Source organism: Botryobacter ruber (assembly GCF_003347595.2).
GTDB lineage: Bacteria > Bacteroidota > Bacteroidia > Cytophagales > Hymenobacteraceae > Pontibacter > Pontibacter ruber_A.
In genome coordinates, this window is record NZ_QCZK02000055.1 from 1 (window position 1) to 57,671 (window position 57,671).

41 protein-coding genes, 1 pseudogene and 1 riboswitch (1 of these 43 running past the window's edge) are annotated in these 57,671 nt (G+C 51.5%); of the genes and pseudogenes, 29 read left to right on the forward strand and 13 right to left on the reverse strand.

The annotated features are described in order from the left end of the window. From DCW36_RS23045 to DCW36_RS18220, 14 genes and pseudogenes are all read left to right on the forward strand, one after another. Positions 1-123, forward strand: a pseudogene (locus DCW36_RS23045) (InlB B-repeat-containing protein); the annotation flags it as partial. 9 nt (positions 124-132) lie between these two features. Beyond that, complete coding sequence (locus tag DCW36_RS18160; protein WP_240676236.1) at positions 133-9,156, forward strand: InlB B-repeat-containing protein; 9,024 nt, start codon at positions 133-135, stop codon at positions 9,154-9,156. Positions 9,157-9,883: 727 nt separating this feature from the next. Then, a complete protein-coding gene (locus tag DCW36_RS18165; RefSeq protein ID WP_114778196.1) occupies positions 9,884-13,474 on the forward strand; it encodes an InlB B-repeat-containing protein in 3,591 nt (1,196 codons plus the stop codon). 187 nt (positions 13,475-13,661) lie between these two features. Next, positions 13,662-16,892 carry a T9SS type A sorting domain-containing protein gene (locus DCW36_RS18170; RefSeq protein ID WP_164891172.1) on the forward strand — a complete coding sequence of 1,077 codons (3,231 nt, stop codon included), beginning with the start codon at positions 13,662-13,664 and terminating at the stop codon, positions 16,890-16,892. 797 nt (positions 16,893-17,689) lie between these two features. Beyond that, on the forward strand, positions 17,690-18,484 hold the full coding sequence (locus DCW36_RS18175; RefSeq protein ID WP_114778198.1) for a polysaccharide biosynthesis/export family protein: 795 nt from the start codon (positions 17,690-17,692) through the stop codon (positions 18,482-18,484). A 17-nt stretch (positions 18,485-18,501) separates the two neighbouring features. Next, positions 18,502-20,826, forward strand: coding sequence for a GumC family protein (locus DCW36_RS18180; RefSeq protein ID WP_114778455.1), 2,325 nt, complete (start codon positions 18,502-18,504; stop codon positions 20,824-20,826). A gap of 401 nt (positions 20,827-21,227) precedes the next feature. Beyond that, on the forward strand, positions 21,228-22,325 hold the full coding sequence (locus DCW36_RS18185) for an NAD-dependent epimerase (protein ID WP_114778199.1): 1,098 nt from the start codon (positions 21,228-21,230) through the stop codon (positions 22,323-22,325). 45 nt (positions 22,326-22,370) lie between these two features. Beyond that, the gene (locus DCW36_RS18190; RefSeq protein WP_114778200.1) at positions 22,371-23,873 is read left to right on the forward strand and encodes a lipopolysaccharide biosynthesis protein; all 1,503 of its coding nucleotides are present in this window, start codon (positions 22,371-22,373) and stop codon (positions 23,871-23,873) included. Beyond that, positions 23,861-25,414, forward strand: a complete 1,554-nt coding sequence (locus DCW36_RS18195; protein ID WP_125185136.1) for a hypothetical protein — start codon at positions 23,861-23,863, stop codon at positions 25,412-25,414. The genes DCW36_RS18190 and DCW36_RS18195 overlap by 13 nt, the downstream gene beginning before the upstream one ends. A gap of 33 nt (positions 25,415-25,447) precedes the next feature. Further along, positions 25,448-26,194 carry a nucleoside/nucleotide kinase family protein gene (locus tag DCW36_RS18200; RefSeq protein ID WP_114778202.1) on the forward strand — a complete coding sequence of 249 codons (747 nt, stop codon included), beginning with the start codon at positions 25,448-25,450 and terminating at the stop codon, positions 26,192-26,194. Positions 26,195-26,207: 13 nt separating this feature from the next. Then, complete coding sequence (locus tag DCW36_RS18205; RefSeq protein WP_114778203.1) at positions 26,208-27,512, forward strand: hypothetical protein; 1,305 nt, start codon at positions 26,208-26,210, stop codon at positions 27,510-27,512. A 141-nt stretch (positions 27,513-27,653) separates the two neighbouring features. Then, positions 27,654-28,652 carry a glycosyltransferase gene (locus tag DCW36_RS18210; protein WP_114778204.1) on the forward strand — a complete coding sequence of 333 codons (999 nt, stop codon included), beginning with the start codon at positions 27,654-27,656 and terminating at the stop codon, positions 28,650-28,652. Between the two features lie 126 nt (positions 28,653-28,778). Beyond that, positions 28,779-29,825: a DUF354 domain-containing protein gene (locus DCW36_RS18215; RefSeq protein ID WP_114778205.1), complete on the forward strand. Its 1,047-nt coding sequence runs from the start codon at positions 28,779-28,781 to the stop codon at positions 29,823-29,825. Position 29,826: 1 nt separating this feature from the next. Beyond that, positions 29,827-31,134 carry a UDP-glucose dehydrogenase family protein gene (locus DCW36_RS18220; protein ID WP_114778206.1) on the forward strand — a complete coding sequence of 436 codons (1,308 nt, stop codon included), beginning with the start codon at positions 29,827-29,829 and terminating at the stop codon, positions 31,132-31,134. 151 nt (positions 31,135-31,285) lie between these two features. Here the strand turns inward: DCW36_RS18220 and DCW36_RS18225 are convergent, their stop codons facing one another. Then, positions 31,286-33,490, reverse strand: a complete 2,205-nt coding sequence (locus DCW36_RS18225; protein ID WP_114778207.1) for a B12-binding domain-containing radical SAM protein — start codon at positions 33,488-33,490, stop codon at positions 31,286-31,288. A gap of 279 nt (positions 33,491-33,769) precedes the next feature. Here DCW36_RS18225 and DCW36_RS18230 point away from each other — a divergent pair, with 279 nt between their 5' ends. Together DCW36_RS18230 and DCW36_RS18235 are read left to right on the forward strand one after the other, a co-directional pair. Then, a complete protein-coding gene (locus tag DCW36_RS18230; protein ID WP_125185138.1) occupies positions 33,770-34,300 on the forward strand; it encodes a hypothetical protein in 531 nt (176 codons plus the stop codon). A 389-nt stretch (positions 34,301-34,689) separates the two neighbouring features. Then, entirely contained in the window at positions 34,690-35,220 is a 531-nt protein-coding gene (locus DCW36_RS18235) for a hypothetical protein (protein ID WP_125185139.1), read from the forward strand. A gap of 60 nt (positions 35,221-35,280) precedes the next feature. On the opposite strand, the gene DCW36_RS18240 is transcribed toward DCW36_RS18235, so the two are convergent. Both DCW36_RS18240 and DCW36_RS22635 read right to left on the reverse strand, forming a co-directional pair. Next, entirely contained in the window at positions 35,281-35,523 is a 243-nt protein-coding gene (locus tag DCW36_RS18240) for a DUF2798 domain-containing protein (RefSeq protein ID WP_114778210.1), read from the reverse strand. A gap of 53 nt (positions 35,524-35,576) precedes the next feature. Next, positions 35,577-35,753 (reverse strand): hypothetical protein, encoded by a 177-nt coding sequence (locus DCW36_RS22635; protein ID WP_164891173.1) that lies wholly within the window; start codon positions 35,751-35,753, stop codon positions 35,577-35,579. A gap of 146 nt (positions 35,754-35,899) precedes the next feature. Here DCW36_RS22635 and DCW36_RS18245 point away from each other — a divergent pair, with 146 nt between their 5' ends. Continuing rightward, entirely contained in the window at positions 35,900-36,178 is a 279-nt protein-coding gene (locus DCW36_RS18245; protein WP_125185140.1) for a hypothetical protein, read from the forward strand. 59 nt (positions 36,179-36,237) lie between these two features. On the opposite strand, the gene DCW36_RS18250 is transcribed toward DCW36_RS18245, so the two are convergent. Together DCW36_RS18250 and DCW36_RS18255 are read right to left on the reverse strand one after the other, a co-directional pair. Then, positions 36,238-37,344, reverse strand: coding sequence for a YncE family protein (locus DCW36_RS18250; protein ID WP_114778211.1), 1,107 nt, complete (start codon positions 37,342-37,344; stop codon positions 36,238-36,240). Positions 37,345-37,768: 424 nt separating this feature from the next. Beyond that, the gene (locus DCW36_RS18255; RefSeq protein ID WP_164891174.1) at positions 37,769-39,682 is read right to left on the reverse strand and encodes a TonB-dependent receptor plug domain-containing protein; all 1,914 of its coding nucleotides are present in this window, start codon (positions 39,680-39,682) and stop codon (positions 37,769-37,771) included. Positions 39,683-39,786: 104 nt separating this feature from the next. Beyond that, a riboswitch (cobalamin riboswitch) is annotated at positions 39,787-39,987 on the reverse strand. Between the two features lie 187 nt (positions 39,988-40,174). On the opposite strand from DCW36_RS18255, the gene DCW36_RS18260 reads away from it, so the two are divergent. The 3 genes from DCW36_RS18260 to DCW36_RS22895 all read left to right on the forward strand — a co-directional run bounded on the left by DCW36_RS18260 (position 40,175) and on the right by DCW36_RS22895 (position 43,774). Further along, positions 40,175-41,380, forward strand: coding sequence for an alpha/beta hydrolase family protein (locus tag DCW36_RS18260; RefSeq protein ID WP_114778213.1), 1,206 nt, complete (start codon positions 40,175-40,177; stop codon positions 41,378-41,380). Between the two features lie 143 nt (positions 41,381-41,523). After that, positions 41,524-42,123, forward strand: coding sequence for a DNA-3-methyladenine glycosylase (locus tag DCW36_RS18265; RefSeq protein WP_114778214.1), 600 nt, complete (start codon positions 41,524-41,526; stop codon positions 42,121-42,123). Positions 42,124-42,328: 205 nt separating this feature from the next. Then, entirely contained in the window at positions 42,329-43,774 is a 1,446-nt protein-coding gene (locus DCW36_RS22895) for a DUF6600 domain-containing protein (RefSeq protein WP_125185141.1), read from the forward strand. Positions 43,775-43,881: 107 nt separating this feature from the next. Here DCW36_RS22895 and DCW36_RS18275 read toward each other — a convergent pair whose 3' ends face one another. From DCW36_RS18275 to DCW36_RS18285, 3 genes are all read right to left on the reverse strand, one after another. After that, positions 43,882-44,067: a hypothetical protein gene (locus DCW36_RS18275; protein WP_125185142.1), complete on the reverse strand. Its 186-nt coding sequence runs from the start codon at positions 44,065-44,067 to the stop codon at positions 43,882-43,884. A 175-nt stretch (positions 44,068-44,242) separates the two neighbouring features. Further along, the gene (locus DCW36_RS18280) at positions 44,243-44,482 is read right to left on the reverse strand and encodes a hypothetical protein (RefSeq protein ID WP_125185143.1); all 240 of its coding nucleotides are present in this window, start codon (positions 44,480-44,482) and stop codon (positions 44,243-44,245) included. Positions 44,483-44,893: 411 nt separating this feature from the next. Beyond that, the gene (locus DCW36_RS18285; protein ID WP_114778216.1) at positions 44,894-46,075 is read right to left on the reverse strand and encodes a THUMP-like domain-containing protein; all 1,182 of its coding nucleotides are present in this window, start codon (positions 46,073-46,075) and stop codon (positions 44,894-44,896) included. A 170-nt stretch (positions 46,076-46,245) separates the two neighbouring features. On the opposite strand from DCW36_RS18285, the gene ahcY reads away from it, so the two are divergent. Further along, a complete protein-coding gene (ahcY, locus tag DCW36_RS18290; protein WP_114778217.1) occupies positions 46,246-47,553 on the forward strand; it encodes an adenosylhomocysteinase in 1,308 nt (435 codons plus the stop codon). Positions 47,554-47,768: 215 nt separating this feature from the next. Here ahcY and DCW36_RS18295 read toward each other — a convergent pair whose 3' ends face one another. Continuing rightward, on the reverse strand, positions 47,769-48,524 hold the full coding sequence (locus tag DCW36_RS18295; RefSeq protein ID WP_114778218.1) for a LytR/AlgR family response regulator transcription factor: 756 nt from the start codon (positions 48,522-48,524) through the stop codon (positions 47,769-47,771). Between the two features lie 30 nt (positions 48,525-48,554). Further along, entirely contained in the window at positions 48,555-49,727 is a 1,173-nt protein-coding gene (locus DCW36_RS18300) for a sensor histidine kinase (protein WP_164891177.1), read from the reverse strand. Between the two features lie 250 nt (positions 49,728-49,977). Between DCW36_RS18300 and DCW36_RS18305 the strand changes: the two genes are divergently transcribed. The 7 genes from DCW36_RS18305 to DCW36_RS18335 all read left to right on the forward strand — a co-directional run bounded on the left by DCW36_RS18305 (position 49,978) and on the right by DCW36_RS18335 (position 54,350). Next, entirely contained in the window at positions 49,978-50,742 is a 765-nt protein-coding gene (locus DCW36_RS18305; protein WP_114778220.1) for a glycosyltransferase family 2 protein, read from the forward strand. Next, positions 50,739-51,767, forward strand: coding sequence for a glycosyltransferase family 9 protein (locus DCW36_RS18310; RefSeq protein ID WP_114778221.1), 1,029 nt, complete (start codon positions 50,739-50,741; stop codon positions 51,765-51,767). The genes DCW36_RS18305 and DCW36_RS18310 overlap by 4 nt, the downstream gene beginning before the upstream one ends. A 153-nt stretch (positions 51,768-51,920) precedes the next feature. After that, the gene (locus DCW36_RS18315) at positions 51,921-52,514 is read left to right on the forward strand and encodes a sigma-70 family RNA polymerase sigma factor (protein WP_114778222.1); all 594 of its coding nucleotides are present in this window, start codon (positions 51,921-51,923) and stop codon (positions 52,512-52,514) included. Between the two features lie 28 nt (positions 52,515-52,542). Beyond that, positions 52,543-52,824, forward strand: coding sequence for an anti-sigma factor family protein (locus DCW36_RS18320; RefSeq protein WP_114778223.1), 282 nt, complete (start codon positions 52,543-52,545; stop codon positions 52,822-52,824). 8 nt (positions 52,825-52,832) lie between these two features. After that, positions 52,833-53,420, forward strand: coding sequence for a guanylate kinase (gmk, locus tag DCW36_RS18325; RefSeq protein ID WP_114778224.1), 588 nt, complete (start codon positions 52,833-52,835; stop codon positions 53,418-53,420). Further along, positions 53,417-53,989 carry a nicotinate (nicotinamide) nucleotide adenylyltransferase gene (gene nadD, locus DCW36_RS18330; protein ID WP_114778225.1) on the forward strand — a complete coding sequence of 191 codons (573 nt, stop codon included), beginning with the start codon at positions 53,417-53,419 and terminating at the stop codon, positions 53,987-53,989. Before gmk ends, nadD begins: the two co-directional genes overlap by 4 nt. A gap of 118 nt (positions 53,990-54,107) precedes the next feature. Beyond that, positions 54,108-54,350, forward strand: a complete 243-nt coding sequence (locus tag DCW36_RS18335; RefSeq protein WP_114778226.1) for a hypothetical protein — start codon at positions 54,108-54,110, stop codon at positions 54,348-54,350. A gap of 250 nt (positions 54,351-54,600) precedes the next feature. Here the strand turns inward: DCW36_RS18335 and frr are convergent, their stop codons facing one another. From frr to DCW36_RS18350, 3 genes are all read right to left on the reverse strand, one after another. Further along, positions 54,601-55,164: a ribosome recycling factor gene (frr, locus tag DCW36_RS18340; protein ID WP_114778227.1), complete on the reverse strand. Its 564-nt coding sequence runs from the start codon at positions 55,162-55,164 to the stop codon at positions 54,601-54,603. 58 nt (positions 55,165-55,222) lie between these two features. Continuing rightward, a complete protein-coding gene (pyrH, locus tag DCW36_RS18345; RefSeq protein ID WP_114778228.1) occupies positions 55,223-56,008 on the reverse strand; it encodes a UMP kinase in 786 nt (261 codons plus the stop codon). Positions 56,009-56,080: 72 nt separating this feature from the next. Continuing rightward, positions 56,081-56,578: a biotin/lipoyl-containing protein gene (locus DCW36_RS18350; protein ID WP_114778229.1), complete on the reverse strand. Its 498-nt coding sequence runs from the start codon at positions 56,576-56,578 to the stop codon at positions 56,081-56,083. Positions 56,579-56,663: 85 nt separating this feature from the next. Between DCW36_RS18350 and DCW36_RS18355 the strand changes: the two genes are divergently transcribed. Further along, a protein-coding gene (locus DCW36_RS18355; protein WP_114778230.1) for a M1 family aminopeptidase crosses the window boundary here: on the forward strand, positions 56,664-57,671 show its start. Its footprint extends 1,548 nt past the window's final position; the window shows 1,008 of its 2,556 coding nt (coding positions 1-1,008); it begins with the start codon at positions 56,664-56,666; the stop codon falls past the right edge of the window.

The window sequence follows — 57,671 nt, forward strand, 5'->3', positions numbered from 1 at the left end:
ACCAAAAGCCCCAACCAGGCCACCTACGCCAGCGGCAGCACGGTTACCCTTACAGCTACGCCGGCTGCTGGCTACGTCTTTTCAGGATGGAGTGGCGACGCTACGGGTACAACCAATCCGCTGACGGTAACCATGAACAGTAACAAGTCCATTACGGCCACCTTTACCGCTGTTCCCAGTTATAGCTTGTCGGTTAGTACCTCTGGCAGCGGTACTGTTACCAAAAGCCCCAACCAGGCCACCTACACCAGTGGCAGCACGGTTACACTCACAGCTACGCCGGCTCCCGGTTATGTTTTCTCCGGCTGGAGCGGCGATGCATCGGGCACTACTAATCCACTGTCGGTGACCATGAACAACAACAAGTCCATCACGGCTACCTTTGTTGTCGACACCAATGAATATAGTCTCTCGCTCAGCACTTCGGGCAGCGGCACCGTCTCTAAAAGCCCTAATCAAACGACCTACACCAGTGGCAGCACCGTCTCCTTAACAGCTACGCCAGCCGCTGGCTACGTCTTTTCAGGATGGAGCGGCGATGCTACAGGAACTGCCAATCCACTGTCGGTAACCATGACCAGCAACAAGTCCATTACGGCTACTTTTGTTGCTGTTTACAGCCTGTCGGTCAGCACCTCTGGCAGCGGTACTGTTGCGAAGAGTCCGAACCAGGCCACCTACACCAGCGGCAGTACCGTCTCGCTGACGGCGACTCCGGCTTCCGGCTATGCTTTCACGGGCTGGAGCGGGGATGCGTCGGGTACTGCCAACCCGCTGTTGGTGACCATGAACAGCAACAAAAACATCACGGCTACCTTTACCGCTCTTCCCAGCGGGCCACAGGTGACAGGCTTTGTACTCGTCGATGCCAGCACAGAACAGGACATCCGTCCCGTTAGCAACGGAGATATCATTGCGCTTTCCTCGTTGCCTGACACCAAGCTCAACATCCGTGGCAACACCTCACCATCCACGGTGGGCAGCGTGGTCCTGGAGTTAAGCGGCACCCAGAGCAAGACCTATACCGATGACCGTGCCCCCTATACTCTACACGGCGACAACGGCAATGGCAACTACTACTACGGCAACTGGAATCCGCCGGCAACAGGCACCTATACGCTCAAGGCCACGCCTTATTCTGGGAGCAATGGAACCGGCACGCCCGGTACTCCGCTCATTGTCTCCTTTACCTTTGTGCAATCGGACCAGACACCACCCGCTGTGGTAAGCATAAAGCGCCAGACACCTGCTACCACTACTACTGGTGCTACCTCAGTTGTATTCCGGGCATCTTTTTCTGAAAAGGTGAACGGTGTCGATGCATCGGATTTTGTGCCAACAGTTCCGGCAGGAACGTTGTCTGCCAGTGTTTCTTCTGTAGCTGCTGCTGGCACCGACGGTAGCACCTACGACATCACCGTTAGCCCGGTAACAGGAAACGGGGAGCTACGGCTGGACCTGAAAGCCAGTGGCACTAGTATTGTGGATGGAAACAGCAACGCCATCAGCGGCGGCTTTACCGCTGGTGAAAGCTATACTATTCTGCAGGATTTTGAACCCCCGGTGGTGCTGAGCATCAGCAGGCAGTCGCCGGAAGCAGACAGCACCAATGCTACGGCTGTTACCTTCCGGGCTGTTTTCTCAGAAGGAGTAAACGGCGTGGATGCAAATGATTTCAGCCTCGCCATATCCGGCGCTTTAACCGGGGTGGTAAACTCCGTGGCTGCCATTGGCACTGACGGCTCTACCTACGACATCGTCGTCAGTCCCGTTGAAGGAGACGGCAAGCTGCGGCTGGACCTGAAAGCCAGTGGAACCGGCATCGGGGATGGTGCAGGCAATCCCATCAGCGGCGGCTTTACCACCGGTGAAACATACACCATCCGGCAGGACGTGGAGGGACCGGTGGTGCTGCGCATCAGCAGGCAATCGCCGGCGGTAGACAGCACCGATGCCACCTCCGTTACCTTCCGGGCTGTTTTTTCCGAAGAAGTCTTTGGGCTGGATGAGGCAGATTTCACGGTTGTCACGACCGGTGTGCTTAGTGGAGCGGTTAGTTCAGTTGCGGCCGTTGGCTCTGACGGCACTACCTTTGATATCGTCGTCAGCCCGGTATCGGGTGATGGGAAGCTGCGGCTGGACCTGAACGATACTGGTACCGGTATTACAGATGTACTGGGCAATACGAGCAGCGGCGGCTTTACCTCCGGAGAAGTTTATACCATCCGGCAGGACCTGGAACCGCCGGTGGTGCTGAGCATCAGCAGGCAGTTGCCGGAAGCAGACAGCACCCTTGCCGGCACCGTTACCTTCCGGGCTACTTTCTCCGAAGGCGTTACCGGTGTGGATGCGGCAGATTTTGCTGTTGTGGCCTCTGGTGGGCTCAGTGGTGGTAGTATTGCTGCTGTAACGGAAGCAGATACAGCAGGCATCAGCTACGACATTACCGTTAACTCATTTTCAGGAGAGGGTAATCTGCGGCTGGACCTGAATGCCGCTGGCACCGGTGTTACGGATGTTATTGGCAATACGATTACCAGCGGCTTTACTTCCGGCGAAGTTTATATGATTCTGGAGGCGCCGGAAGTAGTGAGCATCAGCAGGCAGTCACCGGCGGCAGACAGCACCGATGCTACAGCTGTTACTTTCCGGGCTGTTTTCTCCGAAGCAGTGAGTGGCGTAGACGAGGCAGACTTTGCGCTTAGTATCGTTTCAGGTACAATAAGCGGCGAGGTTTCTGCGGTGGTGCCTGTGGATCTGGAAAATACCATCTACGACATTGTGGTTGGCGCCATCGAGGGTGACGGTAAACTGCGGCTGGACCTGAAAGCCGACAGCACCGGTATTACGGATGCCATAGGCAATGCCATCAGCGGCGGCTTTACTTCCGGTGAAATTTACACCATCCAGCAGACTGTTATTGATGCCGTGGCGCCGGAAGTGCTGAGCATCAACAGGCACTCACCACCAGAAGACAGTACCGGTACCACCTCCGTTACGTTCCGGGCCACTTTCTCGGAAGGCGTCAGTGGCGTAGATAAAACTGATTTTACACTTACCACTGTTTCAGGTACCGTAAGCGGCAGTATTTCTGTCATTGTTCCGGTGGATATGGAAAAAACGATCTACGATATTGTGGTCAGCTCCATCCAGGGAGACGGTGTGTTGCGCCTGGACCTGAATGCCGGTGGTACCGGCATTGCAGATGGCGCAGGCAATGCCATCAGCGGCGGCTTTACCACCGGCGAAACCTACACCATTCAGCAGACACCTCCGGATGAGGTGGCGCCGGTGGTGCAGCGCATCAACAGGCAGTCACCGCTTAGCGATACCACCGATGCTACGATTGTTACCTTCCGGGCAACTTTCTCTGAAGCAGTGAGTGGGGTGGATGCTGCAGACTTTACCCTTGTGATATCCGGGGCGCTCAGCGGGGCAATTGATGCTGTAGCCGCCGCAGATACCACAGGCATCAGCTACGACATCAGCATTCGCTCCATTCTAGGAAATGGCGTATTGCGGCTGGACCTGAAATCCAGTGGCACAGGCATAGTAGATGGGGCAGGAAATGCTATCGGCACAGGCTTTACCACGGGCGAAAAATACGTTATAGAGCAGGATGTGGAACCGCCGGTGGCGCTGAGCATCAACAGGCAAACACCAGCGACAGACACCACCGATGCTACGGCTGTTACCTTCCGGGCTACTTTCTCTGAAGCAGTGAGTGGGGTGGATGCAGCAGACTTTACCCTGATTCCATCCGGAGCAGTAAGCGGAGCAATAGGCTCTGTCGCGGCTGTTGGCACCGACAGCACTGCCTACGACATCGTTGTCAGCTCCATCCTGGGAGACGGCAAGCTGCGGCTGGACCTGAATTCGGTAGGTACCGGTATCGAGGATGGGGCAGGCAATGCCATTAGCAGCGGCTTTACCGGAGGAGAAAGCTATGTTATCAAGCAGGACGTGGTGGCGCCGGTGGTGCAGCGCATCAACAGGGAATTACCTTTAACCGATACTACCGATGCTACGGCTGTTACCTTCCGGGCAACTTTCTCTGAAGCAGTGAGTGGGGTGGATGCTGCAGACTTTACCCTTGTGATATCCGGGGCGCTCAGCGGGGCAATTGATGCTGTAGCCGCCGCAGATACCACAGGCATCAGCTACGACATCAGCATTCGCTCCATTCTAGGAAATGGCGTATTGCGGCTGGACCTGAAATCCAGTGGCACAGGCATAGTAGATGGGGCAGGAAATGCTATCGGCACAGGCTTTACCACCGGCGAAAAATACGTTATAGAGCAGGATGTGGAACCGCCGGTGGCGCTGAGCATCAACAGGCAAACACCAGCGACAGACACCACAGATGCTACAGCTGTTACCTTCCGGGCTACTTTCTCTGAAGCAGTGAGTGGGGTGGATGCAGCAGACTTTACCCTGATCCCATCCGGAGCAGTCAGCGGAGCAATAGACTCTGTCGCAGTTGTTGGCACCGACAGCACTGCCTACGACATCGTCGTCAGCTCCATCCTGGGAGACGGTAAGCTGCGGCTGGACCTGAATTCGGTAGGTACCGGTATCGAGGATGGGGCAGGCAATGCCATCAGCAGCGGCCTTACCTCCGGCCAGACATACACCATTATCCAGACACCTCCGGATACGGAAGCGCCCGAGGTAGCGAGCATCAACAGGCTGTCGCCCCCGGCAGACAGCACCGATGCCACCTCGGTTACTTACCGGGCAATTTTCTCCGAAGCAGTGAGTGGCGTAGACGAGGCAGACTTTGCGCTTACAATTCTTTCAGGTACAGTAAGCGGTGCGGTTTCGGTGGTGGTGCCTGTGGATATGGAAAAAACGATCTACGATATTGTGATCAGCTCCATCCAGGGCGACGGTAAACTGCGCCTGGACCTGAATGCAGACAGTACCGGTATCGTGGATGCAGCAGGAAATGCGATCGGCGGCGGCTTTACTTCCGGTGAGGTTTACACCATCCAGCAGACATTTATTGATGCTGTAGCGCCGCAAATACTGAGTATTAACAGGCAGTCGCCACTGGTAGACAGTACGGGCGTTACCTCTGTTACTTTCAGGGCTACCTTCTCAGAAGGGGTGAGCGGTGTTGATAAAGCAGACTTTACGCTTACCACAGTCAGAGGTACAGTAAAGGGCAAGATTACGGTTGCGTTGTCTGTTGATAAGGAAAAAACTACCTACGACATTGTTGTCGGTTCCATTAAGGGCGACGGTAAACTGCGCCTGGACTTAAATTCGGGCGGCACCGGTATTACAGATGGCGCAGGCAATGCGATCAGCGGCGGCTTTACCACCGGAGAGATGTATACCATCCGGCATGACTTAGTAGCGCCGGTGGTGCTGAGCATCAACAGGCAATCGCCGGCGGTAGACAGCTCCGATGTTACGGCTGTTACCTTCCGGGCCACCTTCTCAGAAGAAGTAACCGGCGTAGATGCAGCAGACTTTGCAATTGTCACAACCCGGACGTTGACTGGAGTAATTGATTCTGTAACTGCTGTCGGCACCGACGGTACCACCTACGACATCTTCCTCAGCCAGGTGCTGGGCGACGGTAAACTGCGGCTGGATCTGAATGCCAGTGGAACCGGTATCAAAGATATTGCCACCAATGCCATTAGTGGCGGCTTTACTACCGGAGAGGTGTTTACCATCCGGCATGACCTGGTGCTGCCGGAGCTGTTGAGCATCAGCAGGCTGGAACCCGCAGCAGACAGTACCGATGCTACGGCTGTTACCTTCCGGGCAACTTTCTCTGAAGAAGTAAGCGGTGTGGATGCAGCCGACTTTGCGGTGGTCACCGTCACACCCAGAACGTTAGATGCAACGATTGCTTCGGTAGTTGCCTTTGGCACCGGTGGCACCACCTACGACATCATCCTCAACCCGGTACTGGGCGACGGTAAGCTGCGCCTGGATCTGAAAGCAACAGGCACACGTATCGAGGACCCGGCAGGCAATGCGATCAGTGGCGGCTTTACCACCGGGGAGGTGTATACCATCCGGCAGGACCTGGTGGAACCGGAGTTGCTGAGCCTCAACAGGCAGTCGCCGCTGGCAGACAGTACCGATGCCACCTCCGTTACCTTCCGGGCGACCTTCTCGGAGGGAGTTATCGGTGTGGATGCAGCCGACTTTGCGGTGGTTACTGTTACACCCAGAACGTTAGATGTAACGATTAATGCAGTAGTTGCCGTCGGCACCGACGGTACCACCTACGACATCGTCCTCGACCCGGTACTGGGCGACGGTAAACTGCGCCTGGACCTGAAAGCCAGCGGCACCGGTATTGCAGACCCGATAGGCAATATGATCAGTGGCGGCTTTACTACCGGAGAGGTGTATACCATCCGGCAGGACCTGGAACCGCCGGTGGTGCTGCGCATCAGCAGGCACTTGCCGGTAGTAGATAGTTCGGATGTTACGGCTGTTACCTACCGGGCTGTTTTCTCAGAAGGGGTTCTGGGCGTAGATGCAGCAGACTTTTCTGTTGTCACAACCAATACGTTAACCGGAACAATTAATTCAGTAGTTGCCGTCGGCACCGACGGCACCACCTACGACATTCTCCTCGATCCGGTATTGGGAGACGGTAAACTGCGGCTGGACCTGAAAGCCAGCGGTACCGGTATTGCAGACCCGATAGGCAACGTGATGAACAGCGGCTTTACTTCAGGAGAAGTTTATACCATCCGGCAGGATGTGGTGGCGCCGGTGATGCTGAGTATCAACAGGTACTCGCCGGCAGTAGACAGCACCGATGCCACCTCCGTCACCTTCCAGGCAACGTTCTCGGAAGGCGTGAAAGGTGTGGATGCGGCGGATTTCACGGTGGTTACGACCGGCGTGCTGAGTGGTGTGATTAGCGCAGTAGTAGCTGTCGGCACCGACGGAACTACCTACAACATCACCCTCAATCCTGTTTCGGGAAATGGCGACTTGCGCCTGGACCTGAAAGCCAGCGGTACCGGCATCCGGGATATCGCAACCAACCCCATCAGTGGCGGCTTTACCACCGGTGAGATTTATGAGATTCAGCAACGGCCAACGCTGCTGAGCATCAGCCGTAAGGTACCGGTTGCCTATACCACCGATACGACTTCCGTTACGTACCGGGCCGTTTTCTCGGAGCGTGTGACAGGCGTAGATGCAGCAGACTTCAATGTAGTTGTGTCCGGAACCTTAAGTGGCGTAGTTAAAGCTGTAGCTGCCGTTGGCACCGAAGGCACTACCTATGATATTCCCGTTGGAACAATAGTTGGAGACGGTATCCTGGGCCTGGCACTGAAAACAAGCGGCACCGGTATTGTAGATGTAACAGGTAATGCTTTCATGGAAGCGCCTTACGCAAGCGAGAGCTATAACGTGCAGCAGCCGCCAACCGTGCTGAGCATTAAACGCTATAACCCCACTACCTCTGCCAGCCACAATGCTTCTTCTGTTATCTACAGGGTCAGTTTCTCGGAACGGGTTACCGGGGTAGATTATACTGATTTTATAGCGAAGGCTGTCTCGGGTCCGGTGAGCGGCGTGCTGGCTCCTGACGCAGTGGCGCCTGTGGGTACAGATGGCAAAACGTATGAAGTTACCATCAGTTCTATCACCGACGAGGGTATCCTGCGCCTGGACCTCAAACCTACCGGAACAGGTATTGCCGATGCAGTGGGGAACGCCATCCGGAGTGGCTTTACCACTGGCGAAACCTATATTTTCGAGGAAGCATCGCCAGGACAAGGGTTCTCTTCGGTTATCGACCTGGCGCCGCTGGAGATATCTAAAAATACACAGGACAAGCCCCAGTCAAAAGTGTGGATGCATGATGGCAAGCACTGGACCGTGCTGCCAGACAACAATGGTACCCATATCTGGCGCCTGGACAGCGCTACCTGGACCCGGGCCTATACGGTTTCTTCCACTTCATCCAGCAGGGCTGACTGTAAAGTGGTGGGCAATGTGGTGCATATTTTCCTGTTCCGTGGAAGTTCCACCTCTTACCTGGCATCGGTGCAATACGATGCGGCGAGCAAAAACTATAAGGCCTGGTCGCAGAGGTCCGGTCTGTCTGAAGTTGATCTTGACCCCGAGCCGGAAACGGCGACCATGGACATAGACGGCACCGGCAGGATGTGGGTAGCTTACGACGGGCGTAACAATGTAAAGGTGCGCTGGAGCGATCCGCCTTACACTGCCTGGAGTGCACCAGATACCCTTGCCACAGGTATACATGAAGATGACATCTGCGCGGTGGTGGCATTGCCCGGTAAAGTTGGCGTGCTTTGGTCAAACCAGAACACAAAACTTTTCGGCTTCAGAACCCATACCGACGGCGCCGCCTCCACTGTGTGGTCGGCGGATGAAGCACCTTGTTCATCGTCGGCACAGGATGTGGGCTATGGTATGGCCGATGATCATATGAACATGGCAGTTGGCAGCGACGGCACCCTGTATTGTGCCGTAAAGACAGGCTTCGACAAATCGGGTTACATCAAACTGGCGCTGATGGTAAGGCGTGCGGAAGGCTCCTGGGATGGCCTTTACAAAGTAACCGATGTGGAAGGAACCAGGCCTATTATACTGCTGAATGAGGCTATCGGCAAGATCAGAATTGTGTATACCGAAGTTGAAAATGGCGGCAACATTCTGTACAGGGAATCTCAGATGTACAATGTTTCCTTCAGTACGCCGCTTACGTTAATGAGAGGTACCTATAACTATGTCACCAGCATCAAAGACAACCATACCTCCGAAGTGGTGATCCTGGCCTCGAACGATACTGCTGCCGTTGGAGTGCTTGGAATTGATGGTTTGGCTGCTTCCTCAACTGCTGCTGCAACCTTGGTTTCGGTGCAGGAGAAAGACAAGGACGGAGAACTGCAGGCCTATCCGAATCCGTTTACGTCCACAGTAACCATTACGTATGCGTTACCGGAGGAAGGGGAGTACACCCTGACGCTGTACGACAGCAAAGGTGCCCAGGTAAACGCGATCAGCAGGGGCAGGGCAGAGGCAGGCGAACTGCATACGGTTGAGGTGGACGGCACAAAACTGAGCAGGGGGCTTTACTTCATCCGGCTGCAGACGGCCCAGGGTACCCGGTCCTTGAAACTGGTACTTGAAAAGTAAGCGGTGCCGTACAGGCAGGTGTAGCAACACGAAGCCTGACGACAGGCTGTTCACAACAAAAACAGCACGAGCTTTTTAGCTCGTGCTGTTTTTTTATGCTTTCGGTTTTAAAACAACTGCCACAGTTCAGCAGCAGAGGCTGTGGTGGCAGGCGCAGCAGCGTTTTTTACATGCGTCGCAGGCCCCGAAACGCTTCTGCTCCTGCCACCACAGCCTCTGCTCCACGTGTGCTATGAAAGTAGTTGTCCTCCATCGTAGATGGCGGTTTAAGGTCTGCTGCACCAGTCACCACAGCCTCTGCTGCTCGTCTGGAAGGTAGCGGTTTAGTTGCACAGGCGGGTTGGCATCGGTTCCTGTTCCTGCTCCTGCATTCAACCTATTTCATGGTGTAAGAGATGCAGTTTAAGCCTCAGGGGAACACAATAGCAGCATTTCTATATAGAGTCACAGCGATAAAGTACAAAAAATGTCTTTCGCATGCCAAACTGCTGCCTATACAATTCCAAAGCGTGCTTTAACTAAATACTGCTTTACCGTTTAAACTTATTATAGTGTTATTCTTATAATGTAAGAGAAGATGAAGTTTTTAATTGCTTCATTAGCAGGTTGGTGGGCGGGGATTTTAGGCTGCTTGCAGATTTTTTGTTCAAGCGACTCTCGGAGAGAAAAGGGACGCAGCAGCTACATTTTTTAACATTATGTTCAATACTCTTACATTGTTACGCTTATGATTGTTAATACTATTACTTTATTTGTTACAATTTTATTGCCTTTAAGTTTGTTTGCGCAGGCAAGCATCGTACCGTTTGGTTCTGACTGGAAATACCAGGATAACGGAACTGACCTGGGCGTAGCCTGGCGTGCCGCCTCCTTTGACGACAGTAGCTGGGAAACAGGCAACGGAAAGTTTGGGTATGGCGAGAGCGGGCTTGCCACCTTGGTAGACTATGGTCCCGACTCAGATGAAAAATACATCACGACCTATTTCCGGAAGGATGTAAGTATTGCTGATATGAGTGACTACGCTTCGGTGGAAGGCAGTATGTACTGTGACGATGGGCTGGTGGTGTATGTGAACGGGGAGGAGGTGCATCGTTACAACCTTCCGGACGGCACTGTCTCCTACAACACACTTGCTTCCGGTGCCGACGACGACGGGGATGACGTGCATTCTTTTCCCATCAGCCCTGCTGTTTTTGAAAACGGTACGAACGTGATAGCCGTGGAGGTACACCAGTCAAAGCCAAGTTCTTCGGATATAGTTTTTGACATGCAACTGGCGGGTGTCGAAGAAACTACTGCTGCGGTTGCAGACGAGCAGCAGGTAACGGGTTTTATACTGATTGACTCGCACACCGAACAGGAAGTAAAACCTATTTCCAATGGCGATGTTATCTCGCTGGCCTCGCTGCCTTCCTCTAAAGTAAACATCCGCGCCGTCACCTCCCCGGCCTCGGTGGGCAGTGTGATTTTTGAGCTGAGCGGCACCCAGAGCAAGACCTATACCGACCGGGCCGCTCCCTATGCGCTGCACGGCGACAACGGCGACGGCAACTACTACTACGGCAACTGGAATCCGCCGGCAACAGGCTCCTACACGTTGAAGGCTACACCTTACTCCGGCAGCGACGGCACTGGCACTCCCGGTACGCCGCTCACCATCTCCTTTACCTTTGTGGAAGATGATGGTACTCCGCCTCCTGCCGAACAATACAGCCTTTCGGTCAGCACATCCGGCAGCGGTACCGTTACGAAGAACCCTAACCAAACGACCTACGACAGCGGCAGTACCGTTTCCTTAACAGCTTCGCCAGCCTCCGGCTATGCCTTTGCCGGCTGGAGCGGAGACGCATCCGGCACTACCAACCCGTTGTCGGTGACGATGAACAGCAACAAGTCTATCACGGCTACTTTTACCGCTGTTTCCTCTGGTGAATACAGCCTTTCGGTGAGTACAACGGGCAGCGGTACCGTTACCAAAAGCCCGGACCAGGCCACCTACACCAGCGGCAGCACCGTTACGCTAGAGGCAACACCGGCCTCCGGCTACACCTTTTCCGGCTGGAGCGGCGATGCTTCGGGTACGACCAACCCGCTGGCAGTTACCATGAACAGCAACAAAAACATCACGGCTAACTTCGTTGCCGTTTCCAGCAGTCAGCAGGTGACAGGCTTTATGCTCGTCGATTCCAAAACGGAGCAGGAAGTCAAGCCTATTTCCAACGGAGAAGTGATCAGCCTGGCTTCGCTGGACAACACGAAACTAAACATCCGCGCCGTCACTTCTCCGTCCTCGGTAGGCAGTGTGATCTTTGAGTTGAGCGGCACCCAGAGCAAGACCTATACCGACCAGGCCGCACCTTACGCGCTGCACGGCGACAACGGCAGCGGCAACTACTACTACGGCAACTGGAATCCGCCGGCAACAGGCTCCTACACGTTGAAGGCTACACCTTACTCCGGCAGCGGCACGCCCGGCACGCCGCTCACCATCTCCTTTACCTTTGTGGAAGAGGGTGGCACGCCAACAACAGATCAAACCCCTCCTTATGTGGTTAGCATCAGCCGCCTGTCGCCAACTACTTCTACCACAAGTGCGACATCAGTTGTATTCAGAGTTGCTTTTTCGGAGGGTGTTGTAGGAGTGGGCACAGCTGATTTTACAGCTACCCGCGTGTCGGGTACCGTGAGCGGAAGTGTTTCCGGTGTTACCTCTGGCAGCTCAACCTACGACGTCACCGTCAGCTCGATTACCGGAGAGGGCGAACTGCGCCTGGACCTCAAGGCCAGCGGTACCGGTATTGCGGATGCAGCGGGCAATGCCATCAGCGGCGGCTACACCAGCGGGCAGAGCTATCTTATACAGGCTTCGTCAGGCGGCGGCGGTGGAAGTTCGGGACCAGGATTCGCCTCTGTGACGCCACTTACACCATTGTCGGTATCGAAAAATACGGCAGATAAGCCACAGTCTAAAGTGTGGATACACGACGGGAAGCACTGGACGATCATGCCCAACTCGTCAGGCACGCATATCTGGCGGCTCGATGGCACCACCTGGACACGAATTTTAACGCTCATTTCCAGCTCCTCTGCCCGGGCAGACTGCAAGGTGGTTGGAAATGTGGTACACGCACTTCTTTTCAGAGGCAGCTCCACTTCTTACCTGGTATCGGCAGAATATGACCCGGCTACAAAAACCTACAAAGCCTGGACACAACGCACGACCAGAGCAGACGTTCCGATTGAAGATGATGCCGAAACAGCCACCATCGATATAGATGGGAACGGCAGGATGTGGGTAGCCTACGATGCGAGCAACGATGTATATGTACGCTGGAGCGATTCGCCTTATACGTCCTGGAGTTCCCCCATACGGCTTGCCTCCGGTATACTCGGAAATGAAGATGACATGTGTGCCGTCATCGCATTGCCCGGCAAAATTGGCGTACTGTGGTCGAACCAGAATACCGAGCGCTTTGGCTTCAGAACCCATACCGACGGTGCTTCCCCGACTTCCTGGTCAGGTGACGAGGCGCCCGGGGCGTCAGGAGCACTAAATATTGGCTACGGCCTGGCCGACGGGCACCTGAACATGGCCGTGGCCAGCGACGGTACCTTATATTGTGCCGTTAAAACCGGTTACGACAGGTCGGGCTATCCGAAGCTGGCGCTGCTGGTGCGTCGTCCGAACGGCAGCTGGGATAATCTCTATGCCGTTACCAATACCACGGAGGGAACCAGGCCTATTGTGATCTTGAATGAAACCATTGGCAGGGTCAGGGTTATCTACACGGAAATTGAGAATGGCGGCGACATCAGGTACCGCGAGTCTTCTACCTCCAACATCTCTTTCGGTTCCTCCTTCACTTTAATAAAAGGAGACTATAACTATGTGACCAGCATCAAGGCCAACCACAGCTCCGAAGTGGTAATCTTGGCCTCGAGCAGTTCGCAGGCCGTTGGCGTGCTGGCAAAGGACAATGTTTCTACTGTTTCAAGCACTTCGTCAACAGTTGCAGCTACGGCTGCTTTTGTAGCTGAAGAGGAGAACGATCTGCGGGGAGAGCTGCAGGTATATCCGAATCCGGTTTCGTCTGGCGGTACCATTACGTTTTCGTTGCCGGCAGATAGTGAGTATACCCTGAAACTGTACGACAGCAAAGGGGCTCAGGTAACCTGCATCAGCCAGGGCAGTGCTGCGGCAGGTAAGCTGTATACTGTTGAGTTGAATGGCGCAAGGTTGAACAGCGGGCTCTACATTGTAAGGCTGCAGACAGCTGAGGGGGTAAAGGCGCTTAAATTAATGGTTGAAAAGTAACGCAGAAACTATGGGTAAAAAGGTGAAAGTTTAAACTAAACGTTGTGCCACAGGTCCGGGGATCTGTGGCACAACTACTAAGTGTCGCATTTAAACGACAATGTCTCCAAACCAAAAGCTGCTAAAAGGCAGCTTTTTACGAATGTCCCGTCTATTTCTATCCTCGACACTAACCTGCATCTTACCTATGAAAACTTTTACCATTTCACTCATCTTAGTACTCCTGCTTCACATAAGTGTAGCCGCTCAGACAACTGTTTTCCCCTACAACTCTACCTGGAGTTACCTGGACAACGGCACCAACCAGGGCACCGCCTGGCGCGCCACCTCTTTCGACGACAGTAGCTGGAAAACAGGCACGGGCAAGTTTGGCTACGGCGAAAGCGGCCTCTCCACTACAGTGAACTATGGCTCCGATTCCAAAAACAAATACATCACCACCTATTTCAGAAAAACAATTACGATCGCCGATATCAGCGCTTTTGCCTCCTTCACAGGCAGTATGTACCGCGACGACGGGCTGGTGGTGTATGTGAACGGAGTGGAGGTACACCGCAGCAGCATGCCCACCGGTACTGTTTCCTACACCACCCTTGCCTACAGCCCAGACGACGATGGCCACGATGAGCAGACCTTCACCATCAGCAGTTCTTATTTTACAAGCGGCACCAATGTAATAGCCGTGGAGCTACACCAGTCGAAGCTGAACTCCTCCGATCTGATTTTTGACCTGGCTTTGTCTGCCACTGCGGGCACTTCGTCGCCTGTGGATGAAACAGCGCCAACCCTGGTGAGTATCAACCGGCAGTCTCCCTCAACCCAGACGACCAGCGCTACCGCTGTTGTTTTCCGGGCGACCTTCTCAGAGGCAGTTACCGGTGTGGACGCAGGCGACTTTACGTTTACCAAAATTTCGGGAACCGTGAGCGGCACCGTTAGTGCTGTGGCAGGTGTGGGAACAGACGGAAAAGCCTATGATATTACCGTTAGCTCGATTACCGGAGAAGGCGAACTGCGCCTGGACCTGAAGCCGAGCGGTACAGGTATTGCAGATGCGGCCAGCAATGCCATCAGCGGCGGGTTTACCAGCGGGCAGACGTACATCATTCAGCAGACAACGACGGAGCCGGTAGTGGACAACGCCACTTTCCCTTTTAAATCCGGTTGGAAATACCTGGACAACGGCACCAACCAGGGCACCGCCTGGCGTGCCACCTCTTTCGACGACAGTAGCTGGAAAACAGGTACGGGTAAGTTTGGCTACGGCGAAAGCGGCCTCTCCACTACAGTGAACTATGGCCCCGATTCCGGGAATAAATACATTACCACCTATTTCAGAAAGGCTGTGAATGTAGCAGACATCAGCGCCTACTCCTCCTTTGCCGGCAGCATGTATTGCGACGACGGCATGGTGGTGTATGTGAACGGGGTGGAGGTGTACCGCTACAACCTCTCCGGTACCGTTACCTATACCACGCTGGCCGCTGGTGCAAGCGACGACGGTCGTAACGAACATGCCTTTACCATCAGTCCTTCTGCTTTTGTAAACGGCACCAACGTGCTGGCGGTAGAGGTGCACCAGTCCAAAGCAAGTTCCTCCGATATCGTTTTTGACCTGGCACTGACAGGTGTTACAGGCACACCGCCAGCTACAGATGTAACCCGGCCTGTGGTGGAGAGTATTAACCGCCAGTCGCCCACTACCCAGACAACCAGCGCTACTGCTGTTACTTTCCGGGTTACTTTCTCCGAAAAAGTTAACAACGTAGACCGGGGCGACTTTACCGTTACCAGGACATCCGGATCGGTGAGCGGAACGCTGGCTTCTAACGCTATGGCCACGGTCGGGACAGATGGCACTACCTATGACCTTACCGTCAGTTCCATTTCAGGAGAAGGAACGCTGCGGTTGGACCTGAAGTCCAGCGGTACGGGCATTGTGGATGCGGCAGGCAATGCCATCAGCGGAGGCTTTACCAACGGGCAAACCTATACCATACAGCAGCAGGTTGCGCAGGGACCTGGATTTACCTCTGTTACTGACTTAACGCCTTTGTCTGTATCTAAAAACACCGCAGACAAACCGCAATCGAAACCTTGGTCTTATGCCGGCAAGCACTGGGCGGTGTTGCCCAACTCATCGGGTACGCACATCTGGCGACTGGACGGTACTACCTGGACCAGGGTGCTTGAAATTGCCTCCGGTACAAATTCGAAAGCAGACTGTAAGGTGGTGGGCAATGTGGTGCATATACTTTTATACAGAGGAGCTTCTTCGAATGCCTATGTTGTATCGGCAGAGTACGTTCCCGAAACCCAGACCTACAAACTCTGGTCAAAAAGAACTTCAGCAGCATCTTTTTCGCTTGAATCAGGGGCGGAAACGGCTACGTTAGACATGGATGGCAATGGCAGAATGTGGGTGGTGTACGATGGCACGAGTAATGTGAACGTGCGCTGGAGCGATTCGCCCTATTCCTCCTGGAGCTCACCTATTGTTGTTGCATCCGGCATAACCGACGATGATATTGCCGCCATTATTGCCATGCCCGGTAAAATAGGCGTGCTCTGGTCGAACCAGAACACGGAGCGCTTCGGCTTCAGAACCCACACCGACGGTGCCAGCCCTACCGACTGGGGAACAGATGAAGCGCCTGCCTCGAATGAGGCCAAAGATGTTGGCGCCGGCCTGGCCGACGACCACCTGAACATGGCCGTAGCCAGCGATGGTACCCTGTATTGCGCCGTAAAAACAGGGTACGACAGGTCCGGTTATCCGAAGCTGGCATTGCTGGTGCGCCGCCCTTCCGGCTCCTGGGACAAGCTCTACGAAGTGTCGCAGTCGGGTACCAGGTCTATCGTGATCCTGAACGAAAGAATCGGGCGGCTGCGCGTAATTTATACCGAAGTAGAAGATGGCGGCGATATCTTGTACCGGGAGTCCGCTACTGCCAACATTTCCTTTGGTTCTGCCATTACCTTAATTAAAGGTAACTACAATAACCCGACCAGCATCAAAGCCAACTTCAGCTCAGAAGTAGTGATACTGGCTTCTACGAGCAGCGAGGCAGTGGGTGTGCTGGCACGAGACGGTGACGCCGGTTTAAGTGCTTCGTCAACTGCTGGCGCTACGGCTGCCCGGTTTGGTGAAGTAGTACAAGGAGAGTTGCTGGCGTATCCGAACCCTTTCGTTTCCGACGTTACGATAACCTATGTGCTGCCGGAGGAAGGGGAGTATACCCTGGCGCTGTATGATAGTAAAGGAGCGCTGGTGTCCGTTATCGGTCAGGGCATGGCCCGGGCGGGTGAGCAGCAGACGGTTAAGGTTAACGGCGCTAACCTGGCCAGTGGCCTCTACTTTGTCAGACTGCAGACTGTCAAAGGAGCCCAGCTCCTGAAGCTGGTGGTTGAGCGATAGCGGGAGGCGGTAAAGCGGTTCGGGTTGCCGCACGGGCAGCAGGTAACGGAATGGTGGCAGGTGCAGCAGACTTTCCGGTAGCCTGCAAGCTAACCAGTAGCCTGCCCCGTGTTTTCAGCACAGAAGTAACCTGTGCTGAAGACGCGGGGCAGGCTATTTTTATGGGATGTTGCTGCAGGTACCTTGTTCCTGGTTTGCTGCACCTGCCACCACAGCCTCTGCTCCTGGTAGGGGGCTAACTCCTGCCTGTGGGCTACCGGAAAGTCTGCTGCACCTGCCACCACAGCCACAGCTCCACAACTGGTATTATCCGTGCCTGCCAGGCCTTAGCCGCCGGGCAAGACCAGTTTTAGCCGCTGCGCCAGTAAATTAAAGTTAGTCAATGTTTTAACGCGCATTATACGCGGATGCGGGATTATGGTACTGCATCCGGAGCAATAATTAAAAAATATAATAAAAAATAAATATTTTCTGGAATGCCTACAACTAAGCCAATGTTAAACCCGTATTAAATCTTGTTGTAGTTATCTAATAATAATTTAGGTTATTTGAATTTTAGTTAATTGTTATTTTATATAGATTATTCTTAACAGTTTAACAATCAGGGTATTGATTCAGGAGTTGCTGCTTTGGGAATAGCAAATTATATAAATAATCAGGATACAAAAGTTAAAGCTAAAACTACAATCCCTGTTTTTGTCCGGGCACAGCAGGTGCCCTGAACGGAACAAGGGAATAACTGGCAAATTGTTCTACTAAAAACCAGCTAGCTGGTCTATCTCAAAAACCCTTATGTTATGAAGATTCACCATCTTATAGCAGTAACATTGCTCTTGCTGAATTGTGTGTTCCTTTCGGCCTGTTCCAATTCAAAAGCAATCTATTTCTCTGAGACATCTGATCAAAAAGAAGCAGAGTTTTTAGCAACGGCCCAGGACCTGGAGCCGGTAATCCAGCCAAACGATTTATTGAGTATCTCTGTCAGCAGCCTGAACCCGGAAGCATCCGAGCTGTTCAATATTTCTGGTTCCACCGTGGTGCGTAACGCATCAGCAACAAACACCATATCGCCGGTAACGGGTTTTCTGGTAGACCAGGATGGTTATATCCAGTTTCCTTTCCTGGGGAAGATAAAAGCGGCCGGTTTAACGAAAAAAGAGTTTCAGGAAGGTATCAGGAAGGAGATCGTCCAAAGAAAATTACTGGTAGAACCGATAGTAGATATCCGTTACCTGAACTACAAGGTGTCGGTGCTGGGGGAGGTAGCGCGCCCCTCGGTGTTGACTATCCCAAACGAGAAAGTGACCATGCTGGAAGCGTTAGGCATGGCCGGTGACTTAACCTTATATGCCAACCGCGAAAATGTGTTGCTGATCAGGGAGGAAGGCGGGAAGAAAAAGCTTGCCAGAATAGATTTAACCTCAAACGAGCTGTTTACTTCTCCTTACTATTACCTCAAATCCAATGATATTCTTTATGTAGAGCCAAATGAAACCAAGATACAGAATGTAAGTGCGACCAGACAGTGGCTGCCGATTGTACTTAGCACTCTGTCGTTATTAGTAATCAGTATTGATCGATTGACAAGGTAATTTTTAAGTTTTTGGTTATGGAAAACAATACTAACTCTGAAGACAGCTTAGCCTCATCTGTAGTACATAAATACCTGCCCTTCTGGCCGCTGTTCGTTATTTTATCCGTTGTTTTCTTGTTGGGTGCGTGGGGTTACCTCCATTATTTTGCAGTACCTTCCTATGCGATAACGGCTTCACTTATTGTGAAAGATGAAAAGAAAGGTGTTGAAGATGCTAAAATGACAGAGGCGATCGATGCCTTCACCTCCAACACCATTGTAGAGAATGAAATCAATGTGATTCATTCCTTTACCTTGGTGAACAAAGTGGTGAACGAACTGATGCTGTATGCGCCGGTTTTTGAAGAGGATAAGTTTAAGTCAGTTCCTGCCTACACTACTTCTCCGGTGAGGCTGCAACTGAAATCGCCGGAAAATGCCAAAGAGTTCGAAAAGATTTACTTTACCTATGACGAAGCAGGCAGGCGGGTAACGGTTGGTAACAAGGCGTATCCGTTAAACAAATGGGTTAAGACGCCTTTTGGGGAGCTCCGGTTTATCCAAAACCAGAAGCAAACAGATGCTGCAGAAAAGCCTTTGTATTTTTCGATCATCAGGCCCAAGAAAGCCAGTAACCTGTTGCTGGCGAATATCTCCATCGAAACCTCCAACAAGCTTTCCAGTGTCATTAACCTGAGTATGCAGGATTATGTGCCGCAGCGGGGCGAAGATATTCTTAACACACTCATAAGGGCGTACAACGAAACAGCCGACTCCGACAAAAACAGGCTGGCAGCCCAGACCCTTGCCTTTGTTGAAGACAGGATAAGGCTTGTCGAGCAGGAGTTAACAGATTTGGAAAGTGAAATTGAGCAGTACAAATCCACCAGGGGAGCTGTAAACTTAAACGAACAGGGAAAACTCTACCTGGAAAAAGTAGGCGAAAACGACCGCAAAATTTCCGAAATCAATCTGCAGCTTGCCGTGCTGGATAAAGTGGAAAGCTACGTGGTTTCCAGGAAAAACACGGCAGGTATTATGCCCTCCACGCTGGGGGTGAGCGATCCGGCTTTATCGCAGGTGCTGCAGAAACTGCACACCGCCGAGATCGAGTACCAGAAACTGAAGCCCACCACTGCCGAAAACAACCCTTTGCTCATGGCTGTTTCGGATGAAATAGCAAGTATCAGGCCCGGCATTCTGGAGAACATCCGCAGCCAGCGGGTGAACTTAAAAACCAGCCTCGCCAACATTGTTGCCGCCAACAGCCAGTACAATGCCGAGTTGCGGGCAATCCCCGCAAAAGAAAGGGAACTGATAGAGATCAGCCGCCAGCAGTCCATTAAAAACGAGGCCTACAGCTTCCTGCTGCAGAAAAGGGAAGAAACCGTGCTCTCGAGTGCCCCTACAGACGGTGACGTCCGGGTGATCGATATGGCCGAAGCTTCGGTGCTGCCTGTAAGTCCTAAAAAACTGTACATCTACTTGTCTGCACTGCTGGTAGCCTTTGGGCTTGGCATCGGGCTGGTAACAGGTAGGGAGTTAATGAACGGAAAACTGTTGTTCAGGCACGAAATAGAAGAAAACATAAGTGCGCCTATCGTGGGCGAACTTACCAGCGTAAACAACCGGAAAGGAAGCCTTTTTGTAGAGCCTGCCGATACAGCCGTGATCGAACAGTTCAGGCAGCTACGGGCCACGATGGGGCTCTATGGGCGTACCTTCGTCAAAAAGAAAATCATGGTTGCCTCCAGCATACCCGGCGAAGGAAAAAGCTATGTGAGTACCAACCTGGCGCTAAGCCTTTCTGCCTCCGGCAAACAGGTAGCCCTGCTCGACTTCGACTTACGGAATCCTGTTACCTCGCAGCTGTTTGACCTCTACAAGGAAGCCGGTATCATCGAATACCTGAACGGCGAAGCGGTACGCCCGGAAGCCATTGTCAGGAAGACGGCTTTTAAAAACCTGAGCATGATTCCGGCCGGAACAGATGTAGGCGACCACACCGAGCTGCTGCTGAACGGGAAACTGGAAACCCTGTTCGCCTTTTTAGAAGACACCTTTGATTATATCATCATCGACACGCCACCTGTCGACCTTATTTCAGACGCGTACCTGCTGTCGGAATACTGCGACATTACACTGCTCGTGATGCGGCATGCGCATACGCCGAAACAGGTTGTGCAGCGCCTGGGGCAGAGCGGCAAACTGAAATCGTTGCGCAACGTGGCCATAGTTTTCAATGGTGTTAAACCCAGAGGCTTTGTTAACGGCAAGTATGGCTATGGCTACGGCTATGGTTACGAAGTTAAATATGGAAATAAAGTGTACCAGTCAAGGACCAAAACAGCAAAGGCGTAGGCGCCAGCCGGTCGTGTAGCTGCCGAAACAAAAGGATTTGTTGTGCCGGGTGGGTTTGGCAACAGGAGCTTAGGCGAAGAAAGGTGCTGCGTAGCGTTTGGATAAATCCGGAAGAAAGCTGTTCATCTTGTAGCTGGTTGTTGGAAGCGACCGGCACAGGCGGAGCTTTCGCAGAATAAAATGTTGTACTTTAAATATTAAAAAATTGTCTTTAATGAGTCTGGCCGCACTCCGAAAGGCTGCTGACACATGGTTTGAAACAGCTCTGTTTGCTGATGTTCGGAAACCATCACCTGACTCCCCCTCTACCTGGCGACTCATGCCGGGATAGCAATTCAAGTGTACTACACACCGGAAGAATCAGATCTAAATACAGTGCGATAAATCTAAACACTCAGAAGATGAAAGTATTAGTTACAGGAACAGCGGGTTTTGTTGGTTTTCACTTAGCTGAGCAGCTTCTTGACAGGGGCGATGAAGTAGTGGGCGTAGACAACATAAATGATTATTATGATCCGAAGCTGAAGTTTGCCAGGCTGGCGCAAAGCGGAATACGGGAAGAACTTGTAGACTGGCATAAGGAGGTGCAAAGCTATAAACATGCCGGCTACAGGTTTATTCGGATGAACCTGGAAAATAAACCGGAACTGGTGGCGCTCTGCGACCGTGAGAAGTTCGATGTAATTGTGCACCTGGCAGCACAGGCCGGTGTGCGCTACTCCATCACCAACCCCGATGCCTATGCGCAGTCTAACCTGGTCAGTTTTCTCAACATATTAGAGGTAAGCCGCTATAACAAAGTAAAACATTTGGTGTACGCCAGTTCTTCGAGTGTTTATGGCCTGAACGAAACCATGCCTTTCTCGGTGAAGCACGGTACCGACCATCCGGTGTCGTTGTACGCGGCCAGCAAAAAGGCAAACGAACTGATGGCCCACACCTACAGCCACCTCTACCGGATTCCTACCTCTGGGCTGCGCTTCTTTACCGTGTATGGCCCCTGGGGCAGACCGGATATGGCCTATTTCCTGTTTGCAGATGCTATCCTGAAAAACAAGCCGATCCAGGTGTTCAACTACGGTAAAATGAAACGCGACTTTACCTACATCGACGACATCACCAGCGGCATCATGAATGTAATGGACAAGCCCGCAGAACCGGATGGAAACTGGAATGCCAGCAACCCCGATCCTTCCCGCTCTACAGCTCCTTACTGTATTTACAACATCGGCAACAACACGCCGGTAGAACTGATGAGCTTTATCCGGGAGATCGAAAAAAATATGGGTACCAAAGCGGTTATCGAAATGAAGGGCATACAGGACGGCGATGTTACTGCCACCTGGGCCAACGTAGACGACCTGATTCACCATTTCGATTATAAGCCCAACACTACCATTCATGCCGGGCTCAGGAAGTTTACCGAGTGGTTTAAGAACTACTATGCTGCCGGGAAAGTGGCAGAAGTAAAAGCTGCCGCAAATGCGGTGGGCGTATAGCAGGTGCTGCGGATAGTGTAATTTTTGTACTAAACCCCACAACCTATGAGTCAGGAAAAAAAGCTTACCGAACGAACACTTACCGGTTTCCTCTGGATGATTACCGGCAGTGGTGTGCAGGTAGTGCTGAAAATAGGCGTGCTGGCCGTGCTGGCCAGGCTGGTAGGGCCGAAGGAATTCGGGATCATGGGAATTGCCGTAATTGTCGTGGAGTTTTCTAAAATGTTTACCCAGATGGGCGTAGGACCGGCTATTGTACAGCGGAAGGAGCTGGAAGACCGCCACCTGACTACCGGCTTCACGCTTTCCCTGTTCATGGGCTTCTTCTTTGCCGGCATGCTGGCGCTGCTGGCCCCGCTGCTGGAAGTGTTTTTCCGAATGGAAGGACTGACGCCTGTGCTGCGGGTAACGGCCCTGATCTTCCTGGTCGATTCGCTTACCCTGATCGGGCAGGCGCTGCTGCAGCGCAACATGAAGTTCAGGGCAATTGCAGCGGTTGATGTCGCCTCGTATGCCATCGGCTACGGCGGTATTGGCATAACGCTGGCCTATTTCGGCTGGGGCGTGTGGGCGCTGGTAGCAGCGCACATGGCACAGGCTATCCTGCATGCCGTTATCATCTTTTTCATTCAGCCTTTTTCCAAGCGTCCGGGGTTCGAGCTGGATGCCTTTAAGGAACTGCTTCATTTCGGAGGCGGCATGACCATGGCCCGGATCGGCAATTTTCTCGCTAACCAGGGCGATAACCTGGTGGTAGGACGCATGCTGGGAGCCGGGGCGCTGGGTATCTACGGAAGGGCGCATCACTTTATGGTAATGCCGGCCAGCCTGTTCGGTACCGCCCTGGACAAAGCGCTCTTTCCGGCCATGGCCAAGGTGCAGGACGACAAACAGCGGCTCGGAAAAGCGTACCTGACGGGCGTGAGCATTATTGCTACCATTTCCATTCCGCTGAGCATTGTGCTGGTGCTGCTGGCGCCCGAAATTATCATGGTTTTACTGGGCCCGAAATGGACAGCGGTAATTCTTCCTTTTCAGATTTTGACCTGCAGCCTGCTGTTCAGGATGAGCTATAAAATGAGCGATTCGCTGGCAAGGGCAACAGGAGCGGTCTATAAAAGAGCCTGGCGCCAGGTAATTTATGCCGTCTTAGTGGTGGCCGGTACCTACATTGGCCAGTTCTGGGGACTGCCCGGCGTAGCCGTAGGTGTTGCCATGGCGCTGATCACAAACTTCCTGCTGATGGCACAGCTGAGCCTCGGCATCACCCATGTCAGCTGGCTGAAAATGGCGCAGGTACACTGGCATGGACTGGTACTGGGGCTGACGATTGGCATTGCCAGCTACACCCTGGTAACGCTGTGCCGTTTACATCTTCACTCACACTTCCTGACGTTGCTGGTTACTGGTGTAGCCCTGGGAATACTGTTGGCGTTGGCAATATGGCGCTTCCCCGGGCTGATCAGCCATGAACTGAAGGAGCTGTTTAACAAACTGGTTTTAAAGCGTATTAAAAAATTACCAACCCAGAATGCATGGACGAGCTAATCATCCCACCCATACGGCCTGTTGCCATTCCTAAAAGCAATTCACAAACGCCAAAGCTGGCCCTTATCCGGGACTTGCTGGACGTGTTGCACACGGCTGGTATCCAATACTGTCATTGGAAGAGCAACGAACACCTCGATGCCTCCATGACAGGAGATACCGACCTGGATATTCTGTTCGATGCAGAACAGCGGGAGCAACTGGAAGGACTGCTGGATAAACTGGGCTTTAAGCGCCTTTGTTCCATCACCCAGAAGCAGTACAAGGATATCGAAGACTTTATTGGCATGGACCTGCCATCGGGCAAACTGGTGCATGTGCATGCCCACTTCAGGCTTACCATGGGCGAAATGTACCTGAAGGGCTACCAGCTGGAACTGGAAGAAAGGATTCTGAACAGCCGCGTTTTTGATGAAACATTCGGGATTTACACTTCCGATCCGGCCTATGAGCTGATTCTGCTCTACTTCAGGGAAGCGCTGAAGCTCCGGAACCGCGATGTGATGATGATGCACCTGTTCAACCGGGTAAAGTACTCCGAAAATGTGCTGAAGGAGTACCGGTGGCTGAAGCAGAAAACCACCGAGGCCCAGCTGAAGGCCACGCTCAAAACCATGTTTAAGAATTACAAGCCCATTTATCAACTGGTAACCGGGGGCTTTAACCGCCGGGAGTTACTAAAACTTTCTGTTATCATCAAAGACATCTTCTATAACAACAGGCTGTATTCTCCTGTAACGGCCAACCTGTTGCGGTGGTACCGGGAGGCAACGGTGCGGGTGTCCCGGAAGCTGTCGCGGCTGCTGAACCGCCCTATCCTGTCACAGCGGATAAACCCACGTGGAGGGATTGCCGTGGCCGTGATCGGTGCAGACGGGTCGGGTAAATCTACGGTAACGGCTAACCTGCAGAGCACTTTCCGGCAGAAGCTGGATGTGTATAAGATCTACTTTGGCAGAGGCGACGGCAATATGTCGTGGGCCAGGCGGATGCTGTTACGTGCAAAGGCTGTGGTGGCAGGTGCAGAAAACAAAAAGAAGAAAAAAGGCACCGACCTGGGGGTGGTGCGAAAGCGGGGCGTGCTGGGGAACCTGTACAAATGCGCGGAAGCGGTGATCGTGGCATTCGAAAAGCGCCGGAACCTGCAGCTCATGCAGGAAGCCCGGGAGAAAGGCATGTTCATCATCTGCGACCGTTTTCCGCAGAACCAGATCATGGGCTACAACGATGGCCCGCTGCTGCACCACCTGCTTGCGTCTTCGAACCCCCTGTTCCGGGAGATCGCCAAATGGGAATCGGAGGTATATGCCGCCGCAGAGAACAGTCCGCCGGATGTGCTTTTCAAACTGATAGCAGATGCCGGCGTGGTGGAAGCCCGGAAGCCGGGCGAAACCTCACTCGAAACCCTGGAAGCCAAGATTGCGGGTGTCAGGAGCCTGAAGTTTGACGACAGATGCAAAGTAGTGACAGTAGATGCCACGCAGCCGCTGGACAAAGTGCTTTACACCATCAAGGAGCAGATCTGGGGCAGCTATCGCTGATATTGTTGATTGTATTACCATTTACAGAAAGGCATGGAAGCAAGCTGTAAACTTAAAGAGAATTTTGAAGAAGCAACGTTGGTACAAAAGGTGGCAACTATAATAGAGTTTGTCGGTCCTCCGGGAGCAGGCAAAACAACAAGCTGCAGTTACTTTTCGCAGGTGTTAAAGGAGAAAAACCTGCAGGTATACCAGCTGCAGGATGTTAAAGATTACCTGAGCGAAATGGGCAGCCTCCGAAAGCTAAGCTTTTATGGGAAAACAGTCCTTTTCAAAGGTCGGAAACTGATGCTTTTTACCATCGTGCTGGCTTTTTTTGGCGTGTTCAGTTTTAACGCTGTGTACAGGTATAGCAGGCTCTCTGTGTTTGACCTGGTGCTGAAACAATTTGTAAAAGACAGGAACGCCGACGTGGTATTACTCGATCAGTGGAGCATACAGGAAGTGTGGTCGGCCACTATTTTCAGGCTTAAATCTTACCAGGAAATACCGAAGCGGCTGAAGCAGTTTTATTTTAAAACAGACCACGTGATCTACTTCGATATTGATGTGCCGACTGCTGCGGAACGGATCAGCGGACGGCCAACTAACCGCAGCCGGTTTGACCGGATGCGTCCGGATGAACGGCTTGAAGAACTGGATAAATACAGTACGTACCTGTTTCAGTTGTTCGAGAAATCGGATTGTGAGAACAAATGCATCTTCTCTGCTAGGCAACGCCCGGAGGAGAACGCGGCCGGTTTTCTGCAGTTTTTGAATGCCTCTTTTGTACAAGTTTAAGTTTAGTTGGGTTATGATATTGATTGCATTGTCGCTTTTGCTGGTTATTATCTTCTTCTACGACATCAAGCTGTTCGTACCCTCGCTGTTGGTGTATTTTGTGTTTTTCGACATGTTTGACGGTTTTTACGAAGAAAATAAAATTTATTCTGCCATACGCTACCTCATCCCGCTGGCACTGATCGCCTTTTACATGATGCGGTTTGATGTTCTGAAAAAGTCCGATTTTATTTTCCTGATCCTCACTGTTTACCTGGTGTTTTTGTGGATCGTAAATTCTGGCGATATACTGGTATCTTCCCGCAACTTAATGGCACTGTTTATTACGCTCCTGCTGATTCCGGTAGGCAAGCACCTGGGCAGGAGCGTGGACTTTGTGCAGGAGTTCGAAAAGTATAACCGGGTACTGCTGATCGCGCTGCCACTCTACATCATCAGCGCCAACGTGTTTAACTTCGGGGAATCGTACACCGACGAATTCTCGACCGGCTTCCTGATTACCTCCCGCATGTATGTCGTTCCGATCGTGGTGTTCCTGGCCATCCACTACATCATCACGAACAAAGAGCGCAGCTGGCTTATCAAAGCCACCGATGCTTCCTTTATCCTGCTCAACCTCTGCCTGCTGCTCATTAACACCCGTCGGACCACTTTGGGAATGCTGCTGGGGGCGCTGTTCGTGTACACGCTGCTCAACCGGAAAATAATTTTTCAGATGGTGATGCTGGTTTTTGTGCTGGTGGCCACGCTGGTGTTTACCTACCCGCTGTACGAGGCAAAGCTCACGGCGCAGCTCGAGAAACGGGAGCGCATCCAGAACCTCGATACCTATGAGGAGGAAGGACGGGTGCTGGAAACACTTTACATCATGGACTACCACCAGAAACGGGAGAACCTGGCGGAGCTGCTGTGCGGCGTAAAGCTGTTCGATACTTACGAGTTCGGCGCCAAATACTTCGGACGGGGCCGCCCGATCCACAGCGACATCAACATGATCTTTTTCAGTACAGGGATCATCGGCGTCATCCTGTTCAGCATGTTTTTCCTGCATTACTTCTACAGCGGGAACAGGAGGATTCTGCACCATAACAGGAAGCTGTATTATCCGCTCCTGATCGTGTTTCTGATGGTGCTGTTGCCCGGTCGCTTTATTGGCACCTTAACCTATGCGCCGCTGCTGATGCTCCTGCTCTCTTCCATAAAATACTGCAGGCTGCAGCCCGAGGCAGCAAAAACAGGCAAGGAGGAGGCGGAGGGCCACTATTACCAGAGTGGCACATTAGAAAACACGCCAGGAACGAAAGCGGTCTATTCCTGATGAAACAGCTGCATGCGTGGTGTTGCTACAGTACCAGCTTTGTAAAACCAATAAATACCCAGCAGTCCGGCATCCGGCTGCCGAACAAAAAGGAAAATAGAACAAGTGACAATCAACCGGAAAATTTTAAAACATTAGCTTATGAAAGTACTTTTTGTGTGCAGCGGGAATAACAAAAGCTTTGATATCGTGCCCTTTATCAAAGCGCAGGGAGAGTCGCTGGTGCGGGCAGGGGTGGAGGTGGATTATTTTCCGGTCATCGGGAAAGGCATAGCAGGCTATGTGAAGGCAGGCTTCAAGCTCCGGGATTACCTGAAAAGCAACAGCTACGATCTTATTCATGCCCATTTTACCCTCTCGGGCTGGAGTGCCATTATTGGTGCCGCCGGCAAAACACCGGTCGTGCTGTCGCTGATGGGCAGCGATGCCTACGGCGAATACATTGGCGTTAATAAAATCGAGTTCAGCAGCAGGCTCAATATTCTGTTAACCTACCTCATTCAACCTTTTGTAAAAGCCATCATTTCCAAGTCCCGGAACATCGAGGACTACGTGTACCTCAAGCACAAGTCGTATATCGTTCCGAATGGCATCAATAAAGAGAAGTTTCAGCCGTCGGAAACGGATTACCGCGACGAGCTGGGGCTGAACAACGGCAAAAAACAGGTGCTGTTCCTGGGCAGCAAAACCAACGTCCGGAAAAACTTTAAGCTGGTGCAGGAGGCGGTGGCCAGGCTGAACAGGCCTGATGTGGAGCTGATCAATCCGTACCCGATTCCGCATACCGAAATACCCAAATACCTGAATGCGGTAAATGTGCTGGCCGTCACCTCGCTGATGGAAGGGTCGCCGAATGTGGTAAAAGAAGCCATGGCCTGCAACTGCCCAATCGTTTCTACGGACATGGGCGATGTAAAATGGGTAATGGGCGACACCGAAGGCTGCTACACTACCTCCTTCGACCCCGGCGATTATGCCGAAAAGCTAAAACTGGCCCTGGCGTTTTCAGAAACCAAAGGCAGAACCAGGGGCGAAGAACGAATAAGAAAGCTAGGGCTGGATGCCGGAACCATTGCCAACCGGGTAGTGGCTATTTACCGGGAAGCCCTGAACTACAAAGAAGAAAAAGTGGCCGGTTAAGCCGACATACGATCTGCAGCCACAGTCACCACAGCCTTACCACTTCCGCAACAACAGGTGCAACCGTGAGAAGGATATTTTTTGCTGAGTTTAAGATGATATTATTTAGTTTTTAATTGATGTGAAATGAAGATACTGATTGATATAAAGCACCCTGCCCAGCTCAACCTGTTCAAGAACCTGTCGCGGGTGCTGGCAGACGAAGGCTGGGACGTTACGATCTGCTACCTGGAACGAGGAAAACTGCCCAAGATCATTGCACAGGAATATGCCGGCTTCAGAACCATTCCGGTGGGGAGCAGCAAAGGCACCAAGTGGTCTATTTTCTGGGATGGCAACGTAAAACGCACCCTTACCTTTTTCAACCTCATCCGGAAAAACAACTACAACATATGTGTGGCGGCCAGTAGTATTCCGCTGGCCCTGGCTGCACGAGTATCGGGTGTGCCCATTATCCAGTTTTACGACGACCCCGAACGCGGAAAGATCAACGACCTGAACGCCGTGTTCTCCGACCAGCTGTTCTTTCCGCCGATCGTGGAGAAAACCGAAAAAACCTCCACGTTTAACTGCCTGAAGGAATGGAGCTACCTGAGCCCGCGGTGGTTTAAACCGGATACGCAGATTCTGCAGCGCTATGGCCTTACGCCGCACCAGTACGTGTTCGTGCGGGAAGTCAGCAACAAATCCTTTAACTACTACGACCAGGAAGATGCCATTGTGTGCAGCCTCTCGCAGGAAATAGATCCGAATGCTACGGTCGTGTTGTCCTTAGAAGATAAAAGCATCGCACATAAATTTCCCAAAAACTGGATACTGCTGGAGGAGCCGGTCGGCGATATTCATTCCCTGATTTACTACTCGAAGCTGGTAATTTCTTCCGGCGACAGTATGGCCCGGGAGGGCGCCATGCTGGGGGTGCCGAGCGTATACTGCGGCATCCGGAACATGAAGGCAAATGAAATGCTGATGGGCCTGGGCATACTGGAACACCTGCCGCAGCGCGAAGCGCTTCCATTCATCAACAGCACCATCGCAGCCAGTTTTGACGAGCAGAAACAGGTAAGCACCCGCAATGAATTGCTGGAGACCTGGGATGACATGGTGGATTTTATGAAAAAGCAGATTCACCACTACATGAAAGGACAGATCAACCACTATAAATATCAATAACATGGAAATTTCAGTATTTGGCTTAGGGTATGTTGGCTGTGTCAGCTTGGGCTGTCTGGCTAAAAATGGACACCACGTAACAGGCGTAGATGTAAGCGCTTTTAAAGTAGAACTGGTAAACAGGGGTAAACCTACCATTCTGGAAAAAGATATTGATGCTATTTTTAAGGAAGGCTATGAAAAAGGCAGAATCTCGGCTACGATGAGTGCTGCCGACGCTGTGAAAAACACGGAACTAAGCATTATCTGCGTGGGTACGCCTTCTTCGCCGCACGGGCACCTGAACCTTTCCTATATTTATAAAACTGCCGAACAGATTGGCGAAGCACTGCGGGCAAAAGATAGTTTCCATACGGTGGTGATCAGGAGCACCGTGTTGCCCGGCACGAACCAGAAGATTGGTGAAATAATTGAAGAGTTTTCCGGTAAGAAAAGAGGCGAGCATTTTTCGGTTGTCTCCAACCCGGAGTTCCTGCGGGAAGGTTCAGCAGTGAAAGATTATTATCATCCTGCAGTTACGGTAATTGGCGGCGACCATGAAGGTGCTTTGGAAAAAGTAGTGTCGTTGTACACCAGCCTGGATGCACCCATCGAAATTACCGACATCAAAATAGCAGAGCTGATCAAGTATGTGAACAACACCTACCATGCCTTGAAAATCACGTTCGCTAACGAAGTAGGCAACATCTGCAAATCGCTGGATATTGATTCGCACAAGGTAATGGAGTTGTTCTGCAAAGATACGCACCTCAATATTTCACCTGCTTACTTCAAACCCGGCTTTGCCTACGGCGGCTCCTGCCTGCCAAAAGACCTGAAAGGACTGGTTACGCTCGGCCACGACAACTACGTGCAGACACCGGTGCTGGGATGTATCGAGGGTTCGAATGAGCATCAGAAGAAGGTAGCCTACGAACTGGTAGCCAAAACCGGGAAAAGAAACATCTGCTTTATCGGCCTCAGCTTTAAAGAAGGCACCGACGACCTGCGCTACAGCCCATCCGTAGACCTGGCAGAAACGCTGATAGGCAAAGGCTACCACATCCGGATTTTCGATGAGAACGTGCGGCTGTCAAAACTGATAGGAGCGAACGAGGCCTTCATCAACGAGCGTCTGCCGCACCTGTCTGAACTGATTGTAGCGGATGTGGAAGACGCCATCCGGAACGCCGATGTAGTCATCGTAAACCACCGCACCTTCGATGCCGCTTCATACCTGCAGCTGTTAGCTGAAAAAGCTGCTGTCGTGGACTTAGTAAGGATACCGGAACTGGAGCAACTGCCTAACTACGAAGGCCTGTGCTGGTAACGAAACACCGATTAAACTAAGCTGCTCTATCGTTGGATGCTTCCGTTGCCGCTTACCAAAAGCTGTCTCACCCAGCTACGGCAGCGGGAGCAACACCAATGGTGGCAGCTGCAGTAATGTTTTGGAGGCTGTTCAACAGCTGTAAAAGGGACTACAGGAGCAGTAGCCCCTTTTCGCGTAAGGTAAACCAGGCTGGCGAGTTCAGAAATTCCGTAAAGCTCAGGTGCGCATCCACAGGGTAGCTTTCTTCCAACTGCTGCAGCGTAACCGTAGCACCTGTGCCTGCACTTAGTTCCTGCAGCACATCAAACAGCCACTGCCCGATGGCGGCAGTCGTCTTCACCTCAAAGTCTTCTGCTTTCTCGTAAAACGTGAGCACACAGCGCTCGATCGTTTCTCCCTTCCGGGCAAATATCGTGAAGTCTATTTCCGGCACATGGCCCAGCCACACGACCCGCGCATTTTTTCGGGCGCTGTCGGGTTTGGTGGGTTCAGCGATGGCGTTGGCGATCAGATTTCGCGGCGTGGTGGTGCGTGGCACTTTAAAATCGAACCAGAACGAGAGCGGTTCCTCCAGCCCCACGCCATGCATGTAATTGTAAATTGCTTTGGCTAGCCCTTCGCCGAACAGTTCGTGGTCGGTGCCTTTGGGATCGTCGTGCCAGAGGTCGTTGTTGGCAAAATCGCCTTCCGGCGGACCGACTTTTACCACGCCGTACTTTTCCGGGTGTTTACCGATCGGGCTGTGGGCGGTCATGCTGAAGCGGTGCCAGTAACCGGACTGGATCACATTGTTCACAAACAGCTGCCGCACCACCTCCAGCGAGTCGATGGTTTCCTGAGCCGTCTGGGTCGGGAAACCGTACATCAGGTAAGCGTGCACCATAATGCCGGCCTGTGTAAAACCGTCTGTTACGCGCGCCACCTGTGCTATGCTAACGCCTTTCTCCATCAGGTCGAGTAGCCTGTCAGACGCTACTTCCAGGCCACCCGATACTGCGATACAACCCGAAGCAGCCAGCAGGCGGCACAGGTCCGGTGTAAATGTTTTTTCAAATCGGATGTTGCCCCACCAGCTTATCTTCACCCCCCGTCGCAGCAGCTCCAGCGCCAGGTCGCGTAAGGCGGCAGGCGGAGCAGCTTCATCTACAAAATGAAAACCAGTCTGGCCGGTCTGGGCGATGATCTGCTCGATGCGGTCCACGAGCAGGGTAGCAGGCGCTGCTTCGTAGCGGGAGATGTAGTCGAGGGTGATGTCGCAGAAGGAGCAGCGTTTCCAGTAGCAGCCGTGGGCAACGGTGAGTTTGTTCCAGCGCCCGTCGCTCCAGAGGCGGTGCATCGGGTTAATTACATCGATTACCGAGAGGTAATCCTGCAGCGGCAGATCGCTGTAATCGGGCGTACCCACTTCGGTGTGCGGAATATCCTTATCGAGGCAGCCATTTACGAACTCCACGCTACCATCCTGCAGCAGGAAGGTGCGCTGCAGAAAATCGAGCGGACGCTGGCCCTGCAGGTACTCCAGCAGCTTGAGCCAGGGGCCTTCGCCGTCGTCGAGCGTAATAAAATCGATGTATTTAAAAATGCGGGGCTCGCGCAGGTCGCGCAGTTCGGTGTTGGGGTAGCCGCCGCCCATCAGGGTTTTGATGTGCGGGTGCTTCTCCTTGATGTGCTTTGCCAGCAGCAGTCCGCCGTACAGGTTGCCCGGAAACGGCACTGAAAATCCCACCACATCGGGCTTTACCGCCTGCAGGCGCTCCTCCAGCAGCTCGAGCAGCAGCTGGTCTACCAGGTTTGGTTCTTGCTGCAGCGCCTCCTCCAGCGGATCGAATGAAGTAGCCGACATCGCCAGTTTATCGGCGTAGCGGCTGAAGGCGAAGTAGGGGCAAACCGTTTCCTTAATCAGGTCGCCCAGGTCTTCGAGGTACAGTGTAGCCAGGTAGCGTGCCCGGTCTGCAATGCCCATACTGCCGAAAGCCCAGTCGATATCCTCCACCTGGTCGAAGCGCGCGCCTTCGGGCAAATAGCGGCTGTAGCTGATCTGCTGCGCCAGCGTCGTGTCTTTGTTCTGCAGGAAGCGGATAACAGGTTCAATGGTGCTGAGGTACTCCCGCTTGAGCCGCAGCATGCGCCGGCTGTTGTCCGACAGCTGGTAATCGCCTTCCTCGATGGTGCTGAAAATACGGCTCAGCCCGTTCCGGGTGAACATCCGCAACACAAGCTCAATGCCGAAATCGGCCTGCGTAACGGAATAGCCGCGCCCGGTCAGAAAGCCTTTCAGGTAGGCCGTGGCGGGGTAAGGCGTGTTGAGCTGCGTGAGTGGTGGCGTGAGCAGCAGTATTTTTGGGTTGTTCAAAGCAGATAATTTAAGTGTTGCCGAAGCAGGAAAAACAAATTTACGGATAAAGCTTCTGAATATGAAAGCGCTACTCTGCCAACAGTTGTGCCGGCGGGCAGGTTCAGTGGCTATGGTAAGTACAGCAGGAACAGGATTTTAGCCAAAAAAATACTTTGCATAAAAATGTTGTAACATTATAAAATTTCAATAGTTTTGCGGGATGAAATAATCTGCAGATACGGGTTACTTCGCTCAGTTACAGTCTTTTTAAACCTTTTTCAAAACTAAATTCTTTACATGAAAAAATTTCTACCAATCCTCGTTTTGGCGGTACTTGTGTTTACTGCTGCCTGCACCCTTTTCAAGAAGGATATCGATGTTCCACAGGTATTCTCGATCGAAGTAAACCAGTCGGCTGCTGACCCGCTGCAGTTTACTACTACAAAAGAGGTGACAACTTTAGATGCCGATGTTGAAAAGTACAAGGAAGAGATTGATGAGTTCAGAATTTCGAAAGTAACCTGCAAAGTAGCGCAGTTCTCCGGTTCAAACGCACCTGTAGTTTCAGGAAACCTGCTGTTTGCTGCTGCCGGAACAAGCAATTTCAAAACACTGGGCGCCGTTGAAAACCTGGACCTGAAAGCGCTGAACCTCTCCGGAGATGAAGTGAATGTGCCGATTGCTGACGAGCAGGTAAAGCAGGAGCTGATCAGCCTGATCAAAGCCGGTACCAACATCATCCTGAAACTGGATGCGGAGACAACTGAAAACCCGGTTGTGGCCACGCTCGATTTTACAGTTTACGCGACCATTTCGGTAGAACTATAATTTTGCTGACTTTTTCCGGCGGCAGCGTACCCTGTTGTCCGGAAAAAGAACAGCTAGTAAAAATAAAGCCCGCAGTGCTTCATGTTGGAAGCGCTGCGGGCTTTATTTTTTAGCAGTAGTTAGGAGCAGTGGGAGTGGTGGCAGTGGCTGCAGAGATTTCTGGCGTTTGCTGCGCCGTTTGGTTTTGCAGCTGCTGCCACTGAGGGTGTTATGGCAGGCTGAAATGCGGTTTCTTTCAAAAAAAAGCAACAAGATTTTAAAATAGGAGTATAGGAATTAAATAATATTTTTTATAACTTGTTTAAACATTTAACCTCCTGAAAAATTTCAGACAAAGGCTTTTTTATGTGGAGCAAATAAAATTTATCAACAACAATTAAATTATGATTATGAAGAAGTTACAGGTGTATTTTTGGGTGGCGCTACTTGCTGTTGCAGCTGCCTGTTCGTTGTTCACGAAAGACATTGATGTGCCGCAGTCTTTCTCCTTACCTATTTCGCAGGCAGTTTCCGACCCTTTGCAATTCACGAAAACCTACACCTTAAACACTTCCAACGAGGATGTGGACAAGTATAAAGACAACATTGATGAATTCAGGATCGACAGGATAACTTATAAGGTCAGCGCATTTTCAGGGTCGAACACGCCGGTAGTTTCGGGAACCATGAAGTTTGCGGCCGACGGCACCAGTACCTACAAAACCCTTGGCACCATCAGCAGCCTGGATCTGAAAGCAAGCAATGCCTCCGGCCAGGAATACACCCTGGATATAGCCAGCGAAGCTGTAAGAAATGAGCTGGTAAACCTGATGAAAGCAGGTACTACCGTTAGCTTCCGGTTAGATGCCAGCACTACGAATAACCCGGTAGACGCTACCATCGATTTTAAAATTTATGCCAACATGACTGTAGAGCTGTAGCTTTTCCAGGCTATGATATAAACGCAAAGGCTTGTGCTGATAACACAGGCCTTTTTGCATTTATAATGAAAACTTACGCACAATTTTGTTCACCACAAACGACACGCCGGGCACTATGCCCAGGGCCGTTACGCTGATCAGGACGAATACCACAAAAAAGGAGCGGAGCCACCTGGTAAAAAAGTCGGAGGCAATGCCAAAGGTATACAGTTCGATGGCCGAAGCCAGCAAGAGGCTCAGGACAGCAATAACCAGCAGTGGCTTTTTGAAACGTATTTTTACCGCAGCTTTAGATTTTTTCATGCAAAAGGCATCTTATCTTCTGCAAAGGTACGGCAATAGCGGCAGCTAAAAAATCAGGAATGCCCTTTTTCTGCTTCCTCTTCTTCTTTTGTTTTTCCTGTTTCCGGCGGAGCCGATTCGGCGGGATGCATCTCGTTGCCGAGCCGCTCTTTATCTTTTTTTACACGCTCTACATCCGATGAGTCGTCTTTGGTATTTTCCTGCAGGGGGGCTTTGTGTTGCTCGTTCATAGTGTTTATGTGGTTAATGGCTTGTCTGGTGTAAATACGGGAAATGAAAGCGCCGGGTACATGTCTTAACTCTAAATAGGTTATGGTCGTAGACGTAGGAGCAGATAAAATTTAACTGCTTCATGCTACATCAAAGAAAATAGACTATGGTGAATACAGGAAAATTAAAAGCGGCTTTGGTTGCAGTTGTAGTTTGTGCAGCCACAGGATTTGGCCTGACAGCTTGTAACAAGGGTACAGAACCCGGCGATACCAATGTGGAAAGAGGCGAAATAGTAGAACCGGAAGAGGATGTTGACAAAAGCCTCGGGACAATGGATACGACCGATTACGAACATCACTACGACCACGCCGACCACCCCGATAGCACTGCACTGGGCTCCGGTGCCTATGATCAGGACGGCGACCGCGACAAAAGGCCATAAAACAGAAAGGGGCCACTCCCGCTGGAGCTGCCCCTTTGTTAAATTACATCCGCTACAGTTTACCGGAAAGCAAACCCGTTCGGAGCTACGCCTACTCTGAAAGAATCGACTGCTGCTCCTGATGGGTTATAGCGAATTACCCACCCGTCGGATGTAAAGCCAGGTACTTTGCCCGCGTAGATATAACCGCTTACCGGATCTACTCCCAAGCCATAGAAGCCCGAGGAGGGATAGGAGGCGCCGCGGTTAATCAGGGGGGTGGAGCTAAGCGCAGTAGCAGCTATGTCCTGCCGGTAGACTTTGTTATCGTAGACAAAGTAAAGCTTGTCTTTGGCAGCATTGGTTGTTAAGTTTTTCGGCGAAGGTGCGTTGCGGCTGAACGTAAATGTGCTCACAACTGTGTTGTTGGCCGTGCTGATTTTAGTTAATGCGCCAGGCTCGCTCAGTTCCTCGCTTATAGTCCAGTCCTGGTTGTAGGCTTTGTTGTTGCGGCTGGTAACCCACAGGTTGTTGTCTTTGTCCAGGGCAAGGCTGTTGGGGCCGTAGGTAACCGGAATGGTAGCTTCCAGGGTATCGGTGGCTGTGTTGATAACAGAAACTGTGTTCCCTCCGCTGTTGGCAACGTAAACCTTGCCGCCTGCTACCAGCAGTTTTTCCGGGTTAATGCCCACTTCTATTGTCTTCGTTACAGTAAAGTTCTTCAGGTCCACTACCGCTACACGCCCGTTGCCGTCGTAGGTCACCCATTCGGTTACATAACCTTTCTGGTTGTCGAGTGCGGCAAAATAGCGGGGCATTTTCAGTCCGTTTATTTCTCCCTCCACTTTAAAGGTATTGGCGTTGGCTACATACATTTTCTGGCTGTTGTTCACTACCAGGAAAGCGCGGTCGTCGTGGGTGCTGATGTCCTGCAGCACATCGCCCAGCAAGAGCGGGTTATTTTGCTTGCTGAAGATGTTGTTTTCCAGTTTGCCCGAGTTGCGGTTGTAATAGCTCACAGAGGCATTGGAGGCGTTGAAACTGCCCTCGTTGGCAATAAGCACGGCGTTGGCAGCATAGGCACCAGTGGGTGCATCATTCTCATTTTCACAACTGGTAAAGGTAAAGGCACCTGCTGTTAAAGCCGCAGCCAGGAAGAAGCTGCGCACAGATCTGTTTTTTGTCATGATGATTGGTTAATGTGTTAATGGGTTAATGTGCTAATGGGTTACTATGATTAGGGTGCAGCGGGTGTGGTGGCAGCTGCAGTAATGTTTTGTCTGAACCTTTGATTAACGGTGATTTAATTGATGACTATGATTATTTGTCTGAATCAGGATTAACAGAATTTTAGGATTTTCGGGATTAGGTTTGTTTGTGGTTCGCGCAGGAGACGCGGGCATCGCGTCTCTACAGCCATATCCCCTACCTCTCTACCTCTCTAGTACAGGGTTGAAAATCTTCAACCCCTACAAAATTTCTACCTCTCTACCTCTCTACCTCACTGTGTCAGGGTTGAAGATTTTCAACCCCTACAAAATTTCTACTTCTCTACCTTTCTACCTCTCAAACTCTCAAACTCTCAAACTCCCAAACTCTCTAACTCCCAAACTAAATTATGTATCGCAAACTGAAGGTGTAGCTGCGTGGTGGCATAGCCCGGTTCACCATGGTCTGGTAGCGGGTGTTGGTTGCGTTGTCGGTGCGCAGGGTGGTGTGCAGTTGGTGGCGGCCCAGCTTAAATTGTTTGCCCACGGACAAGCCCAGCAAGGTGAAGCCTGGCATACTTTCAGAGTTGTTGGCGGTGGTGTAGCGCCTGCCGGTGTAGGTCAGGTTGCCGATAAAGCGCCAGGTACGGTAGGAGGCATCGGTGGAAAAAGTGGCTTTGTGCAGCGGTACGTATGGTAACTGCCGGTGCAGTTCCGCTGCGGCTCCCTCATACGACTTTACCTGTTCCGAAGAGGTAAAAGCATACCCTGCTGCAGCACCCACCACAGCCTTACCTGCTTTGGCAGACACACGACTGCTGAACTCCAGCCCCTGCGACTGTACCTTCTGCAGGTTCAGGGGTGTCCAGTAACCAACTCCGGTATCTGTCCATTGTACCCAGTTGTCGAGCAGGATGGTATAGGCTGTTGCTTCTGTCTCCACAACCACAGCGCCTTTTGCAAAGAGGTGCCGCAGGCCTGCTTCATAGTTCCAGCCTTGCTCCGGCTTCAGGTCAGGGTTGCCGCCGGGGCGCCAGAATCGTTCGTTCAGGGTGGGTACCCGGTAACTACCCGATACATTACCTTTTACACTGATGTAGTGCTGGCCGAAGCGGGCAAACTTCCAGTTGGCGCCGAGGGTAGGCGTAGGCACCGGGTTAAAGCCTTCCACAAATGCCTGCCGTAGGTTCAGGCTCAGCGCCAGCCTTTGCACAGGCTCGTAGCGGAAAAGTGCGAAAGCGGCGGCTCGTTTTTCTGTTACCTTACCGCCATAGCCATCTACAGCCGCATCGAAATACTGTAGATTCAGGCCGCCTTTCAGGCTCCAGCGCCGGCCATAGGTATACGTCTGCTCTGCCTGCAGCTGCCAGGTGCCGATATCGGTGCGGGAGTTGTTATGGTTGTCGGTGTAGTGGAGGAAATCGGAAAAATAAGCCGCTTTGATACTGGTCTGGCCCCAGCGGCTGTTGTGCCCGAAGCTGGTGAGCAGGCGCAGGTTTTTGTCGAGCTGAGCGGCGTTGTTGTCGGCTGCGCCCATGGCAGGCTGCAGTTCGCGGTCGGTGTAGGTGTACCAGCTGCTGAAAGCAAGGTTTGTTTTGGGGCTCAGGTGCCAGGTAACATCCTGTGTAAAGCCATGCTGCGCTACTCCTGCATGCGCCATCCGCTCCCGTGGCGCTCCGAATTTGCCAGCGTTGCGGTACCAGAAGTTGTTCTGCGCCTGCTGCCGGTAAGCGCTTCCGCCCACCGCAATTTTTTCGCTGCTGTAGCCTGCGGAAATGTGGCTGTAGTAGCGACCGAAGCTGCCCACTTCCTGCTGCAACGCTGCCCGGAATCCTTTTTCAGTATAATCGGGAGAGTTCAGCATCACGGCTCCGCCGATAGCGCCACTGCCATACGTAGCGCCTGCTGCGCCATGCTGCACCGCCACATCTCCGACACCGCTTAAGGGCAGCGTGGCAAAATCGTTCTGCCCGAGCGAGGGGATGGCGATGTTGAGCCCATTCCAGAGTACTGCCGTATGCGAAGCCGAGGTTCCCCTGAACGAAACACTCGACAAACCGCTGGCGCCATAAGATTTGAGGTAGAGCGGCGTGCGCGTCTGCAAAGCTTCGGCCAGGGAGGCGGAGCTGTAGGTTTGGAGGTAGCTGCTGTCAAGCGAAAACACGCGGCTGCCGGCGGCGTATACTTCGGCGGGCTTGCCAAATACTTCTACGGCGCCAAGTTCGTAGTGCGTGGTGTCCTGCTGGGCCACAGCCACGGTAGCCACCGTGCAGGAGGAGGCCAGCAGGCAAAAAATAAATTTGTGAAAAGTTGTCACTACATGTTTGCTTACATCCCGAAGCATGCAAAGGGGCAGAAGTGCAGGAACAGCTAGCGCTTGTGGAGCGGAGGCCGTGCAGCTTTTTACCCGAAAGCATACGACAATTTTGTCTGGAACTGGCAGGTCTCCTGGCTTTCTCCGGTCAGCCCGCCTTCCCATCCGGTGCCGGACAGTGGCTTTGGTGTTGAGCTTTCCTTTTAATGGAGATTACAGTTGCGGGAACAGCGCAGGTTTTACACCTGCTTCCCTTTTAAGGCCCTTCGTACAGAAGTAGAAGCGCCACCAATCTGTTGCAAAGGTAACGAACTTTTTAATACGGGCGTGTCCGGAGCAGGAATTTTTTCGTTGTGCTGCTGTGGAGCCTGCTGCTGCCTGCGTTGTGGGGCTGTTAAATAAAATATTAAATAAATGTAATGTTTTGTAAATTCACCGTTTCAGAATATCAGGCCTGAACAGGTAATTTTAAATTTTAATCAACACAAAAAAAACATGAAACCAAACTTAAGACATTTTGGATGGATACTGCTGCTGTATGTATTCGTGCTGGGCGGGTGTAAGGATAACGAGGAAGAACCGACGCCGGAGAATAACAGTAATTTTGTATCGGCTACATTGCTGGGGGAACTTCCCAAAAATACCTTGCAAACCTATGCAACAGCTTTTGGTTTTGGCAATTACGTGGTGCATATCAACTACGATGTATCTTTTTACCGGCTCCACTACCGAACCCGCTTTAAGGGCCAGGAAATTGAAGCATCCGGTCTGGTGGCTGTACCCAGAGGTACTACAGCGGCTCCTGCGCTGCTGAGTGCACAGCATGGCACGATGTTTCGCGAAGCAGATGCACCTTCTAATTTCCCGAATACCTTTAGTGGGTTCGAATTGTTTGGTGCAGCCGGCTTTGTAACGGCTATCCCGGATTATATAGGGATGGGTGCCTCCAAGTCGGTGGTGCATCCGTATTACGACGAAGCGCATTCAGCTGCCGCCGTAGTAGACATGCTGAAAGCAACCAAACACTACCTGCAGACCCAGAATATTGCTTTCAGCAACAAATTATTTTTGGTTGGTTATTCGGAGGGTGGCTATGTAACGCTGGCGGCGCAGAAGGAAATAGAAACCACACCCGGGCACAACCTGGCTGTAACTGCCGTAGCCGCAGGAGCGGGGGCATACGACCTGCCTGTAATGATGAACATGGTGGCGACTGCTTCCTCCTACAGTAATCCTGCTTTTCTGGTAAAAATGGTGCATGCCTACAATAATACCTACAACTGGAACAGGCCTTTAACCGATTTCTTCCGGACCGATTATGCTGCAGCCATACCCGGCTTACTCGACGGCACAAAAAGCCTGGAGCAAATAAACCAGGCGCTGTCTCCTAGCCCGGCAGAATTGCTGAACCCAACGTTTTATCAGAACCTGCAAAGCACTACCGGCGAAATGGAGCTGAAGCAGAAACTAGTGGAAAACAGCTTCTTCCTGACCTGGAACCCTAAAAGTCCGACCCGGCTTTACCACGGAACCCAGGATGAATCGGTTTACTACAGAACCACCGAAACAGCCTATGAAAAGTTCAGCGCAGGTGGCGCTGCCAATGTGGAACTGGTTCCGATAGAGGGTGGTACGCATGTCTCTTCCATAGAACCAATGATGATTGATGCCCTGCTTTGGTTCAAGTCGTTAAACAAATAAAGTAAGCACAGCAACTTTTGCCAGAAAAGCTCCGGAGGATCAGCCTTCGGAGCTTTTCCGTTATCGGTTCAGCGCATTCAACTTCTTGGCTTGCTGCAGCGTAAGTTCTCCTTGATATCCATCCCAAAACGCCTGGTTTTATTTTGAAGCTACCATCACATTTTTATACCCGTCCCAACGTCGTGCAGGTGGCGCAGGACCTGCTGGGCAAATATCTCTACACGAATATTGGCGGTGTACTGACCGGTGGTATGGTTGTAGAGACAGAAGCGTACGCCGGCGAAAACGACCGTGCCTGCCATGCCCATATGAACCGCCGCACCCCACGCACCGAAATCATGTACCAGGAAGGCGGCGTGGCTTACGTGTACCTGGTGTACGGCATCTACCACCTCTTCAACGTCATCACCAACACAGCCGGCAAAGCCGATGCGGTACTGGTACGAGCCATCGAGCCCACCGAAGGCATACCCGAAATGCAGCTGCGCCGCCACATGCCCGTCCTGAAACCCAACCTGACGGCCGGGCCCGGTGTGCTGAGCATCGCCCTGGGTATTGACCGGAAACTGTATGGCGCCGACCTGACCGGCGATACTATCTGGCTGGAGGACCAGGGCGTGCAGGTGCCTGCCGGGCACATTGCTACAGGCCCGCGCATTGGCGTAGACTATGCCGGCGACGATGCCCTGCTGCCCTGGCGCTTCTGGCTAAAAGATAACAAGTGGGTGAGCCGCAGCAGGTAAGTTGTTAAGCTTCAGTGCAAAGCGAATCGGCAGGAGCCAGGGTACGTAAAACCAACAGGATAAGCAGCTTCTCCGGAAAACGCAGATTATTGTCTTTTACCAGAAAATGTTGAGAAACGGTGGCTGTAGCTGCGTTTTTGGCAAGATATTTATTCTATATACAGCATATAAAATAATTTCAGGATCATGTTAGCAACTTTCGACAATGGGAACTTTAAAAAAGTACTGGGCAGTACTGATGCTCACCTGTCTGGCCTTTGGCCTGGCAGGTACTGAACAAGCAAGGGCTCATGGCGGGACCAGCGTCTCCTTCCAGACCTTTTACGATGAACTGACGCCGTACGGCCGCTGGATCAACTACCCCGGGCATGGCTATGTGTGGGCACCCGATGTAGAAGCCGGTTTTCAGCCGTACGCTACCCGCGGGCACTGGGTAATGACAGAATACGGCAACACCTGGGTTTCGGATTATGCCTGGGGCTGGGCGCCTTTCCACTACGGCCGCTGGCTCTGGGACGATTATTACGGTTGGGTATGGGTGCCTGGCAACGAGTGGGGACCAGCCTGGGTGAGCTGGCGCACCGGGGGCGATTATTACGGATGGGCGCCCTTAGGTCCGGGTGTGCACATCAATATCAACATACCAGTGGCGCATTGGGTGTTTGTGCCAAGGCGGCATGTGATGAGCCGCAGATGGCACAACTACTGTGCACCCCGAACAACTGTTGTGAACGTCTACCACAACACGATCATCATCAACAACTACTATAATTACAACAACCGCACCTATGTGTACGGGCCGCGGGTGCAGGAAATAGAGCAGCATACCCGCAGCAGGGTGCAGGTGCACCGTGTGAACCAGGACAGCAGGCCCGGTCGTGCAGTGGTTGACAGGGGGGCAGTGAGAATGTACCGGCCTGAAGTAACGGCACAGCGCAACGAAGCACCTGCCCGGGTTGTCAGCCGCGAAAACTTTACACGTCCTGATCGCTCAAGCGTTGAAAGAGTAAACGACCGCGAAAGAACCGACAGAAGCAGCATCTCCGGTGACAGGAGCAGTGTTGTTAGAGAAGGTACAGCTGAGAATACCGGTATTTCACCAAGAGAACGGATGGCGGAAAGCAGGCGCAGTACCGAAATCGGGGACAATGCTACAGGCAGAAGCAGTACGTCGCGCGATGACTATACCGACAGGAGAGAGGCCGTTATACGGGAAAGGTATCCGGAGCGCAGAACCAATATACCGGCTACTGATAATACCAGCCCGCGTGAGGCAATAAGAAACAGGCCTGACGCAGCCGTGCGAGAAACAGAGCGTGCCCCTGTACAGGAGCGGGTTGTCAGGGAAAGACCTGTCCGTACGCCGTCATCCGTCGAGCGCCCTGCCGGTTTGGAAGCACCGGTCAGGCGGGAACTTCCGCAGCCTGAGCGAAGCCCGTACAACCCGGGTGTGCGACAGGAGCAGCCTGCCGGAAGGTCGGTGCAGCGGACCGTTCCTGACTACAGCCAGCGGGCGCGTCAGCAGATCAGCCAGCCGCAGGTTGGGCAGCAAAACCGGCAGAGTCTGCCGCAAAGGCCACAGCGCAGCCAAATACAGCAGCAACGGCAGGAGTCTTCCGGTGGCGTACCCGAAAGGCGAAGCAGAAACTAAGTACAAAGCCGCAATATCAAAAAGCAGAAGAGGCTGCCCCTGTAGCTGGGGCAGCCTCTTCTGCTTTTGATTTATGATCTATCGTTTCTTCTGGCTTACATCATAAGCTAGAATTTATTTCTTCTCTTTTCTGTGCCCAACTCGTTGTCAGTTGAGCCTCTGGGCGTGTAATCATTAGCTCCACGATTACCTACCGCATCCCGCTTCAGACTGTTGCCAATATCAGAGGGATCTTTCTTGCTGAGATCAGTCAGTTCAGACTCTTGTTTCTTATTTTCTTTATTCTTTTTCATAGTTCTCAAACTTTGGTTCCGATAATAGTTTACGTAGTTTGCTTATTTTGGCTGCCACTTTTTTAGCCGTCAGCTTCTGCTAAAGGCTGAGAGTGGCTGTTTACTCCCTCCATATGTTATCTCTTTTCAAAGAAAGATAAACTCCTGCTGCTCTTAACCTGGCTGCTGCACTTCGTTAGAAGTTGCTGCTCTTAGGAGGAAATTCTCTGCGCAGGTCGCCCTGTTCCTTTGCCCTGCTCTGGTTCTGGCCCTGCACTGGTGTAGCACCTCCGCTCATCTGGCTGGATGTGGTGCTGTTTTGTGACGTGGTTGAACCCCGTACCGGGGAATCCGGACGTATGGTGCGGGAGCTGTTGCTGGTGCCCGTTTTCATTCTGTTAATGTCTTGTTGGGTTTCTTTGCTGCCTTTTTTCATGATGTATGGTATTAAGTAAAACAATTAGTGTTAGTTTGTTTTACGAAGTAAATACCTGATAGTTAAGTGTATATGCTGATGTTTGTGAGCGTGTTGCAGGCTGGTTGTAAGATGAAGTTTTATGGATTATCGCTATATGGGAATACAGGGCTAATTGTATATTACTGATGTAGAAGCAGTTTGGGAGAGGATATTTGTAGCTGTTGAACAGGAGCCGCTGTAATATGGGAAGAAACCGGGGCAGGCGCCTCTTGCAGAAATGCTGGTTTAAGCTCAAAAAGTTCACTGCACCTGCCACCACTTCTTCTGCTCCTGCAATAAAAGGTCTTCTGCCCGGCTTGCCCGTGTTGCAGAAACAGGAGCGGAGGGTGCTGCTACAAACGGCTGCGTAGCTTTACAGGTTTGCCCAGGTTAAGCCTTCTCGCAGAAAAGCACAACCGGTTTCTGGTGCTTGTCGGTCGTGAAGAACAGGTACACATTGCCGCCTTCCCGGATACCGGTTTTCTTTCTTATTTCGGCTACAGTTTCGGGAAAGTTGCGGACGGTGATGTTGGCTTTTTTGTCGGGGAGCCTGGGGAGCAGTTCTTTTTTGTTGTAGCGCCTAACGGAAAGGCAGCGGAAAGACCTGCCCGGGAAACCGGGAACCAATGCCTCGGAAGTATACAGGTGGCTGTTCGGGTGCAGTTTGTTTAAGTGGTAAAGCGTTGCCAGGTATTTGTAACTACCTGCTTTCAGGATGGCGGCGTTTGGTTCGTAAATATATTGCTGCGGATCAGCATACGTAACAGGTGCTTCCTGTTCCTGCTCCTGTGTAAAAGTTACCTGCTGTACCTCGCCGGAGTTTAACAGGTTTACGGCCACCCGTTCCACCGCTCCGGTTGTAGTTGGCGTGAGCAGATAAAGCACTTCCTTGCACTCGTTCTGTACGGCCACCACCCATACCTTTGCCACGTGCCCCAGTTGCGCTATAGCCAGCTCTATGTCCAGCATGGGAGCGGTTTTAAGCAGCAAGGCATGTGCTTTCTGTAGCAGCAGGGGGAGGAGGCGGAGGATGTCCGGTTCGCAATCCTGCAGCAGGTGCACCCGTTCATCGCGTCCGCCGCGGCGGGCCGGGTCGGCATAAATCAGATCGGCTTTACCTGTAAAAGCCTGGAGGAAATCTTCGGCTGTCGTATTTATCGTTTCGATAGTTGGCGCCTGCAGCACACCAAAGTTGTAAGTGGCGAGCTCCGAGAGCTCCTTGTTTTGCTCAAGGTGCAGCACTTTTTCAAAGCTGCGGGCAAAATAGTAGCTGTCCACGCCAAAGCCGCCGGTTAAGTCGATGGCCAGCGCACCGCTTACCAACGAGGCTTTAAAGGCAGCTGTTTTCTCAGAAGAACTTTGCTCTACCGAGAGCATGACCGGGAACACTACATCCGGGTTCGCCACCCAGCCCGGGAGTTTCTGTGCTGCCTTCTGCCTTGCCTGTATTTGTTGCACCAGTTCGTGCAGGGGCAGGCCGGGGTATCGTTTTGCCTGCAGCATCAGCTCCGCAGGGTTTCGGTGCTGGTTCTCCCGGATAAACTGTTTTTCCTCTATCGAAAAGGTGCGCATGCCTCTGGTGTTAAATTAACCGTACTGCAGGTTTGCAGCATGGTAAAGCAAAGATAAGTTATTTTAAACTGGCGCCATGTACTACTGCAAATGGGAAGAACAACATGGTAGCTGCTTGAAGTTGCGCAACAAATTGTGTAATTTTGTGTTTATTCTGAAAAACAAGTAACATGATAGATACACAGCTTAAGTACAAGGTAAAAGATATTTCGCTGGCCGAGTGGGGCCGCAAGGAAATCAGACTGGCAGAAGCAGAAATGCCGGGCCTGATGGCAATCCGCGAGGAGTACGGTCCGGCCAAGCCGCTGGCGGGCGCACGCATTGCCGGCTGCCTGCACATGACCATTCAGACGGCTGTGCTGATAGAGACGCTGGTGGAACTGGGTGCTGAAGTAACCTGGTCTTCCTGCAACATTTTCTCTACACAGGACCATGCCGCTGCTGCCATTGCCGCTGCCGGTATTTCGGTTTACGCCTGGAAAGGCATGACGGCCGAAGAATTTGACTGGTGCATTGAGCAGACGCTCTTCTTTGGCGAAGACCGCAAGCCGCTGAACATGATCCTGGATGATGGCGGCGACCTGACCAACATGGTGCTGGATAAATATCCTGAACTGGCTGCAGGCATCAAAGGCTTGTCGGAAGAAACGACTACCGGTGTGCACCGCCTGTACGAGCGTATGAGAAACGGAACGCTGCCAATGCCTGCCATCAACGTAAACGACTCTGTTACCAAATCGAAATTCGATAACAAGTATGGCTGTAAAGAATCGCTGGTAGATGCGATCCGTCGTGCTACGGATGTGATGATGGCCGGTAAAGTTGCGGTAGTAGCCGGTTACGGCGACGTGGGCAAAGGTTCTGCTGCCTCGCTTCGCGGTGCAGGCGCCCGTGTTATCGTTACCGAAATAGATCCAATCTGTGCCTTACAGGCTGCCATGGACGGTTTCGCTGTTAAGAAAATGGTGGATGCCGTAAAAGAGGCTGACATTGTGGTGACAGCTACAGGTAATAAAAACATCATTACCGAGCAGCATTTCCGCAGCATGAAAGACAAAGCAATTGTGTGTAACATCGGCCACTTTGATAACGAGATCGATATGGCCTGGCTGAATTCCAATTATGGCCATACAAAAGATGTTATCAAGCCGCAGGTAGACCTGTATAACGTCGAGGGTAAAGATATTATCGTGCTGGCCGAAGGTCGCCTGGTAAACCTTGGCTGCGCTACCGGTCACCCGTCTTTTGTTATGTCCAACTCCTTCTCGAACCAGACGCTGGCCCAGCTCGAGCTTTGGACAAATACTGACGCCTACGAAAACGTGGTATACACGCTACCCAAGCACCTGGACGAAAAAGTAGCCCGCCTGCACCTGGGTAAAATAGGTGTGGAGCTGGATGAACTGTCTGAAGACCAGGCAAGCTACATCGGCGTGGAGGTTGAAGGACCTTATAAGCCGGAATACTACAGATACTAAGTAATTCAGCAAGAGCTGCTGCTAAAAAACAAAGGAGCCGGTGCAAGCGCATCGGCTCTTTTGTTTTTCCAGGAAGGCTTTTACTTTTGTTTTACCAGCTGCTATTGCCTGCAGGAGCAGAGGCTGTGGTGGCGGGAGCAGCAGACCTTTTTTTCGTCAGGAATGAGAAATGAAGGTCGGGGTGGGGCAGGTAATCGTAAAGCGTAAAAGTTTTTTCAAATAATGTTGAATTTAGACATCAGCGCTTTCTTGTAAGACTTGCCAATCGGGATTTCGCCTTTCGAAAACATAACGGAATTTTCTTCGAGTGCTTCAATTTTGTCGAGGTTGGCAATAAAGGAACGGTGCACACGCACAAAGTTAGCTGGGGGCAGCTTCTGTTCTGTGTCTTTTAGAGTGGAACTTACCAGGTACTTCTGGTCGGTTGTCACTATAAACGAGTAGTTGTCATAGGCTTCTACCCACAGAATATCGCTGTACTGTACCTTAATGATGCGGTGTTTAACCTTTACAAACAGGTAATCGGCAGCAATATCGGCTTCGTGGGCCTTGCCTTTAAAAGAGGATGTTTCGCCGTTTTCTTCCGGCTTTACGTGATGATGGTCGTGCTTGTAGAGCGCAATCTCGATAGCAGACTGCAGGCTTTTTTCGTCGAAAGGCTTCACCAGGAATCCGTCGGGCTCCGTTTTTTTGGCCCTGTCAATGGTTTCCTTGTCGGCATAAGCCGTCAGGTAGATAAAAGGGATATCGAATTCCTGCCTGATCTGCGAGCCCAGGTCTACGCCGTCAGCTTTGCCTTTCAGGTTTATATCCAGTAATATCAGGTCCGGGTGAGTTTCCTTTATCAGATCGAGCGTATCTTCTCCTGCATCAATAGCACACGTGTCGTAACCTAATTCTTCCAGGCACGCAGCTATATCTTCAGCGATTATGACCTCATCTTCTGCAATAAGGATTTTAGGTTTAGTCATAGCATCAGGTTCTTACGTGAAATATAATCATTATGATGGTAAAATAAAAGTTAATATTGCTATTGTGCCATTTTTATTTTTTAACTCAATTTTCCCGTTCAGTTTACTGATAAGTGAGTTAACGAGCTGAAGCCCAAAAGATAAAGATTGCTTCTGTTCAATGTCAGGTGGCAAGCCGGTGCCATTGTCCGCAATTACCAGTGTGTAGGTGCGGTTGTCGTGGCTCTCCAGCGCAATACGAAGTAGTCCGGTTTGCTCGTCCGGGAAGGCATATTTTAAGGCATTGGAAACTATCTCGTTTACGATAAGTCCCAGGGTAATGGCTGAATCAATGTCTATTTTTATGTGCGGCACAGCAACCTGTAAGGCTATTTTTTCCTGTGTTATCCCAAACGAGGAGTAAAGGCTTTCGCAAATCTGCGTGAAGTAGTCGTTCAGGTCTATCTGGCCCAGGTCGTTTTGCATGTACAGGCGCTCGTGCAGCAGCGCCATCGCCTTTACTCTGTTCCGGATAGCCCGCATTACATCAATTGCATCCTGGTTTTTTGTGCGGCGGACCTGCAGGTTGAGCAGGCTGATAACAATCTGCAGGTTGTTTTTTACCCGGTGGTGTACTTCCTTCAGGAGTGTTTCTTTTTCCCGGTTCTTTTCTTCGAGCAGTTGTGTCCGGTGCTGTACTTTCTGTTCCAGCAGCAGGTTAAGCTTCACTAGGCTTTTCTCACGAAACCGGACTACGCTCATCATCGACGCAAGCAGCAGCACTACCAGCAGGGCCACAAACCAGTCGCGCCGCCAGAAAGGATGTACTTCCGACAAAGCCGAAAAGGAGTAAGCAAGGGAGCCGGCAGACCTGTAGCTGCCGGATGTTATGTGGCCTTTTGTAGCTGGGGCTAAACCGGTAACCCTGGCATAAGCCCGGGCATCGGGGCTGTGGGCGGTTACCGCGCAACCGGTACCTGTGTTTATGGTGTTGATAAACAAAAGAGCCTGTCCGTAAACTTCGGCTTTCGGCTGCAGGGGATAGGTGGTGTAGCCTGTGCTATGAAAGAGGCTGCCCCTGCCCGGTATTGCCGGCCACAGGTGGTGCATGTTGTCCTGTGTAACAGCTGTTGCCTGCAATATGGGCAGGCTGTATTCCAATGCCCGGTTCCGGATACTGTATAGCGCCACCAGCAGCAGTGCCGGTAAAAAGATCATTGCCATGCCCGGGTACAGCCATTTTTTAGTAAACCGATGATAATTACAGCTGAACATGCATTTATTTTTAGGAACAACAACAGCGGACAATACTTTTCATACGTATTTTAGAGTTATGGTTGCTATTTATATAAAGAATTTCACAAATAATTGCAACATTTCACCCGACTTTGTACTTTAGGGGACGCGCTGCCAGAATGTTGGTAGAAAAGCCGATATTTGCACCCGGTTACTTTTGCAAAAGCAACGGGAATGTATGGAAGTTAGCCTCTCGGTAGTTATCATCACTTACAACGAAGAACAAAATATTGCGCGCTGTCTCGACTCGGTAGAGGGGATTGCGGATGATGTAGTAGTGGTAGACTCTTTCTCGACAGATAAGACGAAAGCGATATGCCTGAACCGGGGTGTTCGCTTTGTGGAGCGTCCGTTTGATGGCTACGTGACTCAGAAAAATTTTGCCAACGCCCAGGCTGCCTTTCCGCATATTCTCTCTTTAGATGCCGACGAGGTGCTGTCGGAGGAACTGCAGCAGGAGGTAAGGGCCCTGAAGCAAAACTGGCAGCTTGGCGGTTATTACCTGTCGCGGCTGACCAACTACTGTGGCGCCTGGGTGCGGCACGGGGGCTGGTACCCGGACCTGAAGCTGCGGCTCTACGACCGCAGGCAGGGGCAGTGGGAGGGGCTGCTGCTCCACGAAAAGTTCGAGCTGGCTGCAGGAGCCAGGAGTGGCGCTGTAAAAGGCGACCTGCTGCACTATTCTTATACCTCCATAAAGCAGCACCTGGACCAGATAAACCATTTTACGGAGGTGGCCCTGGAGGAGATGAAGCAGCAAGGGAAACAGGTTTCTGTTTTAGGTTTAATTGTGAAGCCGCCCTTCCGGTTTCTGAAGATGTATTTTCTGCAGCTGGGATTTTTGGATGGCTTTGCAGGTTTTTGTATCGCTGTCCTGTCGTCTTACGCTGTTTTTGCAAAATATGCCAAACTTTATTTGTTCCATAAACAGCCGCTTTCATGAAGACCTTCCTCATTAGCCGGCCCGATGCAATTGGTGATGTAGTGCTTACCTTGCCTATGTGCGGCTGGCTGAAAAATCAGTTCGAGGGGTGTAGGGTTGTCTTTTTAGGTACCACCTACACGGAGCCGGTCGTGGCCTGCAGCGAACATGTAGACTTGTTCATCAATGCGGATAAACTGCTGGTCCTGCCCTGGGAGGAGCAGGTGAATTTTCTGAAAGAACTGCAGCCGGATGTGTTTCTGCATGTGTTGCCCAACAAACACCTGGCCCGTTTGGCCAAAGCAGCTGAAGTACCGGTTCGTGTGGGCACCCGTAGCAGGTGGTACCACTGGCTTACCTGTAACAAACTGGTGTCGCTGAGCCGCAAGAACTCCGACCTGCACGAGAGCCAGCTGAACATGCTTTTGCTGACCGGAGCAGGCGTTAAAGTTTTTCCGGCCCTCCAGGACATGCACCTCTTCTACGGGTTTACCAAAATCGACCCGCTTCCGGAATGGCTGCAGCAGCTTTTGGTAAGAGACAACCCCGAGCAACTCAATATAATACTCCATCCGAAGTCGAGGGGCAGCGGGCGCGAGTGGAGCCTGGTACACTACAGCAAACTGGCAAAAAAATTACACAAGCTGGGGCACCAGGTATTTATTACCGGCACCGCAAAAGAAGGCGAATTTCTGCGGGAGTGGCTACAGGAGCATTCAGAATTTGTGACAGACATGACCGGACGGCTCACCCTTCCCGAGTTTATTAGTTTTGCCCGGGCAGTAGACGGTTTGGTGGCTTGTAGTACCGGAACGCTGCATATTGCAGCAGCAGTTGGCGTGCATGCGCTGGGAATTTACCCGCCTATCAGGCCGGCCTACCCCGGTCGCTGGGGGCCGGTAGGCGAGAAGGCCAGCGTGCTGTTGCATCCTATTAAATGTAATGCCTGCAGTTCGGTACCGGAAACCTGTATCTGCATCAACTATGTAAGGCCTGAGCAGGTAATAGCGCAAATAAAGCTGTGGCATGCCAGCGTAATAAACTAAAGAACATAGATAAAATGATTAATGGTAACTTTTTTGTCTTATTTTTGTATGTGTACCTATATTAATAATGGCAAAACTTAAAAACCATTACTCATCTAACTTAATCTAACGTAAAAGTTATTATCTACCGTAACTTTTTAAGCAAACGCAAACATGAGCGAGCAAACAGGTAAACAATTGAGTAAAGAGGAAAAAGACGCACGGTTCGAGGCCGAGCTGCTCCCTGTATTGGACCCTCTGTACAATTTTGCCTATAGGCTCACTTTAGATGAAGATGACGCCAATGATCTGGTGCAGGAAACGTATCTAAAGGCTTACCGCTTCTTTGATTATTTCGAGCAAGGAACTAATGCAAAAGCATGGCTGTTCCGGATACTTAAGAACTCCTTCATAAACGAGTTCAGAAAAAAGAGCAAACAGCCTGCTAAAGTAGACTATAGCGAGGTAGAGGGTTATTACAACTCCGACGACGTGGAGGGGGAAGGCGGCGTGGCCACCACCACCGACATGCGTACCGAGAGTGTGCAGGATCTGATCGGGGACGAAGTGGCGAGTGCCCTTAATACGCTCCCCGTCGATTTCAGGACCGTAATCATCCTTTGCGACTTGGAAGGATTTACTTACGAGGAAATGGCCAAGATACTGGACATACCCATTGGTACTGTCCGGTCGCGGCTGCACCGTGCACGGAATTCTTTGAAAGAGAAACTGGAAAATTATGCAAAAACCATGGGTTATAACAGTTAGAGTAATTTAAGTTAAGAGTTGAGTTAAGATGGAAACAAAATTTACAGAGACTTATCCTAATGTGTCCGAGGAGGGCAGGGAGACGGATTGTGAGAAGGTGGTAAACCTGCTGGATCTGATTATTGACGGGGAGGCGTCGTCTGATGAACAAACTTTTTTTAAAGCCCATATAGAGGACTGCGTGACCTGCTTCGAAAGCCACCAGAAACAGCGGTTGATGAAGAGCCTGGTCAGCGGCCATTTAAAACGCGTACTTGTGCCGGCCAGCCTGGCATCATCCATAAAAGCAAAAATTCAACAAACAGCGTAAATCCGCCGATGCAACAAGGCAAAATTATTATCTTCTCGGCTCCATCCGGTGCCGGCAAAACAACTATTGTAAAGCACCTGTTGCAGGTAAATCCCAAACTGGCCTTTTCTATTTCGGCCTGCACCCGCGATAAGCGCGGCCGGGCAGAAGAAAACGGGAAAGACTATCATTTTATCACCCCGGAAGATTTTAAAAAGAGAATCGAGAACGATGAGTTTGTGGAATGGGAAGAGGTGTATGAAGGTGCTTTTTATGGTACCTTAAAATCAGAGATAGAGCGCATCTGGGCGAGCGGTAAGAACCCCATACTGGATGTAGACGTGAAAGGTGGCTTAAAGATAAAGCAGTTTTACAAAGACCGCGCCCTGGCCATTTTTGTGAAGCCGCCTTCTGTCGAAGAGCTGGCCAAACGCCTGACCGCCCGTGCCACCGACTCGGCCTCCAGCATTTCGAGCAGGGTATTTAAAGCAGAATTCGAGATGAAGTTCGAAAACCAGTTCGACGAAGTAATTGTCAACGATAACCTGGAGACGGCCTGCGCCAAAGCCGAAAAACTTGTTTCAGCGTTCCTGGATGACGAAGTGACCGTAGCATGAAGGTAGGGCTTTTGTTCGGCTCTTTCAATCCTATCCATATCGGACATTTGCTCCTGGCTAATTTCATGGCTACCAATACCGATCTGGATACGGTGTGGTTTGTAGTGTCGCCGCAGAATCCGTTTAAGCCCAGCAACACGCTGCTGCACGAGTTCGACCGGCTGCACATGGTGTCGCTGGCTATTGCCGATAACCCGAGCCTGGGCGTTTCGAACATCGAATTCAACATGCCCAGGCCCAGCTATACCATCGATACACTTACCTACCTGCAGGAAAAGTATCCGAGCTACGAGTTTGTGCTCATTATTGGCGAAGATAACCTGCCGGGCTTTCCGAAATGGAAGAACTACGAACGCATTCTGCAGTACCACAAGGTGTATGTTTATCCACGCAGTGGTTCTGTAACGACCGAGATCACCGCTTTGCCAAATGTTACGTTTGTGAAAGCGCCTGTGCTGGATATTTCGGCCACCTTTATCCGGGAGTGCATTCGGCAGGAGAAATCTATCCGGTACATGGTGCCGGATGAGGTAGCAGCCTATATAAAGGTGCACAAGCTGTATCTGTAAGTTTAGCTGAAAACACTCAAATCAGAGGTTTTGCAGGAGCAGAAGGTGTGGTGGCAGCTGCAGCAAATAAAATTTAATGTTGCCAGCGGTAACATGCGTGTAATTTAAGCTGAAACTGATGAAAAGTTATAGAGTTGTACAGGTTACTTCGGCAGAAGCTTTCGAGACGAGCCTGAACGATCTGGCCCAGCTGGGCTGGACGGTGGTTGCAGCCAACATGGCCTACCAGGGCGATGCCAGACAAATGGCTACCTATTTTGCATTGCTGGAAAGCGCTCCTCTCGAACCAGAGCTCAAGCAAATGCTGGAAACCCGTACCGACGAACTCGACGACATCGACCTGAGCCCTTCTGCAAACTGAAGGCTTAAGATAAATTCTGCTGCTGGATAAGCGATTCTTCCGAAATCTTTATCCCATTTTTGCTCTCTAGAAACGTTGCTGCTGCAGCCACCATACCCACTGCTCCTGCTGCAGCGTCCTTTTTCAGGTAGAAATTCTTTTCTGCACCAGCCACCACAGCCGCTGCTCCTGTTCCTTCCCCGCTGAAAACACCGAAGCCCTTCCGGTTTAGCAGAAGGGCTTCGATATATTTCTCCGTAAGCAGTCCGGGTTAAACCGTCATGATTTCAGCTTCTTTCTTGGCAAGCAGTTCGTCGATCTTTACGATGTACGAGTCGGTCAGCTTCTGTACTTTGTTTTCGGCATCACGCACGGCATCTTCGGCGGTACCTTCTTTCTGCAGTTTTTTCAGCGAGTCGTTCACATCCTTGCGGATGTTGCGGATGCTTACTTTGCCTGCTTCCGTTTCATTTTTTACCTGCTTCACCAGGTCGCGGCGGCGTTCCTCGGTCAGGGGCGGAATGCTCAGGCGAATGCTGTCGGCTTCCTGCTGCGGGTTCAGGTTCAGGTCCGAGTTTTTGATCGCTTTGCTTATTTCGCCCAGCATATTTTTTTCCCAGGGCTTAATAACCAGTGTACGGGCATCGGGAGCAGCAACGTTTGCCACCTGTGCTACAGGCGTAGGCGTGCCATAGTAATCCACGCGCAAGCTGTCGACCATAGCAGGCGATGCCTTGCCGGCACGGATTTTTAACAGCTCGGAATTGGTGTGTTGAACTGCTTTCTGCATAGACTCCTCTGCTTCGCTGAGGTAAAACTGAATTTCTTCCGTCATATCAATTTTAGCTTAATTAGGTTCTGATAAAATTATACTTATGGTATAGGCAAAAGTACTAATTTTTGTTGGCGCTGTTGTTGGCCTCTGATGCCTCTATTTCATTAATAGCCTCTTTCAGGTCTTCCGCCACATCTTCCATCGATACCAGCGTGCCTATCTGCTCGCCCTGTAGCAGGCGCTTCAGGTTGCCGGGGGTGTTCATGTCAAACACCACTATAGGAAGTCCGTTTTCTTTGCAAAGCGTAAAGGCGGTCATGTCCATCACGTTCAGTCCTTTCTCAAATACATCTTTAAAAGAGATATTGGAGAAGAAGACAGCGTTCGGGTCTTTCTCCGGGTCGGCAGAATAGATGCCGTTTACGCGGGTACCTTTCAGTACCACATCCGCCTCAATCTCGATGGCCCGTAAGCTGGCAGCCGAGTCGGTGGTGAAGTAAGGGCTGCCGGTGCCGGCGCCAAAAATAACTACGCGTCCTTTTTCGAGGTGGCGTACGGCACGGCGGCGAATGTAAGGCTCACACACCTGCTGAATGTTCAGGCCGGACAACAAACGGGTATACACGCCCAGCTTTTCGAGCGCACTTTGCAAAGCCATGCTGTTGATAACGGTGGCCAGCATGCCCATGTAATCGCCCTGCACACGGTCGAGGCCTACTTCTTCTGCCTGCACGCCCCGGAATATATTGCCACCTCCTATTACCACTGCTATTTCTACACCGAAATCACTTACTTCTTTGATTTCTTTCGCATACTGCATCAATCTGTTCGAATCGATACCGTATTGTTGGTCTCCCATCAGCGCCTCACCGCTTAGCTTAAGCAATATTCTTTTGTACTTCACGATATAAATTTAATTAATTGTTTTCCGATGACCGAGTTATCCCTGCAGGGCGTCGCGCTGCCATAGGTTTACTCAGAATTTAATTAAAACCTGGTTCTTCTCTACATTCTGGCGTACTGCCACTTTTATTTCTTTTACCACACCATCGCCCGGAGATTTCAGAATGTTTTCCATTTTCATTGCCTCCAGCACCATGATAGGGTCTCCTTTTTTTACTTCCTGGCCAGGTTTTACCTTTATTTCAAGAATCAGCCCGGGCATAGGCGCTTTCACTTCGTTTATTTGCAGCTCGTTCATGTTGGCCATACCCAGTTTATCGAGCAGCAAATCGAAACGATCTTTTACATAAACCGTTTGCTGTAGACCATTGATCTTAAACGTAAACGTTTTGGCCTGGTAATCGGCCTGCACCAGTTCAGCGGTATACGACCGGTTGTCTTTGATAATGTGGTAAGTAGCAGGGCCAATAGGAGAAATGTCCCAGTTAAAAGGGGCTCCGTCCAGAAGAATAGCTTCTTTTTGTATATCAACCTGCCGTGTTTTGCCGTTAGCGGTTTTTATCCGGAGCATCTTAAAATCTGGTTTTGGAGCTTAAAGATAATTGAATTATCAGAGTATTTTTAGAAATTAACCTCAAAATTAAAATCATTCCCTTATGAATCATCGGTTTTTGCAGGTGGTTGGCCTTGCGGCAGCTATCGCTTTTACAACGGGTTGCCGGACAAATAAAACGGTTACAACCACGAACGAGCCTGAACTGCAAGTGGAGGAAAAGGCCCCGGCCTTGCCGGCAGAAACGAAAGTGCCTGTGTGGGCGCCTGAAAAGCATAGTTTCAAACCATCCCGCACCAAAGAACACGACCTGCTGCATACCAAACTGCGGGTAAGCTTCGACTGGCAGAAGCAACACCTCAAAGGCCTTGCCGAACTTACGCTCAAGCCCTATTTTTACCCGCAGAACAGCCTGGTGCTCGATGCCAAGGGATTTGATATTCACAGCGTAAACCTGATGAAGGGCTTTGACGGAACACCGCTGAAGTATACCTACGACGGAATGAAGCTTACCGTTGAGCTGGGCAAGACCTATACCCGCGACGAAAAATATATTTTAGAGATTGGCTACACGGCCAAACCAAACGAACTGGCCGCCGGCGGCAGCGCAGCCATTACAGAAGACAAAGGCCTGTATTTTATAGATCCGCTGAACACAGACCCCGACCTGCCGCAGCAGATCTGGACGCAGGGCGAAACGGAGGCAAGCTCGGCCTGGTTCCCGACCATCGACTCACCCAACGAGCGGATGACGCAGGAAATTTACATTACCGTAGATCCGAAGTTTACCACCCTCTCTAACGGCACCTTTGTATACTCCCGCAAAAACGCCGACGGTACCAAAACAGATTACTGGAAGCTGGAGTTGCCTCACGCGCCTTACCTGGCCATGATGGCGATTGGGGAGTATGCTGTGGTAAAAGACAAGTGGCGCGACCTGGAGGTGAATTATTACGTGGAGCCGGAATTTAAAAATACCGCCAGAAAGATTTTTGGGCATACACCCGAAATGATGGAGTTCTTCTCTAAAAAGCTGGGGGTTGCCTATCCGTGGCCGTCCAAATATTCGCAGGTAGTGGTACGAAACTTTGTGTCGGGCGCCATGGAAAAT

What these genes read in the sequence shown, in the direction of transcription:
- DCW36_RS18240 (WP_114778210.1), bottom strand. Translation starts at nt 35,523, where the DNA reads ATGAAAAAATCTAAAGCTGCGGTAAAAATACGTTTCAAAAAGCCACTG.
- DCW36_RS18295 (WP_114778218.1), bottom strand. Translation starts at nt 48,524, where the DNA reads ATGACTAAACCTAAAATCCTTATTGCAGAAGATGAGGTCATAATCGCT.
- DCW36_RS18335 (WP_114778226.1), top strand. Translation starts at nt 54,108, where the DNA reads ATGAAAAGTTATAGAGTTGTACAGGTTACTTCGGCAGAAGCTTTCGAG.
- DCW36_RS18250 (WP_114778211.1), bottom strand. Translation starts at nt 37,344, where the DNA reads ATGACAAAAAACAGATCTGTGCGCAGCTTCTTCCTGGCTGCGGCTTTA.
- DCW36_RS18320 (WP_114778223.1), top strand. Translation starts at nt 52,543, where the DNA reads ATGGAAACAAAATTTACAGAGACTTATCCTAATGTGTCCGAGGAGGGC.
- DCW36_RS18280 (WP_125185143.1), bottom strand. Translation starts at nt 44,482, where the DNA reads ATGAAAAAAGGCAGCAAAGAAACCCAACAAGACATTAACAGAATGAAA.
- DCW36_RS18210 (WP_114778204.1), top strand. Translation starts at nt 27,654, where the DNA reads ATGAAAGTACTTTTTGTGTGCAGCGGGAATAACAAAAGCTTTGATATC.
- gmk (WP_114778224.1), top strand. Translation starts at nt 52,833, where the DNA reads ATGCAACAAGGCAAAATTATTATCTTCTCGGCTCCATCCGGTGCCGGC.
- DCW36_RS18190 (WP_114778200.1), top strand. Translation starts at nt 22,371, where the DNA reads ATGAGTCAGGAAAAAAAGCTTACCGAACGAACACTTACCGGTTTCCTC.
- DCW36_RS18185 (WP_114778199.1), top strand. Translation starts at nt 21,228, where the DNA reads ATGAAAGTATTAGTTACAGGAACAGCGGGTTTTGTTGGTTTTCACTTA.
- DCW36_RS18220 (WP_114778206.1), top strand. Translation starts at nt 29,827, where the DNA reads ATGGAAATTTCAGTATTTGGCTTAGGGTATGTTGGCTGTGTCAGCTTG.
- DCW36_RS22895 (WP_125185141.1), top strand. Translation starts at nt 42,329, where the DNA reads ATGGGAACTTTAAAAAAGTACTGGGCAGTACTGATGCTCACCTGTCTG.
- DCW36_RS18245 (WP_125185140.1), top strand. Translation starts at nt 35,900, where the DNA reads ATGGTGAATACAGGAAAATTAAAAGCGGCTTTGGTTGCAGTTGTAGTT.
- DCW36_RS18180 (WP_114778455.1), top strand. Translation starts at nt 18,502, where the DNA reads ATGGAAAACAATACTAACTCTGAAGACAGCTTAGCCTCATCTGTAGTA.
- nadD (WP_114778225.1), top strand. Translation starts at nt 53,417, where the DNA reads ATGAAGGTAGGGCTTTTGTTCGGCTCTTTCAATCCTATCCATATCGGA.
- DCW36_RS18315 (WP_114778222.1), top strand. Translation starts at nt 51,921, where the DNA reads ATGAGCGAGCAAACAGGTAAACAATTGAGTAAAGAGGAAAAAGACGCA.
- ahcY (WP_114778217.1), top strand. Translation starts at nt 46,246, where the DNA reads ATGATAGATACACAGCTTAAGTACAAGGTAAAAGATATTTCGCTGGCC.
- DCW36_RS18165 (WP_114778196.1), top strand. Translation starts at nt 9,884, where the DNA reads ATGATTGTTAATACTATTACTTTATTTGTTACAATTTTATTGCCTTTA.
- DCW36_RS18200 (WP_114778202.1), top strand. Translation starts at nt 25,448, where the DNA reads ATGGAAGCAAGCTGTAAACTTAAAGAGAATTTTGAAGAAGCAACGTTG.
- DCW36_RS18305 (WP_114778220.1), top strand. Translation starts at nt 49,978, where the DNA reads ATGGAAGTTAGCCTCTCGGTAGTTATCATCACTTACAACGAAGAACAA.
- DCW36_RS22635 (WP_164891173.1), bottom strand. Translation starts at nt 35,753, where the DNA reads ATGAACGAGCAACACAAAGCCCCCCTGCAGGAAAATACCAAAGACGAC.
- DCW36_RS18195 (WP_125185136.1), top strand. Translation starts at nt 23,861, where the DNA reads ATGGACGAGCTAATCATCCCACCCATACGGCCTGTTGCCATTCCTAAA.
- DCW36_RS18310 (WP_114778221.1), top strand. Translation starts at nt 50,739, where the DNA reads ATGAAGACCTTCCTCATTAGCCGGCCCGATGCAATTGGTGATGTAGTG.
- DCW36_RS18160 (WP_240676236.1), top strand. Translation starts at nt 133, where the DNA reads ATGAACAGTAACAAGTCCATTACGGCCACCTTTACCGCTGTTCCCAGT.
- frr (WP_114778227.1), bottom strand. Translation starts at nt 55,164, where the DNA reads ATGACGGAAGAAATTCAGTTTTACCTCAGCGAAGCAGAGGAGTCTATG.
- DCW36_RS18350 (WP_114778229.1), bottom strand. Translation starts at nt 56,578, where the DNA reads ATGCTCCGGATAAAAACCGCTAACGGCAAAACACGGCAGGTTGATATA.
- DCW36_RS18235 (WP_125185139.1), top strand. Translation starts at nt 34,690, where the DNA reads ATGAAGAAGTTACAGGTGTATTTTTGGGTGGCGCTACTTGCTGTTGCA.
- DCW36_RS18285 (WP_114778216.1), bottom strand. Translation starts at nt 46,075, where the DNA reads ATGCGCACCTTTTCGATAGAGGAAAAACAGTTTATCCGGGAGAACCAG.
- DCW36_RS18275 (WP_125185142.1), bottom strand. Translation starts at nt 44,067, where the DNA reads ATGAAAAAGAATAAAGAAAATAAGAAACAAGAGTCTGAACTGACTGAT.
- DCW36_RS18300 (WP_164891177.1), bottom strand. Translation starts at nt 49,727, where the DNA reads ATGGCAATGATCTTTTTACCGGCACTGCTGCTGGTGGCGCTATACAGT.
- DCW36_RS18175 (WP_114778198.1), top strand. Translation starts at nt 17,690, where the DNA reads ATGAAGATTCACCATCTTATAGCAGTAACATTGCTCTTGCTGAATTGT.
- DCW36_RS18205 (WP_114778203.1), top strand. Translation starts at nt 26,208, where the DNA reads ATGATATTGATTGCATTGTCGCTTTTGCTGGTTATTATCTTCTTCTAC.
- DCW36_RS18230 (WP_125185138.1), top strand. Translation starts at nt 33,770, where the DNA reads ATGAAAAAATTTCTACCAATCCTCGTTTTGGCGGTACTTGTGTTTACT.
- DCW36_RS18215 (WP_114778205.1), top strand. Translation starts at nt 28,779, where the DNA reads ATGAAGATACTGATTGATATAAAGCACCCTGCCCAGCTCAACCTGTTC.
- DCW36_RS18170 (WP_164891172.1), top strand. Translation starts at nt 13,662, where the DNA reads ATGAAAACTTTTACCATTTCACTCATCTTAGTACTCCTGCTTCACATA.
- DCW36_RS18260 (WP_114778213.1), top strand. Translation starts at nt 40,175, where the DNA reads ATGAAACCAAACTTAAGACATTTTGGATGGATACTGCTGCTGTATGTA.